This window comes from Aureimonas sp. AU12 (assembly GCF_001463705.1).
Classification (GTDB): domain Bacteria; phylum Pseudomonadota; class Alphaproteobacteria; order Rhizobiales; family Rhizobiaceae; genus Aureimonas.
This window is the reverse complement of the sequence record NZ_BBWH01000034.1, coordinates 1-54,836: the sequence shown is the minus strand read 5'-3', so window position 1 is coordinate 54,836 and position 54,836 is coordinate 1. Positions and strand designations below refer to the sequence as shown.

The 54,836-nt window shown below is 69.2% G+C and carries 57 protein-coding genes and 1 tRNA gene (1 of these 58 running past the window's edge); 23 read left to right on the top strand and 35 right to left on the bottom strand.

What is annotated here, in order from left to right:
* On the bottom strand, positions 1-64 hold the beginning of the coding sequence (locus AUL33_RS14495; protein ID WP_062209485.1) for a cupin domain-containing protein. The gene continues 557 nt to the left of window position 1, outside the view; only the first 64 of its 621 coding nucleotides appear in the window; the start codon lies at positions 62-64; the stop codon falls past the left edge of the window.
* A 531-nt stretch (positions 65-595) separates the two neighbouring features.
* Here AUL33_RS14495 and AUL33_RS21675 point away from each other — a divergent pair.
* Positions 596-739, top strand: a complete 144-nt coding sequence (locus tag AUL33_RS21675) for a DUF1127 domain-containing protein (RefSeq protein ID WP_082652606.1) — start codon at positions 596-598, stop codon at positions 737-739.
* A gap of 192 nt (positions 740-931) precedes the next feature.
* Here AUL33_RS21675 and AUL33_RS14490 read toward each other — a convergent pair whose 3' ends face one another.
* From AUL33_RS14490 to AUL33_RS14465, 6 genes are read right to left on the bottom strand one after another with little or no spacing between them, the layout of a single operon-like run.
* Positions 932-2,194: an MFS transporter gene (locus AUL33_RS14490; RefSeq protein ID WP_374754438.1), complete on the bottom strand. Its 1,263-nt coding sequence runs from the start codon at positions 2,192-2,194 to the stop codon at positions 932-934.
* Positions 2,191-3,657, bottom strand: a complete 1,467-nt coding sequence (locus AUL33_RS14485; protein WP_062209482.1) for a M81 family metallopeptidase — start codon at positions 3,655-3,657, stop codon at positions 2,191-2,193. Before AUL33_RS14485 ends, AUL33_RS14490 begins: the two co-directional genes overlap by 4 nt.
* A 28-nt stretch (positions 3,658-3,685) precedes the next feature.
* A complete protein-coding gene (locus AUL33_RS14480; protein WP_062209479.1) occupies positions 3,686-5,602 on the bottom strand; it encodes a beta-N-acetylhexosaminidase in 1,917 nt (638 codons plus the stop codon).
* Positions 5,603-5,660: 58 nt separating this feature from the next.
* Positions 5,661-6,458 (bottom strand): SDR family oxidoreductase, encoded by a 798-nt coding sequence (locus tag AUL33_RS14475; protein WP_062209476.1) that lies wholly within the window; start codon positions 6,456-6,458, stop codon positions 5,661-5,663.
* Between the two features lie 6 nt (positions 6,459-6,464).
* Positions 6,465-7,334 (bottom strand): MurR/RpiR family transcriptional regulator, encoded by an 870-nt coding sequence (locus tag AUL33_RS14470; protein WP_062209473.1) that lies wholly within the window; start codon positions 7,332-7,334, stop codon positions 6,465-6,467.
* Between the two features lie 24 nt (positions 7,335-7,358).
* Positions 7,359-7,748: a RidA family protein gene (locus tag AUL33_RS14465; RefSeq protein ID WP_062209471.1), complete on the bottom strand. Its 390-nt coding sequence runs from the start codon at positions 7,746-7,748 to the stop codon at positions 7,359-7,361.
* Between the two features lie 113 nt (positions 7,749-7,861).
* Between AUL33_RS14465 and AUL33_RS14460 the strand changes: the two genes are divergently transcribed.
* From AUL33_RS14460 to AUL33_RS14450, 3 genes are read left to right on the top strand one after another with little or no spacing between them, the layout of a single operon-like run.
* Positions 7,862-8,365 (top strand): hypothetical protein, encoded by a 504-nt coding sequence (locus AUL33_RS14460; RefSeq protein ID WP_062209469.1) that lies wholly within the window; start codon positions 7,862-7,864, stop codon positions 8,363-8,365.
* Positions 8,366-8,417: 52 nt separating this feature from the next.
* Positions 8,418-9,929 (top strand): M81 family metallopeptidase, encoded by a 1,512-nt coding sequence (locus AUL33_RS14455; protein ID WP_062209466.1) that lies wholly within the window; start codon positions 8,418-8,420, stop codon positions 9,927-9,929.
* A 1-nt stretch (position 9,930) separates the two neighbouring features.
* Positions 9,931-11,052 (top strand): D-TA family PLP-dependent enzyme, encoded by a 1,122-nt coding sequence (locus AUL33_RS14450; RefSeq protein WP_062209463.1) that lies wholly within the window; start codon positions 9,931-9,933, stop codon positions 11,050-11,052.
* A 163-nt stretch (positions 11,053-11,215) separates the two neighbouring features.
* Here the strand turns inward: AUL33_RS14450 and AUL33_RS14445 are convergent, their stop codons facing one another.
* From AUL33_RS14445 to AUL33_RS14425, 5 genes are all read right to left on the bottom strand, one after another.
* Positions 11,216-12,349, bottom strand: coding sequence for an ABC transporter ATP-binding protein (locus tag AUL33_RS14445; protein ID WP_062209460.1), 1,134 nt, complete (start codon positions 12,347-12,349; stop codon positions 11,216-11,218).
* 80 nt (positions 12,350-12,429) lie between these two features.
* The gene (locus AUL33_RS14440) at positions 12,430-13,653 is read right to left on the bottom strand and encodes an extracellular solute-binding protein (protein WP_062209458.1); all 1,224 of its coding nucleotides are present in this window, start codon (positions 13,651-13,653) and stop codon (positions 12,430-12,432) included.
* Between the two features lie 60 nt (positions 13,654-13,713).
* Positions 13,714-14,571, bottom strand: coding sequence for a carbohydrate ABC transporter permease (locus AUL33_RS14435; protein ID WP_062209455.1), 858 nt, complete (start codon positions 14,569-14,571; stop codon positions 13,714-13,716).
* Positions 14,568-15,452: a carbohydrate ABC transporter permease gene (locus tag AUL33_RS14430; protein WP_062209452.1), complete on the bottom strand. Its 885-nt coding sequence runs from the start codon at positions 15,450-15,452 to the stop codon at positions 14,568-14,570. Before AUL33_RS14430 ends, AUL33_RS14435 begins: the two co-directional genes overlap by 4 nt.
* A 13-nt stretch (positions 15,453-15,465) precedes the next feature.
* Positions 15,466-16,623: a Gfo/Idh/MocA family protein gene (locus tag AUL33_RS14425; RefSeq protein WP_062209449.1), complete on the bottom strand. Its 1,158-nt coding sequence runs from the start codon at positions 16,621-16,623 to the stop codon at positions 15,466-15,468.
* Between the two features lie 412 nt (positions 16,624-17,035).
* Here AUL33_RS14425 and AUL33_RS14420 point away from each other — a divergent pair, with 412 nt between their 5' ends.
* From AUL33_RS14420 to AUL33_RS14410, 3 genes are all read left to right on the top strand, one after another.
* Positions 17,036-17,389, top strand: a complete 354-nt coding sequence (locus tag AUL33_RS14420) for a hypothetical protein (protein ID WP_062209446.1) — start codon at positions 17,036-17,038, stop codon at positions 17,387-17,389.
* A 218-nt stretch (positions 17,390-17,607) separates the two neighbouring features.
* The gene (locus AUL33_RS14415) at positions 17,608-18,666 is read left to right on the top strand and encodes an alpha/beta hydrolase (protein WP_062209444.1); all 1,059 of its coding nucleotides are present in this window, start codon (positions 17,608-17,610) and stop codon (positions 18,664-18,666) included.
* A gap of 93 nt (positions 18,667-18,759) precedes the next feature.
* Positions 18,760-18,999: a hypothetical protein gene (locus tag AUL33_RS14410; RefSeq protein ID WP_062209442.1), complete on the top strand. Its 240-nt coding sequence runs from the start codon at positions 18,760-18,762 to the stop codon at positions 18,997-18,999.
* A gap of 116 nt (positions 19,000-19,115) precedes the next feature.
* On the opposite strand, the gene AUL33_RS14405 is transcribed toward AUL33_RS14410, so the two are convergent.
* The 7 genes from AUL33_RS14405 to AUL33_RS14375 all read right to left on the bottom strand — a co-directional run bounded on the left by AUL33_RS14405 (position 19,116) and on the right by AUL33_RS14375 (position 26,622).
* Positions 19,116-21,434 carry a mechanosensitive ion channel family protein gene (locus AUL33_RS14405; protein WP_156419427.1) on the bottom strand — a complete coding sequence of 773 codons (2,319 nt, stop codon included), beginning with the start codon at positions 21,432-21,434 and terminating at the stop codon, positions 19,116-19,118.
* A gap of 387 nt (positions 21,435-21,821) precedes the next feature.
* Positions 21,822-22,724: an ABC transporter ATP-binding protein gene (locus AUL33_RS14400; RefSeq protein ID WP_082652605.1), complete on the bottom strand. Its 903-nt coding sequence runs from the start codon at positions 22,722-22,724 to the stop codon at positions 21,822-21,824.
* A 118-nt stretch (positions 22,725-22,842) separates the two neighbouring features.
* On the bottom strand, positions 22,843-23,616 hold the full coding sequence (gene ssuC, locus AUL33_RS14395; protein WP_062209438.1) for an aliphatic sulfonate ABC transporter permease SsuC: 774 nt from the start codon (positions 23,614-23,616) through the stop codon (positions 22,843-22,845).
* A gap of 16 nt (positions 23,617-23,632) precedes the next feature.
* Positions 23,633-24,811, bottom strand: a complete 1,179-nt coding sequence (gene ssuD, locus AUL33_RS14390) for an FMNH2-dependent alkanesulfonate monooxygenase (protein ID WP_062209435.1) — start codon at positions 24,809-24,811, stop codon at positions 23,633-23,635.
* A gap of 42 nt (positions 24,812-24,853) precedes the next feature.
* Positions 24,854-25,825, bottom strand: coding sequence for a sulfonate ABC transporter substrate-binding protein (locus tag AUL33_RS14385; protein ID WP_062209432.1), 972 nt, complete (start codon positions 25,823-25,825; stop codon positions 24,854-24,856).
* Between the two features lie 75 nt (positions 25,826-25,900).
* Positions 25,901-26,431, bottom strand: a complete 531-nt coding sequence (locus tag AUL33_RS14380; protein ID WP_062209429.1) for a flavin reductase family protein — start codon at positions 26,429-26,431, stop codon at positions 25,901-25,903.
* Between the two features lie 5 nt (positions 26,432-26,436).
* Complete coding sequence (locus AUL33_RS14375) at positions 26,437-26,622, bottom strand: hypothetical protein (protein WP_062209426.1); 186 nt, start codon at positions 26,620-26,622, stop codon at positions 26,437-26,439.
* A gap of 318 nt (positions 26,623-26,940) precedes the next feature.
* On the opposite strand from AUL33_RS14375, the gene AUL33_RS14370 reads away from it, so the two are divergent.
* Positions 26,941-27,267, top strand: a complete 327-nt coding sequence (locus AUL33_RS14370) for a hypothetical protein (protein ID WP_062209423.1) — start codon at positions 26,941-26,943, stop codon at positions 27,265-27,267.
* A 56-nt stretch (positions 27,268-27,323) separates the two neighbouring features.
* Here AUL33_RS14370 and AUL33_RS14365 read toward each other — a convergent pair.
* Together AUL33_RS14365 and AUL33_RS14360 are read right to left on the bottom strand one after the other, a co-directional pair.
* A tRNA-Leu gene (locus tag AUL33_RS14365) sits at positions 27,324-27,408 on the bottom strand.
* A 177-nt stretch (positions 27,409-27,585) separates the two neighbouring features.
* Positions 27,586-28,008: a MucR family transcriptional regulator gene (locus tag AUL33_RS14360; protein WP_062209420.1), complete on the bottom strand. Its 423-nt coding sequence runs from the start codon at positions 28,006-28,008 to the stop codon at positions 27,586-27,588.
* Between the two features lie 207 nt (positions 28,009-28,215).
* Between AUL33_RS14360 and AUL33_RS14355 the strand changes: the two genes are divergently transcribed.
* Complete coding sequence (locus AUL33_RS14355; RefSeq protein ID WP_062209417.1) at positions 28,216-28,773, top strand: hypothetical protein; 558 nt, start codon at positions 28,216-28,218, stop codon at positions 28,771-28,773.
* Between the two features lie 52 nt (positions 28,774-28,825).
* Here the strand turns inward: AUL33_RS14355 and AUL33_RS14350 are convergent, their stop codons facing one another.
* The 5 genes from AUL33_RS14350 to AUL33_RS14330 all read right to left on the bottom strand — a co-directional run bounded on the left by AUL33_RS14350 (position 28,826) and on the right by AUL33_RS14330 (position 34,937).
* Positions 28,826-29,971 carry a glycerol dehydrogenase gene (locus tag AUL33_RS14350; RefSeq protein WP_156419426.1) on the bottom strand — a complete coding sequence of 382 codons (1,146 nt, stop codon included), beginning with the start codon at positions 29,969-29,971 and terminating at the stop codon, positions 28,826-28,828.
* Positions 29,972-30,018: 47 nt separating this feature from the next.
* Positions 30,019-30,813 carry an SDR family NAD(P)-dependent oxidoreductase gene (locus AUL33_RS14345; RefSeq protein WP_062209414.1) on the bottom strand — a complete coding sequence of 265 codons (795 nt, stop codon included), beginning with the start codon at positions 30,811-30,813 and terminating at the stop codon, positions 30,019-30,021.
* Between the two features lie 103 nt (positions 30,814-30,916).
* Positions 30,917-32,488 carry a GMC family oxidoreductase gene (locus tag AUL33_RS14340; RefSeq protein WP_082652604.1) on the bottom strand — a complete coding sequence of 524 codons (1,572 nt, stop codon included), beginning with the start codon at positions 32,486-32,488 and terminating at the stop codon, positions 30,917-30,919.
* Positions 32,489-32,655: 167 nt separating this feature from the next.
* Positions 32,656-34,227: a UxaA family hydrolase gene (locus AUL33_RS14335; RefSeq protein WP_062209409.1), complete on the bottom strand. Its 1,572-nt coding sequence runs from the start codon at positions 34,225-34,227 to the stop codon at positions 32,656-32,658.
* A complete protein-coding gene (locus AUL33_RS14330) occupies positions 34,209-34,937 on the bottom strand; it encodes a GntR family transcriptional regulator (RefSeq protein WP_062209406.1) in 729 nt (242 codons plus the stop codon). The genes AUL33_RS14335 and AUL33_RS14330 overlap by 19 nt, the downstream gene beginning before the upstream one ends.
* A gap of 407 nt (positions 34,938-35,344) precedes the next feature.
* Here AUL33_RS14330 and AUL33_RS14325 point away from each other — a divergent pair, with 407 nt between their 5' ends.
* The 8 genes from AUL33_RS14325 (at position 35,345) to AUL33_RS14290 (ending at position 43,874) form a co-directional block, all read left to right on the top strand.
* Entirely contained in the window at positions 35,345-36,457 is a 1,113-nt protein-coding gene (locus tag AUL33_RS14325) for an iron-containing alcohol dehydrogenase (protein WP_062209403.1), read from the top strand.
* Positions 36,458-36,525: 68 nt separating this feature from the next.
* Positions 36,526-37,569, top strand: coding sequence for a sugar ABC transporter substrate-binding protein (locus AUL33_RS14320; RefSeq protein ID WP_062209400.1), 1,044 nt, complete (start codon positions 36,526-36,528; stop codon positions 37,567-37,569).
* Between the two features lie 131 nt (positions 37,570-37,700).
* Positions 37,701-39,224 carry a sugar ABC transporter ATP-binding protein gene (locus AUL33_RS14315; RefSeq protein ID WP_062209397.1) on the top strand — a complete coding sequence of 508 codons (1,524 nt, stop codon included), beginning with the start codon at positions 37,701-37,703 and terminating at the stop codon, positions 39,222-39,224.
* Positions 39,221-40,264, top strand: coding sequence for an ABC transporter permease (locus AUL33_RS14310; protein ID WP_082652603.1), 1,044 nt, complete (start codon positions 39,221-39,223; stop codon positions 40,262-40,264). The genes AUL33_RS14315 and AUL33_RS14310 overlap by 4 nt, the downstream gene beginning before the upstream one ends.
* Positions 40,261-41,265, top strand: coding sequence for an ABC transporter permease (locus AUL33_RS14305; RefSeq protein WP_062209394.1), 1,005 nt, complete (start codon positions 40,261-40,263; stop codon positions 41,263-41,265). The genes AUL33_RS14310 and AUL33_RS14305 overlap by 4 nt, the downstream gene beginning before the upstream one ends.
* 217 nt (positions 41,266-41,482) lie before the next feature.
* Positions 41,483-42,514, top strand: coding sequence for an aldo/keto reductase (locus AUL33_RS14300; RefSeq protein WP_062209391.1), 1,032 nt, complete (start codon positions 41,483-41,485; stop codon positions 42,512-42,514).
* A 69-nt stretch (positions 42,515-42,583) separates the two neighbouring features.
* Positions 42,584-43,006 carry an RbsD/FucU family protein gene (locus AUL33_RS14295; RefSeq protein WP_062209388.1) on the top strand — a complete coding sequence of 141 codons (423 nt, stop codon included), beginning with the start codon at positions 42,584-42,586 and terminating at the stop codon, positions 43,004-43,006.
* Positions 43,007-43,040: 34 nt separating this feature from the next.
* Positions 43,041-43,874: an amidohydrolase gene (locus AUL33_RS14290; protein ID WP_062209385.1), complete on the top strand. Its 834-nt coding sequence runs from the start codon at positions 43,041-43,043 to the stop codon at positions 43,872-43,874.
* 58 nt (positions 43,875-43,932) lie between these two features.
* On the opposite strand, the gene AUL33_RS14285 is transcribed toward AUL33_RS14290, so the two are convergent.
* Positions 43,933-44,370: a hypothetical protein gene (locus AUL33_RS14285; RefSeq protein WP_062209383.1), complete on the bottom strand. Its 438-nt coding sequence runs from the start codon at positions 44,368-44,370 to the stop codon at positions 43,933-43,935.
* 266 nt (positions 44,371-44,636) lie between these two features.
* Between AUL33_RS14285 and msrA the strand changes: the two genes are divergently transcribed.
* Together msrA and AUL33_RS14275 are read left to right on the top strand one after the other, a co-directional pair.
* On the top strand, positions 44,637-45,347 hold the full coding sequence (gene msrA / locus AUL33_RS14280; protein ID WP_062209380.1) for a peptide-methionine (S)-S-oxide reductase MsrA: 711 nt from the start codon (positions 44,637-44,639) through the stop codon (positions 45,345-45,347).
* A gap of 165 nt (positions 45,348-45,512) precedes the next feature.
* The gene (locus tag AUL33_RS14275) at positions 45,513-46,943 is read left to right on the top strand and encodes an aldehyde dehydrogenase family protein (protein ID WP_062209541.1); all 1,431 of its coding nucleotides are present in this window, start codon (positions 45,513-45,515) and stop codon (positions 46,941-46,943) included.
* A gap of 79 nt (positions 46,944-47,022) precedes the next feature.
* On the opposite strand, the gene AUL33_RS14270 is transcribed toward AUL33_RS14275, so the two are convergent.
* From AUL33_RS14270 to AUL33_RS14250, 5 genes are all read right to left on the bottom strand, one after another.
* Positions 47,023-47,448 (bottom strand): hypothetical protein, encoded by a 426-nt coding sequence (locus AUL33_RS14270; RefSeq protein ID WP_062209377.1) that lies wholly within the window; start codon positions 47,446-47,448, stop codon positions 47,023-47,025.
* 252 nt (positions 47,449-47,700) lie between these two features.
* Positions 47,701-47,961, bottom strand: a complete 261-nt coding sequence (locus AUL33_RS14265) for a hypothetical protein (RefSeq protein ID WP_062209374.1) — start codon at positions 47,959-47,961, stop codon at positions 47,701-47,703.
* 80 nt (positions 47,962-48,041) lie between these two features.
* Entirely contained in the window at positions 48,042-48,275 is a 234-nt protein-coding gene (locus AUL33_RS14260; RefSeq protein WP_062209371.1) for a hypothetical protein, read from the bottom strand.
* Positions 48,276-48,475: 200 nt separating this feature from the next.
* Positions 48,476-48,970, bottom strand: coding sequence for a hypothetical protein (locus tag AUL33_RS14255; RefSeq protein WP_062209368.1), 495 nt, complete (start codon positions 48,968-48,970; stop codon positions 48,476-48,478).
* 66 nt (positions 48,971-49,036) lie between these two features.
* On the bottom strand, positions 49,037-49,216 hold the full coding sequence (locus AUL33_RS14250; protein ID WP_062209365.1) for a hypothetical protein: 180 nt from the start codon (positions 49,214-49,216) through the stop codon (positions 49,037-49,039).
* 223 nt (positions 49,217-49,439) lie between these two features.
* Here AUL33_RS14250 and AUL33_RS14245 point away from each other — a divergent pair, with 223 nt between their 5' ends.
* Both AUL33_RS14245 and AUL33_RS14240 read left to right on the top strand, forming a co-directional pair.
* A complete protein-coding gene (locus tag AUL33_RS14245; protein WP_062209362.1) occupies positions 49,440-49,775 on the top strand; it encodes a hypothetical protein in 336 nt (111 codons plus the stop codon).
* A gap of 35 nt (positions 49,776-49,810) precedes the next feature.
* Positions 49,811-50,395 (top strand): transglycosylase SLT domain-containing protein, encoded by a 585-nt coding sequence (locus AUL33_RS14240; RefSeq protein ID WP_062209359.1) that lies wholly within the window; start codon positions 49,811-49,813, stop codon positions 50,393-50,395.
* 99 nt (positions 50,396-50,494) lie between these two features.
* Here AUL33_RS14240 and AUL33_RS14235 read toward each other — a convergent pair whose 3' ends face one another.
* Positions 50,495-51,286, bottom strand: a complete 792-nt coding sequence (locus AUL33_RS14235) for an amino acid ABC transporter ATP-binding protein (protein WP_062209356.1) — start codon at positions 51,284-51,286, stop codon at positions 50,495-50,497.
* On the bottom strand, positions 51,283-51,963 hold the full coding sequence (locus AUL33_RS14230) for an amino acid ABC transporter permease (protein WP_062209538.1): 681 nt from the start codon (positions 51,961-51,963) through the stop codon (positions 51,283-51,285). The genes AUL33_RS14235 and AUL33_RS14230 overlap by 4 nt, the downstream gene beginning before the upstream one ends.
* Before the next feature lie 312 nt (positions 51,964-52,275).
* Here AUL33_RS14230 and AUL33_RS14225 point away from each other — a divergent pair, with 312 nt between their 5' ends.
* Together AUL33_RS14225 and AUL33_RS22220 are read left to right on the top strand one after the other, a co-directional pair.
* Positions 52,276-53,247 (top strand): DMT family transporter, encoded by a 972-nt coding sequence (locus AUL33_RS14225; RefSeq protein ID WP_082652602.1) that lies wholly within the window; start codon positions 52,276-52,278, stop codon positions 53,245-53,247.
* 236 nt (positions 53,248-53,483) lie between these two features.
* Positions 53,484-53,711, top strand: coding sequence for a hypothetical protein (locus AUL33_RS22220; protein WP_156419425.1), 228 nt, complete (start codon positions 53,484-53,486; stop codon positions 53,709-53,711).
* 181 nt (positions 53,712-53,892) lie between these two features.
* On the opposite strand, the gene AUL33_RS14220 is transcribed toward AUL33_RS22220, so the two are convergent.
* A complete protein-coding gene (locus tag AUL33_RS14220; RefSeq protein WP_062209353.1) occupies positions 53,893-54,678 on the bottom strand; it encodes an amino acid ABC transporter substrate-binding protein in 786 nt (261 codons plus the stop codon).
* Positions 54,679-54,836 lie beyond the last annotated feature (158 nt).

Below are 54,836 nucleotides of genomic sequence, written 5' to 3'. Positions count from 1 at the left end.
ACGCCGCCTGGCTGCGCTCTCCCTCCGGACCGGTTCGCCCCTGTGGCTCGGATTGTCCGTTCATGACGTGGCGTCTTCCGATGCTTGAACCTCGTTCAAGGCATATTCCTAAGGGGAAACGCGACGTATGAACAGTCGAGCCACGCGCTGGGGTTGGGGTGCCGTCGGTTGTGGTCCACGATCACGACAGATCTGCCGCAGAGGGCGATCCCACAAGAGGGTCCGGGCGACGATCATCGCAGGCGAGACGGTGGTCGGACCCCGTTCTTGTGCAGTGCATCCAATCATTCGTCATGCTGATTATATGGGAATGCGGCTCCGGCGATTCTTCTACCGGAACACAGTTTGCACAGTTCCCCATTTGCAGGCCATCGGACCCTTTGTCAGCGTCGATTCATCAAATGGTTTCCATTTCAGATGATCAAGCCATTCGCTGAGCGCATGGCTGCAACGCAGGTGCGAGATAGCGAAGAATGCGAGGGCTGCCATGCCGGCTTAGCGCTACTGCCCGGCGATGCGAGCGGCTAGGTAATGGGTGTCGAAACGAACCGCACCGGCTTCCACCGACGAGAAGCCGACCCAAAGGATAGATCCCATGAGCCTCGCTCGCTCCTTCCAGACCTGGCGCCAGTATCGCAACACGGCCGCCGAGCTGAACCGTCTCTCGCAGCGCGAACTCGCCGACCTCGGCATCTCGCGCTCGGACATCCCGACCCTCGCCCGCCAGTCGGTGCGCTAACGAGTTTCAGAGCTTCGCGGCGGTCGTTCCTCCCACGATCGCAGCGGACCGGCCGCACGGTTCCTCCCACCGTTGCCTGGCCACACCATGACGCCCTTGCCGGTCCTCCCCCGGCAAGGGCGTTGTCGTATCCGGCCCTTGCCAAGGCCTCGCGAGCGCTGACGCAGACCGGGCTCGACCGGTCTCCAGCCCCTACTTTACAGCCGCCCGCCGCCCGTCGAGCGCGAAGAGCAGGGCCGCGCCGGCGAGGGCGGCGAGCGCACCGAGGATCGAGGTGCCGCTGTAGTCGGTGATCCAGGTGCCGAAGGCGAAGAGCGCGGCGCAGAGCCCGCCGGCCATGAAGAAGTTCACCGAGATCAGCGAGCTCCCGAGGCCCGGCCGACCCGCGATGAGATCCTGCAGGTAGGTGATCGGGATCGAGATGATCGCCGCGGCGCCGAAGCCGCTGAGAAGCGTCAGCGCGTAGACGTGGACCGGCGAGGAGGCGAGTCCGAGGAGCGCCAGATAGGCGGCGTAGATCACGGTGCCGGCGATCAGCGCCCGCACGTTGCCGATGCGCCGCTGGATGCCGGCCCAGACGAAGATGAACACGACCTCGAGCAGCGCCACCGCGCCGACGGTGACGCCGATATCCGTGACGTCACCGCCCGCCGCGCCCGTCACGATCATCGGCAGCACGGCGGCGTTGACATGCAGCGTCGAGGCAATGAGCGCCAGCGCCAGCAGCCGGACGAAGACGCGCGGCGACAGCACCTCGGCAAAGCCCGCGAGATAGGCGGACGCCGCCGCGCCCGTCGGCGCGGCGCGGGGCCGCGCCGGGTTGTCGGGCAGCAGAACCAGGACGGCGAGGACGGTGGCGAGCGCCGCGAGGCTGGCGATGAGATAGGCCGGCAACATGCTGGCGCGCCCGACGAGCAGAAGCGCCACGAGGCCGGGCACCAGCACCCAGGAGAGCGAGATCGCCGCGCGCACGGTGGAGTTCACCGCGCCCGCCGCGGCGCCGTCGAGCCGGTCGGTGGTCACCCGCACGTTGGCGAAGAGCAGCGAGTTGATCGAGTGATAGACCGGCAGCAGCAGGAGCGAGGCGAGGACGAAGCTCGCCGGCGTCGGAACGGCGTAGATCAGCCCGTAGCCGGTGACGCCGAACAGGCCGACCACGATCATCAGCGACCGGTAGCGCCCGATCCGGTCGGCGAGAATGCCGATCGAGATGCTGACGAGGACGTTAACGGTGGCGCCGAGGAGGATGAGGAGCGCGTAGAGCCCGTTGCCGAGCTTCAGTTCGGTGAGGCCGATGACGGACTGGTAGGGCGCGGTGGCCGCGCCCGAGAAGCCGTAGAAGAAGATGGCGAGGATGCTGGCGCGGATCGTGGGATCGCGCAGCAGCGCGGGAAGCGAGCGCCCCGAGGCGGCCGTCGGGGTCGGGGCGCTCACGACGGGACCCGGATCGCTCAAGCGCCGCCCTCGTTCCAGCGCGCCGAGAGCCGGGGCGCGGGCGTGAACTCGAAGTCGCGCTGGAACGGGAACTGCGGTCCCGCGCGGCGGCGGCTGGCGAGGCGGGGAATGTCCTGGTTCACGACGCCGTCGGTCAGCGCCATCAGGTTGGGGTTGGCGATGGGGGCGAGTTCCGGCGAGAGGTAGCCCGATTTCACCACGAGGAGCCGCACCCCGGCGGGATCGAGGCCGAGGCGGTGGAAGTCGGCGAGGTCGTGATAGGGCCGACGGCGCGCCGCCAGCACGAGCGTGATGCCGCCCTCGCCTCCCAGCGCCACCACCGCCTGACGCTCGCGCGCAGTCCCGGCATCGTCGAGCCGGACGACCGTCGCCTGCGTCTCCACGGGCCGGCTCGATGGGTCGAGACTGCCGCCGATCGAGAGGGTGAGCGTCGCCCCCTCACCGGCCGCGAAACAGGCCTCCACCGCAGGTCGGTCGGTGATGCCAGCCATGAGAGCGCCGCGGAAATCCCGCGCCAGGAGCCCGGCGAGGACGTCGGCGCGGTCGCCGACGCCGCCGCCTGTCGGGTTGTCGCCGCTGTCGGCGAGGATGACGGGCCGCGTCGTAGCGGACTCGGCGAGATCCAGCATCTCGGCGAGCGGCCCCGTCACCGGTCCGAAGCCGAAGTGTTCGCGTGCCACCCAGTAGGCGCCGGCGATCTCGCCCGCCGCCGCCAGCGCCGCCAACCGGTCGGTGCCGGTGACGACGGCGCAGGCGGTGGCGCGCGGCTCGTCGGCCCAGACATAGCCGATCATCAGGTTGGCATCGAGGATGCCCGGCCGCGCGTCGAAGCCCGGCAACGCCGCATAGAGCCCGCGCGCCGGCTCGTCCTGCGTGGACGTGCATTCGCCCGGCAGCAGCACGGGCACGGGTGCCCAAGCGATCCCCGGCCGCACGCCGTCGCGCAGCGCCGAGGCGAGCATGGCGAAGGCGCGCTCCATTGTTTCACGTGTGTCGATGTGCGGCGCGGTGCGATAGGCCGCGAAGATGTCGAGCCCGTCGACGACGCGGGGGCTGACATTGCCGTGGAGATCGTAGCTCGCCACGATGATGCAGGTCTCGCCGACGAGCGCGCGGGCCGCCGTGACCCAGTCGCCCTCGGCATCGTCCAGGCCCTCGACGTTCAGCGCGCCGTGCAGAGCGAGATAGAGCCCGTCGAGCGGCAGCGCCGCTTCGAGCCGGGCGAGGAAGTCGCCCTTCAGCGCCTCGTAGGTCTCGCGCGCCACCGGCCCGCCCGGCACGGCGCGCGCATGCAGCAGCGGCGTGACGTGGACGCCCTCGGCATGGAGAAACGCGAAGGTCTCGGCGCCCGACATCTCGGGGCCGCGCAGGACGCGAAAATCCTCCAGCTGCATGAGGACGGGGGAATAGGTCGAGCATTCGCTGTGAATGCCGCCGGCGGCGATGCGGAAGGCTGGGTTCATCGAGGTCTCGTCATGACAGGAAGATGCGTCAAAGCTGGGGGGCGAGCGGCACGATGGCGCAGAAGCGCTCCCAGTCCTTGGCGTCCGCGGGGGTCCAGGCGGCCTCGGCGATCGCGGGAAGGCGCGGGAAGACCAGCCGGTTGAAATAGGCGCGCGACAGGAAATGTTCGCTCCAGATGCAGGCCTGGACGCCCTTCAGCCGGTCCTGCAACTCGGCCGGAAAGTCGCCCGCCGCCTCGTAGCCGTAGGTGTGGGCCGGCGGCACCGTGCCGGCCCAGCTCGCGCCGGGCTCCTGCCATTCCTTGCCCTGCACCATATCGAGATAATAGGCCTGCCCCGGCGTCATCACCACGTCGTAGCCCTCGCGCGCCAGCGCAATGCCGACTTCGGGCTTTTCCCAGGCCATGAGCAGCGTCCCCTCCGCCTCGACGCCGCCGCCATGGGCGACCTCGTTCCAGCCGGCGAGCACCTTGCCGCGTGCGGTGAGCATCGCCTGCACCCGGCCGAGGAAATGGGATTGCAGCTCGAACGTGCCGGCCAGGCCCTCGCGCTCCATCAGCGCCCGCGCCATTGGCGAGGCCAGCCATGCGCCGTCCGCCACCTCGTCGCCGCCGATATGGACGTAGCGCGAGGGAAAGAGCTCGGCCATCTCGTCCAGCACGGCTTCGAGGAAGGTGTAGGTCAGCGGGATCGCCGGGTTCAGCGCGTTGTTGGCGTAGCCCTGCACCGAATGGTAGCTGTCCGGCGCCTCCTGCCCGTCGGTCAGCTCCCGGAGGGCGACCAGCGTCGCGGCGTTGTGGCCGGGAATGTCGATCTCGGGCACCACCTCGATCGCCAGCATGGCGGCATGGGCGACCGCGGCGCGCACGTCGTCCTGCGAGTAGAAGCCACCCATGGGCTCGGCGCCGTTGCCGAGCTGCGGGCGCAGCGGCTCGTCGGGACCGCGCAGGACGCCGACGCTGGTGAGTTCAGGATAGCGCCGGATTTCGAGGCGCCACGCCTCGTCGTCGGTGAGATGCCAATGGAAGGTGTTAAGCTTGAACCAGGCGAGGATGTCGAGAAGCCGCAAGACGTCGCCAAGCGGATAGAACTGGCGGGAGACGTCGAGATGGCAGCCGCGCCAGCCGTGGCGCGGCGCATCCTCGATGCCGCCGCCGACGGGAAAGCGGAAGCGCCGGGGGTCGCGCCGCGCCCCGTCGAGAAGCTGGGCGAGGCTCGTCAGCCCATATTGGCGTCCTGCCGGGCCGCCGTGGCGCAGCTCGACGCCATCGCGCGAGAAGGCGAGCGCATAGGCTTCCGGGCCGAGGCCCACGTCGAGCACGAAGCGGATCGGGCGCCCCTGCGGGCTGGCGCCGAGCGCAAACGGCGCATGGCCGGCGGGAAACAGCCGCTGGAACAGCGCCAGCACGGCGTGGACGGCGCGGATGTCGTCCGTCCCTGCGCCCTCGCCGGGATAGAGCACCGCAAGGACGCCGTCTCCCGGCACGGCGTCGATCCGGCGCGGCCAGGGCTGGAGCGCGAAGGGCAGGGTCAGGCGGCCCTCCGGCAGAAGCACCGGCGGCGGCTCGCTGACGCGGCCCTCGAGCAGGAGGTCGGAGACGGCGACGGCGTGATGGCGCCCGTCCGATGTCGTGAGGATCGCGGATTTCGCGCCATCGGTGCAGTGGCGGGCCGGACGGTGCAGGCCGCCGACCGTGAAGCGCCACGCCGCGCCCGGCGCCAGCACGAAGCCCTCGGGCGGGGCGTAGGCGTGATAGTTGGCGTCGCGCAACACGAAGACCGCGTCGGTACAGGCGGCGGGGTCGATGACGCGGGTGAGCGCGGTATAGGCAAGCTGAAAACCCACGATCGGCTCGGATCCGAGGTTGAACAGGGCGAAGGCGAAGCGACCGTTCGGGCTCTCGCCCGCATGCCAGGCGCAGTCCAGACGAAAGGCGGGAAGCATCGGGCGGTTCCTTTCGGGCAAGGCCCATGAGCGAGGCCGATGAGGGCGGCGATCCCGCTCAGTAATGGTCGGACTGGGAAAAGGTGCGGGCGAGTTCCCCCTGCCCCGCGCTCAGCCCGCAATCGACGGGGAGGCACGTCCCGGTGATGGCCCTGGCGAGCGGACTGGCGAGAAAGCCCACGGCTTCGGCGACGTCGGCGGGGTCAACGACGCGCCCGAGCGGATACCAGCGGGCGGCCTCCTCGAACACGGCGGGGTTGGCCTGCGCTCTCGCCTCCCAGGCCTGCGTGCGAACCGTGCCGGGGGCCACCGCATTGGCGCGGATGCCGAGCCGCCCGTATTCCACCGCGATCAGCCGCGTCAGGTGGATCAGCCCGGCCTTCGCCGCACTGTAGGCGGGATGGCCGTAGACGCCGAGGCCGTTGACCGAGGCGATGTTGACCACCGAGCCACGGGTCGCCGCCAGGCTCTCCTCCAGTGCGCGAAAGCAGAGGAAGGCGGCCTCCAGGTTAAGCGCGTTGTCGGCCCGCCAGATCTCCGGCGTCGTGTCGTGGAGGCTGACGGCGCGCGCCGCCCCGGCATTGTTGACGAGGGTGCGCACGGGGCCGAGCGCCAGCGCCTCGCGCGCCATCGCCGCGACGCTCAACGGGTCGGTGACGTCGGCGGCGATGAAGCGGATGGCTTCGCCGAGCGCGCGCGCGGCCTGCTCGCCGGCCGCTTCGTCGATATCCACGAGCACCACGAGCGCATGGTCGCGGGCAAGGCGCGCGGCGATGGCGCGGCCGATGTCGCCGGCGCCGCCGGTGACGATCGCGACGGTGTGCGGGGCGGCGCCCGGAAAAGAGGTCGTGCTCATGGCTCGTCAGTCTCCCAGGATCTGCCGGTCGTCGCCGTCGCGATGGGCGACGAGCTGCTGCTTGATGCGCCGGAGCGTCGCGCTCGCCTGCGGCTGCACGCGGTAGGCGACGAGGCTGGCGATGATGTCGACCACCGCGACGTAGGCGATGCGCGTCGAGGTCGGCCGGAAGATGTCGACGCCCTCCGGGAGGTCCACCGGCACCACGATGTCGGCGGCCTCGGCCACCGGACTGGCGCTCTGGGCGATGGCGATCGTCGCGACGCCGCCCTCGCGGGCCAAGGCGAAGGCGCGCACCAGCTCGGCATTGCGGCCCGAGAAGGACGAGCCGACGATGACGTCGCGCGGGGACGCGGCGGCGGCCATCATCAGCTGCATCGCATGGTCGGCGCTGGCGGTGACGCGAAGGCCGAGCCGGAAGAGCCGGTTCTGGATCTCGCCCGCGATCATCGAGGAATTGCCGCCCGAACCGAAGGCGTAGATCATCTCGGCCGCGGCGATCCGCTCGACCGCCCGCTCGATGGCGGGAAGATCGAGCGCGCGATGCATGAGGAAGAGTGCGTTCTGCGCCTTTTCCACGATGTCGCTCGCGACATCCGCGGTGTCGCGGCTCTGCGGCTCGGGGCGCAGATAGCGCAGGCCGACATAGGCGGTGCGCGCCAGCTGCACCTTGAAGTCCGAGAAGCTGTCGCAGCCCAGACGCCGGCAGAAGCGGGTGACGGTGGGGGGCGAGACGTCGGCGCGGCCCGCCAGCTCGATGATCGAGGCGTTCACCGCGAACTCGAAGTCGCTGAGGAGGATGTCGGCGATCCGCGCCTCGGAAGGCGACAGGCGGGGCCGCTCATCCTGCAGCACGGTGAAGAGATCCGCCGGCATCCGCGCCTCGTCTGTCTTAAACGCTCACGCCGCCGGCGCCTTGTAGGCGATGCAGTCGATCTCGACCTTGCAGTCCACCATCATCGAGGCCTGGACGCAGGCCCTCGCCGGCGGATGGGCACCGAACGTCTCGGCGTAGATCCTGTTGAAGGTCCAGAAGTCGCGGGGGTCGTCGAGCCAGACGCCGACGCGCACGACATGCTCCGGCCCGTAGCCGGCCTCGCGCAGGATCGCCATCAGGTTGGCGAGGGTCTTGTGGGTCTGCGGGACGATGCCGCCCTCAATGATTTCGCCGCCCTCCATCGCCACCTGACCGGAGACGTGGAGCCAGCCGGCGGCCTCCACGGCGCGCGCGAACGGCAGGGCCTTGCCACCGGCACCGCTCTCTCCCGTCCCGTAGCGCGTGATCGTCATGGCCGGTCGTCCTTGCAAATTATTTTCGCATTCGATTGACAGAGCACCATGGAACGCCGAATTTTGCCAGAGAAAATCGCATCCGTGAAAATCGTTTCGAGAATGGGCCCTTCATGCGCGATCCCCTCGCCAATCCCTTCCCGGCCTCCGACCCCGCGCGGCGCGCGATCTGGACCATGCTGGTGACGCGGGACATCGACGCCTTCCTCGCCGCCGACTGGGCCATGGTGGCCGGCGACTTCGTGGAGGAGGGCTTCGTCGGCATCGATGCGGGACGCGGCGACAACCCCGACCGCTGGCGCCTCGGCTTTCCCGATCTCGCCGCCTATCGCGAGGAATGGCTGCGTCAGGCCCGCGATTTCGCCGGCCAGAGATTTGCCGAAGACCCGCGCGCCGCGATCTTCGCCGCCACGACCCTCACGGTCATCGACATCGAGGGCGACACGGCGCTGGCGCGCAAGAAGTTCGACGGGGGGCTGCGCAAAGCCGACGGCGGCTTCGACGCGATGAACTGGCAGACGCTTTATCTCTGCCGGCACGTCGAGGGCCGGTGGAAGATCGCCGGTTTCACCGGCTACCTGCCGAACCCGATGGGCACGGCTTCAGAGTCCGTTTGACGACCCGCTCGGGTCGTCAAACGGACTCTCAGAGATCGGAAGGGAACCTCACGTGCGGATCTTCACGGCGGCGCTGGCGACCGAAACCAACACGTTCTCGCCTATCTGCGTCGATCGCCGGGCCTTCGAGGCCTCGCTCTACGCCCCGCCCGGGCAGCACCCGGAGACGCCGACCCTCTGCACCGCGCCGATCACGGTGGGGCGCGAGGTGGCGCGCGAGAAGGGCTGGACCCTCATCGAGGGCACGGCGACCTGGGCCGACCCGGCGGGCCTCGTCAACCGCCTCGCCTATGAGAGCCTGCGCGACGAGATCCTCGATCAGCTGCGCGCGGCGATGCCGGTGGACGCGGTGGTGCTCGGCCTGCACGGGGCGATGGTGGCCGACGGCTACGAGGACACCGAGGGCGATTTCCTGGATCATGTCCGCGCGATCGTCGGCCCCGACATCCTCGTCTGCGCCGAGCTCGACCCGCACAGTCACCTGACGGCGCGGCGCCTCGCGGCCGCCGAATTCTTCGTCGCCTTCAAGGAGTTCCCGCACACCGACTTCGTCGACCGGGCGCGCGATCTCTGGCGCATCGCGGCCGACACGCTGGAGGGCCGGGTGCGGCCGGTCATGTCGGTGTTCGACTGCCGGATGATCGACGTGTTCCCGACCTCGCGCGAGCCGATGCGCTCCTTCGTCGACCGGATGACGGCGATCGAGGCCACTGACCCCGACATCCTGTCGCTTTCGGTGATCCACGGTTTCATGGCCGGCGACGTGCCGGAGATGGGCACGAAGGTCCTCGCCGTCACCAACGCGCGGCCCGACAAGGGCGCGGCGATCGCACGCCGGCTCGGGCTGGAGCTCTTCGCCGGACGCGGCACCTTCATCATGCCGCAGGTGTCGGCGGCCGAGGCGGTGGCACGGGCGATGAGCGCGAGCGCGAGCGCCGGACCGGTGGTGATCGCCGACGTCTGGGACAATCCAGGCGGCGGCACGGCGGGGGACGCGACCGTCCTCCTCGCGGAGCTTCTGGGGCAAGGCGCCGAGGGCGTCGCGGTCGGCACGATCTGGGACCCGATGGCGGTACAGGTCTGCATGGCCGCCGGCGAGGGCGCGACGATCGCGCTGCGCTTCGGGGCCAAATCCGCGCCGGGCACCGGCCAGCCGATCGACGCGCGGGTCGAGGTCGTGCGGCTGAAGCGCGACGCGCAGATGCGCTTCGGCGAGAGCTTCGCGCCCTTCGGCGACGCCGCCCATATCCGCTTCGACGGGCTCGACGTCATCCTCAACTCGACGCGGGCGCAGAGCTTCGATCCCAGCCTGTTCTCCGAGATGGGCATCGATCCCGCCGCGAAGCGCATTCTCGCGATCAAGTCGACGAACCATTTCTTCGCCTCCTTCTCGAAGATCGCCTCCGAGATCATCTATTGTTCGGCCGGGACGCCCTATCCCAACCAGCCGGCGACCACCGCCTATCGCCGCGCGCCGCGCGACATCTGGCCGATGGTCGCCGACCCGCACGGCCTCGGCCTCCCCGATGCCACACATCCATCCCGAGACGGACAGGCCGCCTGACATGTCGATCGCAACCCGGAGCCGCCCCACCGACGAACCGCTGCTGCCGCGCCCCGGCGACCGGCTGGAGAGCGTCTCGACGCCGCGCCCGGTGATCGACGAGGACCGGCTCGCCGGCAACATCGCCCGTGTCCAGCGCTACATGGACGCGCAGGGCTTGAGCTTTCGCCCGCACATCAAGACCCACAAGATCCCGGCGCTGGCGCACGAGCAGATCGCGGCGGGCGCCCGCGGCATCAACTGCCAGAAGATCACCGAGGCCGAGATCTTCGCCGATGCCGGCATCGAGGACATCCTCATCACCTTCAACATCTGGGGCGCGGAGAAGCTGGCGCGGCTCCTGAGCCTGCACCGGCGGATCGCCGGGCTGAAGGCCACTGCCGACAGCGCCGAAACGGTGGCGGGCCTCTCCGGCGTCTTTGCGGGCGAGAGCCGCCCCCTGCCCGTTCTGGTGGAATGCGACACGGGCGGGGGGCGCTGCGGCGTCCAGAGCCCGGAGGACGCCGTGGCGCTGGCGGCGCGCATCCATGCCGCCGACGGCCTCGCCTTCGGCGGGCTGATGACCTATCCGCGCACCGGCGGGGCGGCGGAGGTCGAGGCGTTCTTCGCCGCGACGCTGGCGGGTCTGTCGGCACGCGGCCTCGACTGCCCCGCGATCAGCAACGGCGGCACGCCGAGCCTCTTCGACGCCCATCTGGTGACGAGCGCCACCGAGCATCGCGCCGGCACCTACATCTACAACGACCGCTCCACCGTGCGCGCCGGCCATTGCGGCGAGGAGGACTGCGCCATGCACGTCCTGGCGACGGTGGTGTCGCGCCCGACCGCGACGCGCGCGGTGATCGACGCCGGCACGAAGGCGCTGACCTCAGACCTCCTGGGCTTTGCCGATCACGGCCTCGTCCTCGGCTACCCGAACGCGCGCATCGTCGGCCTGTCGGAGGAGCACGGCGTGATCGATCTCGGCGCGGGCGATGGCGCCGGCCCGGCGATCGGCGAGCGCCTGCGCATCGTGCCGAACCACACCTGCGTGGTCTCGAACCTCTTCGACCACATGATCTTCCACCGCGACGGGATCGTCACCCGCGTCGAGCCGGTGGCCGCGCGCGGGCTGGTCTGGTAGCGGCGGCGCTTGGGGCGTTGGCGCAACCGGCCGCGCCCCGACCCCTTCTCGCATCATCGCCCTTCGACGGGCTCGGGGTGAGGCCGTCGACAACTCGTTGTGAGTCGGCGCCGGCCGGGTTCGAGCGGCCCTTGAAGAGCCGAGCCGGTCCTGAAACCGCGCCTCAAGCGGCGGTGACCTTGAGGAGGTCGAGGTCGATGTCGGTGAGTTCGACGCGGCGCTCGAAGGCCTGGCCGGCGGCGTCGAAGAGGTGGCAATCGACGGCACGCACGCCCGCTTCGACGGGCTCGCCGACGCGGATCACCGCGGCGCCCGCCAGCATGGCGCAGAAGGCGACGCCCTCTGATCCCAGCCCCGCATAGGCCACGGTCTGCGCGCCCAGGCGCTCGATGACGCCTGGCACAAGGGTCAGCGCAAGGTCGCCCGCGCCCATCTCGACATGCTCGGGCCGGATGCCGAGCGTCAGCGTCTCGCCCGGCTGCACCGCGCGCGGCACCACGGGCACGGTGATGGTGCGCCCGCCGTATTCGACGGCAACGCCGGCCTCCGAGACGCCCGCGCAGGTAACGGTGAGCATGTTCATCCGGGGATTGCCGATGAAGCCGGCGACGAACGTGTTGGCCGGCTTGTGATAGAGCTCCAGCGGCGCGCCGGTCTGCTCGATCCGTCCGGCATTCAGCACCACGATCCGGTCGGCCATCGTCATCGCCTCGACCTGGTCGTGCGTGACGTAGATCATCGTCGCCTTGAGCTGGCGGTGGAGCTTGGCAAGTTCGATGCGCATGTCGCCGCGCAGTGCCGCGTCGAGATTGGACAGCGGTTCGTCGAAGAGGAAGATCTTGGGCTGGCGCACGATGGCCCGGCCGATCGCGACGCGCTGGCGCTGGCCGCCCGAGAGGAGACCCGGCTTCTGCTCCAGCCGCTCCTCCAGATGCAGGATGCGCGCGGCGTTGAGGACGCGCTCGCGTAAGAGCGCCTCCGCCATCCGCTCGACGCGCAGGGGAAAGGCGATGTTCTCGAAGACGCTCATATGCGGATAGAGCGCGTAGGACTGGAACACCATGGCGATGCCGCGCTTGACCGGGGCGAGATCGTTGACGCGCTTGCCGTCGATCAGAAGGTCCCCGTGCGAGATCTCCTCCAGCCCCGCGATCATCCGCAGGAGCGTGGACTTGCCGCAGCCCGACGGCCCGACGAACACCACGAACTCGCCGTCGCGGACCTCGAGATCGACGCCCTTGATGACCTCGAACGTCTCGAAGGACTTGCGGACGTCGTGGAGGCTGAGCTGTCCCAAGGGGCGGATCTCCTGATGCGGTGGAAGGCTTTGCCCGAAGGCCCCCCGCTCGCGGCAGCGGGGCCTTCGGATCTGAGAGGTTAGCGGAAACGCTCGATCTCGGCCGAGGCGGTCTTGATCGCCTCTTCCGGGGTCGCCTGGCCCGTCACCACCGACTGGACCATCGCGATCATCGCGTTCTGGAAGCCCTTGTAGTCGGTGAAGAGCGGCTCGGGACCGCCGAAGGCGATGCCGTCGATGAACGGCTTCCAGGCGGGATGCTCGGCCACGTACTTGTCGACATTGGCCGACGGGCGCAGCGGCACGAGACCGTCGTCGCCGGTCAGCTCGTACTCTTCCTGCGTGGCGGGCTTGGTGAGGAACTTGGCGAACTCGATCGCCTTGTCCTCGACGCCGGTGCCGGAGAAGACCGCGAGGCTGTCGGTGATCAGCAGCGTGCCCGGGCCCTTGGCCTCGGGGCCGAGCGGCAGGTTGGCGACGCCCCACTGGATCTTCGTGCCCTCGAGGCGCGGGATCGCGCCGGTCGAGTTGTGGATCATGCCGAGCTTGCCGTCGAGGAAGATGGCGCGCACCTCGTTCTGCTCGTAGGCGGTCGGGCCCTCTTCCGAATAGGGGGTGATGTCCTTCACCGCCTGGAGCGCGGCGAGCACCTGCGGGCTGTCGAGCGTGATGTTGCCCTCCGTGTCCACGATGCGGCCGTTGTTCGTGTACACCCAGTGAAGGAACTGGTGCATCGTGTTGTCGAAGGTCTTGGCGACGAGGCCGAAACCGCCGATGCCGGTCTTCTCCTTGATGACCTTGGCGAACTCGATCTCCTCGGCCCAGGTCTTGGGCGGCGTCTCGGGGTCGAGGCCGGCCTTGGCGAAGAGGTCCTTGTTCCAGAACAGCGCCTTCGTCGAGAAGGCGACGGGCACGCCCCACTGCTTGTCCTCGAAGGTGATGGTCTCGACGATGTTGGGGAAGTAGCTGGCCTTCTCCGCGTCGCTCATCGGGATGGGAACGATGAGGTCGTTCTGCGCGAACTCCTTCAGGGTGCGCGAGCCGACATAGGCGAGCCCGACCGGGGTGCCGGCGGCGGCGAGCGTCGTCGCCTTGTCCTGGCACTGCTCCCAGCCGACCACCTCGACCTTCACCTGATCGTCGGCGTTGGCCGTGTTCCATTCCTTGATCGTGCGGTCCTGCACGGGATCGATCTGGTCGCCGCAATAGATGAAGCTGATGTCGGCGGCGCTGGCCATCGAGGGCAGCGCGGTGGTCGCCAGGAGCGCGAGCGCCCCGGCGAGCAACGTGGTGGAGGGTTTCATGGCGCGGGATCCCGTTCGGCTTGTGTTGAGGGGAAAGGGGGGTTCAGGGCTTGGGCGGCTCTACTGCTTCACCGCGCCGGCGGTGAGACCCGCCACGAGATAGCGCTGCATGAAGAAGATCAGGACCATGGCGGGCGCGATGCCCACGAAGCTCGCCGCCATCAGCTCGTTCCAGATCACCTCCTGCTTGCCGAAATAGGCGAAGAGGCCCACCGGCAGCGGCATGTATTCGGTCTTCGAGTTGAAGGTCAGGGCGTAGATGAACTGCTGGGCATAGGCGCCGATGAAGGTGGTGATGGCGACCACGGTGATGCCGGGCATGGCGATCGGCAGGATGACGCGGCGCAGCGTGTAGAGCGTGCCGGCGCCGTCCATGTAGGCAGCCTCGTCCAGCTCGCGCGGAATGCGCATCATGTAGGTGCGCAGGAGCCAGATCGCCGTGGGGATGAGGAAGGCGACGCCCGGCACGATCATCGCCAGATAGGTGTTGAGGACGCCGAGCGTGCGCATCAGCCGGAACAGCGGGATCAGGAGCACCGCGCCGGAGAACATGTTGACCGCCAGGAACGAGGCCAGAAGCGGCCCGCTGCCGCGAAACTCGAAGCGCGCGAAGGCGTAGGCCGCGGGCACCACGAGCACGAGCACCACGGCGGTGACGGTGAGCGAGATGAAGAACGAGTTGAAGATGTACCAGCCGAAGCCCGGCACGCTCGTCCACATCGTGCGGTAGGCATCGAACGATCCGTTCTCGGGCCAGAACCGGTAGGGCGAGGAGAAGAGCAGCGACAGGGGTTTGAGCGAGACGAGGAAACCCTCGACGAAGGGCGCCAGGATGAAGGCGAGAAAGACCGCGATGCCGGCATAGATGCCGACCAGCTCGTACCAGCGGTAGCGGTTGATCATCGTCGACCGGTTCATCGCTTCATTCCCCCGGACAGGCGGCTGACGAGGCGGAAATAGGCGAAGCAGAAGACCGACAGGAACAGGCAGATCATCACCGCGCGGGCGGCGCCCTCGCCGTAGCGCTTCGAGCCGATGGCGGTGGAATAGGTGTCGATGATCATCGTCGTGGTGGTGCCGCTCGGGCCGCCGCGCGTCAGGATCCAGATGATGTCGAAGGAATTGAACGTGGCGATGAGCGAGAGCATCGACATGGTGATGATGGCGGGCACGATGAGCGGCAGGGTGATGCGGCGGAAGCGGTAGAAGCGCCCGGCCCCGTCGGTCCAGGCGGCCTCGTAGAGATCCTGCGGCACCGACTGCATCGCCGCCAGCATGTAGAGCGTCACGAGCGGCACGCCGATCCAGACGTCGGTGACGACGGTGGCCCAGAAGGCGGTGCGCCCTTGGGCGAGGAAGGCGACGGGCCCGTCGGTGATGCCGAAGTTCTGCAGGAGCCCCGAAATCATGCCGAACTGGCCGTTGTACATCCAGCCCCACATGAAGATGCCGATGGCCATCGGCACGATCCAGGGCGGCATGGTGAGGAGGCGGAACAGGGCGCGGCCGGGCACCGCGGCGTTGAGCATCGCGGCGCCGAAGATGCCGATGCCCATCTTCAGCACCACCGAGAAGAAGGTCCACAGGAAGGTGCGGCCGATGACGGTGGCGAAGGTGGCGTTGAAGATGCGCTCGTAATTGTCGGTGCCCACCCATTCGGTGGTGCGCTTCAGCGAGGCGTCGGTGAAGGAGAGGATGAAGGTCTGCACCAGCGGATAGGCGACGATCACCGTGACGTAGAGGAGCGCCGGAGCCAAGAGCAGCCAGGCGAAGAGGACGGTGCTGCGCTGGACGCTCATCCCCGCCCCGCGCTCAAGCCGCACGCGCTAGGAGCGCCTCGTCGAACCGGTCCCAGACCGGGCGAAGGTCCACCACCGAGCGCGTGGTGCGCGCCTCGTCCATCGCCAGCGCCAGGATGCCCGCCTCCAGCGCGTTGAGGGTGGAAACCGGCAGCGGCGCGTCTTGGAGGACGTGGGCGACGAGATCGGCCGCCATCTGCTCGTCGGCGCCGTAATGCTGCGACAGGGCGGTGGCCGAATAGGTCTTGTCGACCACCTTGGCGCCGCTCAGGCTCTCGTGCACCTGCAGGAAGCCGCGGATGAAGTCGCCCTCGGCCATGCCGCGCGAGCCCATGACGCAGAAGCGGCGGAACTGGTCGGGGACGTTGAGATTGGTATGGAAGTTGAGGCCGACGCCGTTGGCGTATTCGACGATGGCGACCTGATAGTCGACGATGTCGCCGTCGCCGTCGAAAACCTTGTCGGAGCCCATCCAGCCGCTCTTCTTGCGGTGGAAGAGTTCGAGATCGTTGACGCCCTCGAGCGCGGGATCGTTGGCGGGCACGAAGCTCTTGCGGCCGCCGAAGCTCGCCACCCGCTCGGGCCGGGCGCCGACGACGCCGTTGTAGAGATCGAGGTCGTGGCAGCACTTCTCCAGCATGAAGCTGCCGGAATAGCGGGCGTAGCGGCGCCAGTCGCGCATGAAGAAGGCGCCGTGATAGGGCTCGATATGCTCGGACGCCTCGATCGAGACGATCTGGCCGAGCGTGCCGGCGGCCTGCGCGGCGAGAAGGTCGCGATACATCGGCGAATAGCGCAGCACGAGGCCGACCATCAGCCGCTCGTGGCCGAAGCGCGCCATCAGCGCGGCGAGCTCCAGGCTCTCCGCGATCGTGGTGACGACGGGCTTCTCGCAGAACACCTTCAGCCCGGCTTCCAGCCCCTGGCGGATGTGATCGAGATGAAGATGGTTGGGCGAGCCGACCATCAGGAGATCGAGGCGCTCATTGGCGATGAGGTCGGCCACCGACCCGTAGGCCTTGCCGGCAGACACGGTCTTGGCGGCGAGATCGGCAAGGCCCGCCGGCTCGGGATCGACATAGCCGGCGATCTCGAATCCCTCGTGGACGGCATCGAAGACGTAGCCGAGATAGCCGAGTCGAAAGCCCAGGCCGACGATGCCAACTCTCATATGCGCGACAGTCCCTGCGAGGCGACGTAATTCATTTACGCAGGTTGAGACAGGCGCGCATAAACGTCAATAGAATGTCGGGAAATCCCACGTTCATGAAATTCGTTTTCAGATCGCTCGGAGGTCCGGCAGAGACCGACGGTGCATGCGCATTGTGCAACGCACCAGAGCGGCCGGCGACGCGGCAAGGGCGTGTGCCGCTTCGCCAGGGTTCCAGAAACGCGAAAAGCGCTGCCGCCTCCGCGTCTTGCCGCTGCCGGGCGGGCTGCGCGACCCGCATCCCGGCGGCGCACACAGGCACTCGGTGCTCGCAGGCCCGATCCGGTCCCGATCACGCCTCTTTTCCCCAGACCGCAGGAACGAATGCTCCGACCGGGCGGTTGAACGGCCATCGTCCCTATAGGAGACCATCATGAAAGCCATCCTCGTCGCCGCCTCGATCCTTGCCGGCTCTCTCGTATCCACCGCCTCCGCACAGGTCGTGACCGTCGTCGAGCTGAAGAGCGACGTCGTCGTTCAGCCCTTCGGCCTCACGGTCGGCAAGCTGGAAAAGCTCGCGATCACCGATGCGGCCGGCACGCGACTCGGCGACATCGAGAAGGTCGTCGGCACCGCCGAGGCGGGTCCGTCGGCCCTCGTCATCGACGCGGAGAATTCCGAGATGAAGTACATCGTGCCACTCGAACGCTTCAAGTCGAGCAACGGCGTGATCACGGTCGACATCTCGGCCGCCGAGCTCGCCAAGCTGCCCGTCTACGCCAACTGACGATCCGGGTTCCGACGGCGCCACGTCGCCGGAGCCCGTCCCGAGATCCTCGGTTCGCCGGAGGGTTCGGGGTTCGGTGCCGCGTTCGATTCACGCGGCACCCCACGCACTTGCTCCGACCTCGACACGACCGTTTCGCCGCGCCCCCTATCCCCGTCCCGCGCGCCGTCGTATCCGGTGCGCCCCGCCGGCTCGCGCCGCGCCTTGGAGAGACCGGGATGACGAGCCTCACGCGCCGCGACCTCGCCTTCGCAGCCCTCTGTGCGGCGCTCGCCGCGACCGTGGCCGCCCCGGCCGCTGCGCAGGCGCCCGAGGCCGCCGATCCCTTCTGGTTCGTCGATCCCGAATTGCGGCCGGCGGCCCGGCAGATCCAGAAACTGACCTACGAGATGCCGCCGCTGTCAGTGGAAAGCCTTCCGGCATTGCGTCGGCAGATGGCCTCGGCCGTGCGCCCGCCCTCGCCCGACGTGCCCTTCGTGCCGCTCACCGTTCCCGGCGCCGACGGGCAGCCGGGCGTCACCGTCTATCTCATCAACGCCAAGCCGGGCGCCAGCCGCCCCGGGATCGTCCACCTGCATGGCGGCGGCTTCGTCCTCGGGTCGGCGGCGGGCGCGGTCGCGGACCTGCAGGGGCTGGCGCGCGATCTCGACTGCACCATCCTCGCCGTCGAGTATCGCCTCGCCCCCGAGACGAGCTTTGCCGGATCCACCGAGGACACCTACGCCGCACTGCGTTGGCTGCACGCCCATGCCGGCACCGCCGGCGTCGATCCGGCGCGCATCGCGGTGATGGGCGAGAGCGCCGGCGGCGGGCATGCGGCACTCCTCGCCATCGCGGCGCGCGATCGCGGCGAGTTGCCGCCGCTGGCGTTCCAGCTTCTCGTCTACCCCATGCTCGACGACCGGACGGGCAGTTCGCGATCCGTGCCGGCGCCACTCGGCGTGATCGGCTGGACCGCCCCGTCCAATCGCTTCGGCTGGGCCTCCTTCCTCGGCGAGACGCCCGGCCGCCGGTCGGTTCCGGCGCAGGCCGTGCCGGCCCGCACGCGCGATCTTTCAGGCCTGCCGCCGGCCTTCATCGGCGTCGGCTCGATCGACCTCTTCCTCGAGGAGAGCATCGCCTATGCCGATCACTTGAAGGCGTCGGGCGTTCCGGTCGAGCTGAATGTCGTCACCGGGGCGTTCCACGGGTTCGACACGTTCCCCGCCGACACGCAAATCGCCCGCCGCTTCAATGCCGCCAAGCACGCGGCGCTGCGTCGCGCCTTGTCGCTCTGAGCGACACGATGCGGTAGGATCGGCTGCACGGCACGAGAGCGCTGGAGGCCGGATCGGCCCCCGCACGCAGCGCAAGGTTTGAAAGATCCACGGATGGGCGAGACCGACCCCGAGAACCCCGCGCCAGTGCGGCCCGCCGACGAGGCGCCGGCCGGCGACCTGCCCGGCAGCTTCGTCGGGCTGATCCCGGACGAAAGCCGCGAGATCATCGCGGCGGCCGAGTTCAATGCGGCGATCGCCCGGATGGCGCAGGACGGCGCGTTCGATCATCTGCGGCCTGCGGCCGGCGCAACGGACGAGACGGCGGCGCCAGAAGACCAGCCCACCCCCTGATCCCGGTGGCTTTGCACGCGGCGGCGGCGTTCTGGGAGCCTCGCGCCGAAGCCATGGCCACGCGGCTCCCGTGCGGGTGATGTGGCCGACCAACCGACAGCCGCCGGCGCGCCATCTCAGACGGCGGGCTCGGGCTCCTGCGGCAACCGTCCCTGGAACTGGACCCGCTGTTCGGCGGCGTAGAAGTCGATGCCCTCGGCATCGAGCCGGCGCTTCAGGCGGCGGTTGAACTCGCGCCCGACGCCCCATTGCTGCAGCGGCTTGCAGCGGATCGCGCCCTTGAGGACGACGCCGTTGGGGGTGAAGCCGTCGACGCCCCAGATCTCGATCGGCGCCAGCATGTCGGCGCCCAGATCCTCGTCGGTCAGGATCTCGCGGCCGACCTCGGCCATGACCTCCATCGCCCGGTCGGCATCGGCCCCGAAGGCGAGGCCGATCGACACCGGAAAGATGCCGAAGCCGCGCGAATTGTTCTGCACCGCCTTCAGCTGGCTGAACGGCATCGAATGCAGCGCGCCGTTGCCGTCGCGGATGCGCACGGTGCGGATCGTCAGGCCTTCGACCGTGCCGGTGACGGCACCCACCGTGACGACGTCGCCGACCGAGATCGTGTCCTCGAAGATGATGAAGAAGCCGGTGATGACGTCCTGCACCAGCTGCTGGGCGCCGAAGGAGAAGGCGAGGCCGATGACGCCGGCACCGGCGAGCAGCGGCGTGACGTCGACGCCGATATTGGCGAGCATGGCGATCACTGAGACCACCACGAGCACCACGAAGACGAGGTTGCGCAGGAGCGGCAGGAGCGTTCGCAGGCGCCCCGAGCGGTTGCGCTGGCGCCCGCGGCTGTCGGTCGGCTCCAGGCTGTGCGTCACTGCCGTGTCGATCGTCGTCCACACCGCGTAGATCACCGCCGGCACGAGGATGAGCGAGACCGAGGGGCGCACGAAGCGCTGGCCGGCGTCCGAGAGGAGCCATGCGCCGAGATCGAAGCCCCAGACATCGACCGAGCGCACCACGACATAGGCGGCGACGGCGATCTGGAAGAGCACGTGGAAGATGTCGAGATAGCGTCGCAGGATGGCGCGGCGCACCGTGGTGCGCCCGCGCGCCATGTTGGCCGACAGGCGGGTGAAGCCGACATTGGCGAAGGCCAGCACGGCCAGACCGCCGACGATGTAGAGCAGCGCCGCCGAGCTCTGGAGGATGAAGTCGCCGCGCCCGAGGCCGATCAGCCGGGCGAGGATGTTGGCGAAGACGAAGGCCAGCGCCACGACGTGCCAGTAGGTGGCGAGGATGTGGAGCGCGCTGGAGAGGACGCCCGAGGCCTTGCTGCCCTCCGGCCCCTCGCGTCGGCCCCGCAGCAGCAGCGAGCGGATGGTGAGACGATGGCGCAGCACGAAGGCGGCGGTGAGGAGCGCCAGAGCGAGATCGGCGGCGAGCGTCGCGATGTCGGCGACGTTCATGCCGATGGCGACCCGGATCGAGAATTCGCGCAGGAGATTGGTGATCGCCGCGATCGCCGCCAGCGTGCCGACCCAGGGCAGCAGCCGCTTCTGCGCGTAGCCCACCAGCCGCCAGCCGCGCGTCGGCCCGAGGCCGAGCAGGATGTAATAGGCGACCTGACGCGACAGGAGCGCGGCGAAGAGCGGCGAGAACAGCGCCAGGAAGAGCTGCACCTGCCGTCCGTCGAGGGCGAAGATCGAGGCCCAGGCCGAGGCGAGCCCGGCGATGACGAGGACGGGCGCGATGCCGAAGGGCACGAGCACCAGGACGCGGCGCAGGATCTGAAAGCCCGATCCGGTGGGGCGCACGGCGAGACGCCGGCGCTGGCGTAGCCACGCGTTGCGGAAGAGCGCGTAGGTGATGGCGCAGATCCCCAGCCCACCGGGCAGCGCCCAGAGGAGGAAGTCGAGGGTCGCCTGCCCGCCGAAGCTCGTGGCGGCCCGGCTCTCCAGCTCGTCGCCGGCGCGCGCCAGCGTCTCGTCCATCGGCAGGGCGAGCGGCGAGGTCCGGAAGAGGTCGCCGGTCTGCGAGAGGCTGGCCGAGATCGCCGCGATCAACCCGTCCTCGGCGATGACCGGCGCGGTGGAGTCGGCCGCCGGGGCCTCCGGTGCGGCGGCCTCGCCGCCGGCCTTGGCGGGTTCGCCCGGCGCTGCCGGTGATCCGCCCTCGGCTGTCGCCGGCGCCTTGCCGCTGGCGAGAGCCGTTTCGAGGGCGCGCAATTCGCCGAGCAGTTCGCTGCGCCGGCCCTCGTCGCCGAGCACGGCGATCGCCCGGCGCACCGCCTCGAGATCGCTTGCGGATGAGGCCGCAGCGCCGGCAATCGGCTCGCCCGCTGCCGGCTCGCTCGCCGCCGGGGCCGCGGAACGCGTCAGCCCGCCGAGCCCGGGGATCGGCAGCATCTGCGCGGCGGCGAGGGTCGACCATCCCGACATTACGAGGACGAGAAGGAGGACGAGCGGGGGGGAGAGACGGCGCTTGATGATCCCAGGGCTCCGGAACGGGCGGCGACGGCGGCTCAGCGCCGAATGCGCAGCCGGCCAAAGACGACAAGGGGCGAGCGGACCCGCAGCGATGCGGGCGCTAAGCTCATGAGAGGAGCCGTATAGGTGCTGAAACGGTCGTTATCGCAACGACAATGTGGAGGCAAGTTGGCAGGGGCGTGGCGCCTCGGCGGCTTGCGGCGGCGGACGCCCGTCATGTGGGCCCACAGGGCAAACCTTGCCGAGGAGCCATCGGCGTGGGCACGCGACGCATCGCCGGAACGCTCGTTGAGCGTCGGCGACGGTCGTCCGGTCAGGATGCGCGGAGCGTGCCGCCTGTCAGGCGCGGGCCAGCAGCCGCTGCAGGATGCGGCCCTCGATCGCGGCGGCATCGGGCGAGCCGCGCCGGCGCGGGCGGGGCAGGTCGACGCGCTCTTCGAGCGTGATCTCGCCGTCCTCGACGAGCACGATCCGGTCGGCGAGCGCCACGGCTTCCGAGACGTCGTGGGTGACGAGGACGGCGGTGAAGCCCTGCTCGCGCCAGACCCGCTCGACGAAACCCTGCATCTCGATGCGGGTGAGCGCGTCGAGCGCGCCGAGCGGCTCGTCGAGGGCCAGCACCTTGGGGTGGCTGACGAGGGCGCGGGCGAGCGCCACGCGCTGGCGCTGGCCGCCCGAGAGCACCGAGGGCCACTCGCCGCCGCGATCGGTGAGGCCGACTTCCGTCAGGGCCTCGCACGCCAGACGCTGGCGCTCGGCGGCAGGCAGGCGCCGGTCGGCGCCGAGCGCCACGTTCGCCTCCACCCGCTGCCAGGGCAGGAGGCGCGGCTCCTGGAAGACGAAGCGGGCCATGGAGCCGGCCTCGCGCGGGGTCTGGCCGCCGATGCGGATCGTGCCGGCGTCCGGCGTCTCCAGCCCGAGCAGCAGGCGCAGCAGCGTGGACTTGCCGCAGCCCGAGCGCCCGACGATGGCGAGGAACTCGCCGGGCCGCACGTTGAGGTCGATCGCCGAGAGGACGGTCTTGTCGCCGAAGCGCTTGGCGACGCCCCGCAGCTCGATCGCCGCGCCGGTGTCCCCGCTCCCGGCCGCGTTCCCGATCGAGGGCTCCGGCGCCCGGCCGCCCTCGCCCCGCGACGCGGGTTCGGCCTCGCGGCGCCTCGCCGTCTCGGGCGCTGCCGCGAAGGCCGCCGGAAGAACCGCACGGGCAAAGGCGCGGGGCTTGGGAAAGAGGATGCTGTTCATCGGGGGAAGCCTTGTCTCGGGGGGCCGGGCTCGGGGGTCTGGCTGTTGGGGGGCAGGGCTTGAGAGAGTTGTGTCTGCGAGCGGGGCAGCCGGAGCCCCGCGCTGATGGGCCGGCGAATCAGCGCCGACGGTAGCCGGGGTGCCAGGAGAGCGCGGCGCGCTCCAGGATCCGCACGATGCTGTCGGCGAGCTTGCCGAGCAGCGCGTAGATGAGGATGGCGAGGATCACCACGTCGAGCTGCATGAACTCGCGGGCCTGCATCGCCATGTAGCCGAGGCCCGAGGAGGCCGAGATCGTCTCGGCGACGATGAGCGTCAGCCACATGATGCCGAGCGCGTAGCGCACGCCGACGAGGATCGAGGGCAGCGCGCCGGGAAACACCACCCGCGTGAACAGCTCGAACCGCGAGACGCCGTAGACCTTCGCCATCTCGATGAGCTGCGGATCGACCGAGCGGATGCCGTGGAACGTGTTGACGTAGACCGGGAAGAACACGCCGAGCGCCACGAGGAAGAGCTTGGCCTCCTCGCCGATGCCGAACCAGACGATCACGAGCGGGATCAGCGCCAGATGCGGGATGTTGCGGATCATCTGGACGCTGGTGTCGAGCACGGTCTCGGAGCGGCGCGACAGGCCGTTGGCCAGACCCAGCCCGAAGCCGACGAGGCCGCCGACGGCAAAGCCCGAGAGCGCCCGGCCGACGCTGACGCCGAGGTGCTGGGCGAGCTGGCCGTTGCTTACGAGCTTGGCGAAGGCGTTGGCCACGGCCACCGGCGAGGGCAGGACGTTCTTGGCGACGAAGCCGCCCGCCGTCGCCGCCTGCCAGAGCGCGAGCGCCAGCAGCGGCAGGAGGAAGGGCGCGGCGCGCTCGAAGAGGCGCTGGAGGGTCATCGGCTGGAGTCTCCCGTCAGGTGGCGCGCGCGGCGCCGAGACCCGAGCGCTCGCCGATGGCGCTCTGGAGACCGGCCGGCACGCTGCGCTCGCGGCCGTAATTGCCGACCGTCAGCCCCAGTTCGGGGAAGAGCAGCTCGGCGACGCGGTATGATTCTTCCAGATGCGGGTAGCCGGAGGCGATCACCGTATCGATGCCGAGCGCCTGATACTCGCGGATGCGGGCGGCCACCGTGGCGGGATCGCCGACGAGCGCGGTTCCCGCGCCCTGGCGCACCAGGCCGATGCCGGCCCAGAGATTGGGCGAGACTTCGAGCGCGTCGCGCCGCCCGCCGTGGAGTGCGGCCATGCGCGCCTGGCCGACGCTGTCCGAGTTTTCGCGCAGCGTCTTCTGCGCGCTGGCGATCGTCTCGTCCGAGAGATGCGAGATCAGTCGGTCGGCCTCGGCCCAGGCCTCCCGCTCGGTCTCGCGCACGATGAGATGCAGGCGGATGCCGAAGCGAAGGCGCCGGCCCCGTGCGGCGGCGGCGGCGCGCACCCGGGCGATCTTCTCGGCCACCGCCGCCGGCGGCTCGCCCCAGGTCAGGTACATCTCGACATGATCGGCCGCGACGTCGATCGCCGCATCCGAGGAGCCGCCGAAGTAGAGCGGGGGATGAGGCGTCTGCACCGGCGGGAAGAGGGTGCGCCCGCCCTTGGCATCGAGATGCCGGCCTTCGAAATCGACCTCCTCGCCGGCCATCAGCGCCCGCCAGATCGACAGGAACTCGTCGGCCTGCTCATAGCGCTCGTCATGGGTGAGATGGATACCGTCGCCGGCCAACTCCTTCGGATTGCCGCCGACCACGACGTTGAGGAGCAGCCGCCCGTTCGTCAGCCGGTCGAGCGCGGCGGCCTGGCGGGCATAATGGGCAGGCGTCGCGACGCCCGGCCGGATGGCGACGAGGAACTTCAGCTGCTCGGTGAAGGGCGCGATCGAGGCCGCCGTGATCCACGAGTCCTCGCAGAACTGGCCGGTCGGAAGCAGCACGCCGCGATAGCCGAGCCGGTCCGCCGCCACCGCGATCTCGCGAAGGTAGGCGTTGTCCGGCGCCCGGTTGCCGACGTCGGAGCCGAGATAGCGCCCGTCACCGGCGGTCGGCAGGAACCAGAACAGGTCGAGCGGACGGTCCTGGATGAAGGCGTGGGTGTTCATGGCAAGGCCTCGTTCTGAGAAAGGTGCGAAGGACGCGGCCGGTCAGCTGCCGGGGCGCGACCAGACGACGTCGCTCACCTTGATCGGCTCGGGGATGAGGTTGAGCTTGGAGAAGCGGTCGGCGACGAGCTGCTGCGTCGCGACGATCTCGGGCGTCACCGGGGTCACCGTGAACTCGCCACGCTCGGCCGTCAGCGTCTGCGTCTCGACGGGCACGCCGGTGGCCTCGCTCAGCGCCTCGGCGACCTTGTCCTTGTTGGCGTTGGCCCAGGCGCCGGCTTTGCCCAGCGCGTCGATCGCCTGTGCGACGATCTCGGGATGGGCCTTGGTGAAGGTGCCGTTGGCGAGGAAGAAGGAGTTGGTCTGGCCGAGGATCTCGGGGCCGGCCGCCAGCACCCGCGCGCCGTAGTTCAGCTCGGCCGCGGCATAGAACGGGTCCCAGATGCTCCAGGCGTCGACCGCGCCGGATGAGAAGGCCGCGCCGCCGTCGGCGGGGCTGAGATAGACCGGCTTGATGTCGTCATAGGTCAGCCCCGCCTTTTCGAGCGCGGCGATGGCGACGTTGTGGGCGCTGGAGCCCTTGGTGAAGGCGAGCGAATGGCCCTTGAGGTCGGCGAGCGTCTTGATCTGGCTGTCCTTGGGCACAAGGATCGCCGAATTGTTGCCCTTGGCCGGCAGGGCCGCGACGTAGAGGAGATCGGCGCCGGCGGCCTGCGCGAAGATCGGCGGGGCGTCGCCCGTCGTGCCGAAGTCGATCGAGCCGACGTTCAGCGCCTCGAGCAGCGGCGGGCCGGCCTGGAACTCGATCCAGTTGACCTTGATGCCCTCGTCGGCGAGCGCCGTCTCGATCAGCTGCTGCTGGCGGGCGACCACGAGGACGCCGTTCTTCTGGAAGCCGACGTTGAATTCTTTCAGCGCCTGCGCCTGCGCCCCGCCGCCAAGGGCGAGGACGAGGGAGAGCGCGGCGGCGGAGGTGGCGAGGCGGGTGCGGAACGACATGTCGGAAAACCTCATGGCTTCGCCGGTCCGCCCGATCGGATCGGGACGGCGGCATCGGAAATGGACAGCGGGCGGCGGTGAGCGGAGTGGCTAGTCCGCGCGGGCGGCTGCGAGATCGAGGGCGGCGTAGCGACCCTGCGCATAGAGGAGCGCGGGGCCGGGCGGGCCGACCACGATCGAGCGCACCGCGCCGAAGATCAGCGCATGGCTGTGGCGCTCCACCACATGCTCGACCTCACAGTCGATCGAGGCGAGCGCGCCGACGAGCGCGCCCGCGCCGGTGGCGAGCGTGATCCACTCGGCGCCCTCGTAGCGCGCCGCGCCCTTCACCCCGCCGCGCCCGGCGAAACGGTCGGCGACCGCGATCTGCGAGGCGGCGAGGACGTTGACGCAGAAAAAACCGCCGTCGCGGATCGCCGGCCAGCTCGACGAGGAGCGGTTGATGCTGACGAGCATCGTCTCGGGATCCACCGACAGCGAATGGGCGGAGGTGACGGTGGCGCCGGTGCGGGCATCGCCGAGGCCCGCGGTGATTACCGAGACCGCCCCGGCGAGCTGGCGCATCGCGGCTTTCAGGTCGGCGGGCGCGGCGGGAACGAAGCGGGAGGGATCGTGAAGCATGGCAGTCAACCGGCGTTGAGGGGGTGGCCGAGACCCGCGAGGGCCTCGGTGAAGACGCGATCGCCGACGCGGGCCGAGCGCTCGAAGGAAACCGCCGTGAGCTTTGCGCGAGGGCTCATGACTTCGCCGGCTTCGAGCAGCCTGGGCTCGCGACCGGCGAACTTGTGGAGGAGAAGCGAAAGATCGAACATCGGAAATGGAGCCCTCTCGACGGGTTGCGACCTCAAGTTCGCATCAATCTACAAAATCGCTATCAAATGTGTACACACTAAAACGTGCTGCCGAAGAGCCGTTCGGCGGAACGATGTTCCAAAGATCCGCCGAATGGATGGCTGGACGAGTGGCATCGGGTGGGTTGCCCGCTCGCGGCGTCCTCGCATCAAGCTTCGGGACCAAGACGTCGGGCGGGAATGACGATTGGAACTGCAGGCAGCGATTGCGGCGGAGCGGGTGAGAACCCATGTTCGCGGAACCCGTCCGGGCCCCTCTGGCGAGACCACTGTCTCGCGATGTCGGACACGATCGAAGGCCCGACCATGCAGGAATTCCTTGCCGCGCTCGTCTCGTTCTTTCTCATCCAGCCGCTGCAGGCCGAGATGGCGGAGCGCTTGGGTCCCGTCTCCGGCGCCTCCGTGGCCGCCGTCACCTCGTGCCTCCGTGAGGCCACGCCCGTTCTGGTGGACCGGGCCTCCACGGATCCGTGGGGCCTGGCGACCGACGCGTTCGGCATCTGGACGGGCATGACGGCGCCCGAGACGATCCTCGCCGCCACGACGCCCGGCTGCGCCGCCGCGATCGCGGGACTGCGCGCGAGCGGCGCCGAACCACAAAGCTGACGGGATCACGCGCTGGATCTGGCATGGAATGAGAGGCGAGGACCTCGAAACAAGGCTGGTGCGGTCGAGAAGACTCGAACTTCCACGGGTTGCCCCACAGCGACCTCAACGCTGCGCGTCTACCAATTCCGCCACGACCGCACGCCGTGTTGCCGACCGTTTGGGCCGGCACCGATCCACCGGACCGGCCGGTCGTTTCCGACCGGTGATGGGCCTCTAGCAAACGCTTCCAGTGGACACAAGCGCCGCGGCCGCGCGGCGCCGTCCTAAACGCGAAAGATACGGGAGGACGCGGAGCGCCGTCCCGTGTCCGGGGCCTTATTCCTCGACGGCGGCCTTGCGGCCGAGGCCGATCGCCTTGGCCAGTTCCGAACGCTTGGCGGCATAGTTGGCCGCGACCATCGGATAGTCGCCGGGCAGGCCCCACTTGGCGCGATAGGCTTCAGGCGTCAGGTCGTAATGCGTCATGAGGTGGCGCTTCAGCGACTTGAACTGCTTTCCGTCCTCGAGACAGATGAGATAGTCGGGGGTCACCGACTTCTTGATCGACACGGCAGGAACGAGCGCCTCTTCGGGCACAACCTCCGGCTTGCGCGCATCCATGCCGCTGAGCGAGGCGTAGACGCTGCTGATCAATCCCGCCACCTCCTCGCGGGGAACGTGGTTGTTGCTGACATAGGCCGCGACGATCTCGGCGGTCTGCTCCAGAAGCATGGCGGAAGTGTCGATGTCTGCAGTCATGAAGCCGTCCTTCTCATGTTGAACCGCCGTGTCGCACAAGATTGTGGCGCTGCCAAACCCGAATACGACTTGTCGGCTGCTTATTGCGGGATCGGACCGCGAATGGCAGAAGGAAGCCGACCGGTTGCGCGAGGGATCGGGTGTCGAGCCTTCGCGGCTTCGCGCCCTGGATCCGGAGCGACCCGCACCATCCCGGACGAGATACGCATGAAACGCCCCTCGAAATCCTTCGTCGTCGAACACAAGCGCCGTGCCCGCGCCTCGGGCGGTGAGCCGCCCTCGATCTGGTCGGGCGCCATCGGCTCGGAGATGCGCAGTCTCGTCGGCGCCGCCGAGGAAGAGCACGAGGCCCCGGCGCAGGAGAGCACCCGGCCGGCGAAGCCGGTGTCCCCGCCGCAGGCGCAGGCGGGCGGACGCATCCTCGTGGCGCGCGAGGTCGCCGTCGCGGCGGTGGAGGAGGACACTCGCGAGGACGAGGAGACGGACGAGGACGCACCGGCTCCCGTGCCCAAGCGCGGCGTCGGCCGGCCGCGCCGGTCCGTGGCCAGCGCGGCGCCCCGTCCGACGCCCGCCCTTCCCGAGGCCGACGCGGCGCCGACCCTTGAGCGCGACGCGTCGCCTGCCTCTCCGCACGCCGCGGAGGCCGCCGTTCCGCCGACCGCCGCGTCGGCGCAGCCGGGCGCAGCCCCCCTTCGCTACAGCGAGCGCCGGCGGGCGATGACGAAGGGACTGCCTTTCGGCGAGCGCTGGAAGAGCGGCCTCTAGACCCGCCCACCGGACGCCGAAGCGCTTCGTTTTGCGACCGGCTTCAATCGCGTCAATGCGCTCCGACCGACGCATCCCCGGTGCCGCGCCGCCGCTTGCGCTCGGTGGCGAGCGCGCTCGCGGTCCAGATCGCATCGGCGACGCCGCCGGCCGTGAGGGGCACGGGCGTCGCATGGATGACGCTGGCCGGCAGCATCGCGGCCTCGCCGACCCTGGCCATGTCGGCCGCCGAGACCGCGCCGAGGCCGAGATCGGCCAGCGTCGTCGGAAGGCCGAGATCGATGCAGAAATCGAGCGCCTCGTTCAGTTCCTCCGGCGGCCGGTTCTCCAGGACGAGCAGCCCGATGACGCCGAAGGCGACCTTCTCGCCGTGGAAGAAGTGATGCGTCGGCTCCAGCACCGTCAGCGCGTCGTGGATGCCGTGCGCGGCCGAGACGCCGCAATTCTCGAAGCCGAGGCCCGACAGCAGCGTGTTGGCCTCGATGATCGTCTCCACCGCGGCCGTCAGGCGCCCGGCGCTCGCCGCCGCGAAGGCCGAGCGGCCGTCGCGCATCAAGGTGGCGTGGCAGGCGCGGGCGATCTCGTAGCCGGCGATGGTCGGCCGGTAGCCTTTGCCCTCGCCGACATAGTTGTTCGAATGGGATTCGAGGTTGGAGCGGGCCTCGAAGAAGGTCGAGAGCGCGTCGCCCATGCCGGACGCCAGAAAGCGCACGGGCGCCTGCACGATCAGCGCGCTGTCGACGAGCACCACGTCAGGATTGCGGCCGCCGCGAATGACGCGGTCGTAGACCCCGTCCGGCGAATAGATGACGCCGATGGCGCTGGTGGGCGAATCCGTCGAGGCGATGGTCGGCACTGTGACGATGCGCGCGCCGGTGCGGAAGGCGGTGATCTTGGCGGTATCGAGCGACTTGCCGCCGCCGACGCCCACCACCATCGCGGCCTCGAAGGCCCGCGCCGCCTCGACGCAGCGGCCGATCTCGGCCTCCGAGGACTCGCCGCCGAAGCGCACGAACTCGGACGTGATGCCGGCGGCCTGGAGCGAGGCCGTGATCTGCGGGCGCAGCGTCTCCCAGAAGAAGCCGTCGACGACGACGAGCGCGCGCGCGCCCAGCGACTTTAGCGTCTCGCCGATCTCGTGGATGACGCCGGGGCCCTGCACGTAGCGCTGGGGTCCGCCATAGCCGCGTCGGATCATTTCGGTCTCTCCCATGGAAGTGGATCGAAGGACGGGGATGGCCGCGCTCAGCGCAGCGTCAGGCCGCCGTCCACCGTGTGGATCTCGCCGGTGGTGAAGGAGGAGGCGTCGCTCGCCAGGTAGACGACGGCGCCGGCCAGTTCGTCCACGGTGCCGATGCGGTCCATCACCGCGCCCTTGGCCCAATGGTTGGCGACGACGTCCGGGTGCTCGCGCAGCACCTCCTCGGTCAGCTCCGTCATGATGTAGCCGGGTGCCAGCGCGTTGACGCGGATGCCGTGCTCGGCCCATTCGGTGGCGAGGCACTTGGTGAGCATGTGGACCCCGGCCTTCGAGACGTTGTAGGCGGCGTGGCGGAAGGGCCAGTTGACGATGCGCCCCGACATCGAACCGATATTGATGATCGAGCCGCTTTTCTGCGCGATCATCAGCCGGCCGATCGCCTGGCTGACGAGGAAGACGCCGTCGAGATTGACGCTCATCGTCTGGCGCCAGTGGTCGAGCGAGAACTCTTCGGCCGCGCCCGGCAGGACGATGCCGGCATTGTTGACGAGGATGTCGACCCGGCCCCAGCGCTCTTCCACCGCGCGCGCCATGCGCTCGACGTCGGCGGGCACGGAGACGTCGGCCTGGAGCGCGAAACTGTCGCCGCCGTCGGCGTTCAGCTCCACGGCGAAGCTCTCCGCCAGTTCGATCGAGGAGCGCACGACGATCGCGACGTCGGCGCCCTGCGCGGCCAGCGCCTCGGCGAGCGCCCGGCCGATGCCCCGCGAGCCCCCGGTGACGATGGCCTTGCGGCCGGTGAGATCGAACAGGCGCGTGTAGTCCCGCTTGGCGGACATGGGTTTTTCCCTCCCGAGATGGATGTGTGTGCGAGGGGTTTGAGGCCCCGCGAAGCCCGGCGGACGGCGGCCCTCCCCGGCCGCCCGCCGAGCGGGTGCCGGATCAGGCCGCGACGGTTTCCGGCGTGCGGATCGCGGGCATGGCGAGCTGCGTCTCGCCGAGCTGCGCGAGGATGTGCTCGCCGGTGCGCAGCGCCTGCGCCACGATCGTCAGCGACGGGTTGAACCCGGTGGACGAGGGCAGGAACGAGGCGTCGACGACGTAGAGATTGTCGACGTCCCAGACCTTGCAGTTGGTGTCGAGGACGGAGGTCGCGGGGTCGGTGCCGAAGCGCGCGGTGCCGCACTGATGCATCGACACCTTGATGTCCATCTTCTGGGTGATGATGATGGGATAGCCGAGCGAACGCATCTGCCGGCTCCAGACCTTCACCAGTTCGCCATGCGCCTTGAGGTTGTTGGCGGTGTAGCTCAAGCGGATCTTGCCGTCGGGATCGACGGTGACGCGGTTCTCCGGGTCCGGCAGGTCCTCCGACATCAGCCACCAGTCGACCGAGCGCTCGGCGAAGAGGCCCATCAGGCTTTCCGGCGCCCATTTGGCGCTCGCCGTCAGCATGCCCGCCTGCAGCTTGCCGAGCCCCTGGATGTTGCCGAGCGGATAGGGCCGCTCCGCATTGGCGAGATAGTAGTCGTTGATCGCCATCGACTTCTGGAACACGACGCGGTTCTTCCTGAACGGCGAGACCGCCATCATCGCCGTGTTGTTGTGGGCCATGTAGTTGCGGCCGAGCTGGTCGGACGTGTTGTTGCCGAGGCCCCGCGGGTGCTTGTCGTTGGCCGAGCGCAGGAGCAGCGCCGAGGAGTTGATGGCGCCGGCCGACGAGACGACGATCTTGGCCGCGATCGTGCGGACCTCGCCGCCGTGCTCGATCTCGACGCCGACCGCCTGCCGGCCCGAGGGATCGGTCAGGATACGGCGCACGTAGGTCTCGGTGATGAGGGTGACGCCGCCCTTGGCGAGCGCGGGGTTGATGAGGCGCACCTCGGCGTCGCCCTTGGCGCCGATCTTGCAGGCGAACCCGTCGCAGGTGGCGCAGCGCGCGCAGGCGCCCCCGTCGTGGTAATCGATGGCGATCGGCAGCGGAAACGGATGCAGGCCCTTGGCGCGCAGCTTGCGCTCGAACACCGCGATCTCCGGCTCGTGTCCGATCGCGGGATAGGGCATCGGCCCCGAGCGCGGCGGCTCGATCGGGTCGATGCCGGCCTCGCCATGCGTGCCCATCAGCCGTTCGGCGCGGGCATAGTAGGGCTCGAAGTCGGCGTAGCGCACCGGCCAAGCCGGGGCGACCCCGTCCTCGTGCTGCAGATCCTCGAAATCCTCCTGCCGAAAGCGCACGGTGGCGGCGCCGAAGAACTTCGAGTTGCCGCCGACATAATAGTAGGTGCCGGGGCTGAACAGCTCGCCGTTCTTGTCGCGCCACTGCTCCTTGGCGGCATACTTGCGCTTGTGGAAGACCGCGTCGACGCTCCAGTTGTCCGGCTCGCGCGGCAGCCGGGCGCCGCGCTCGATCATCAGGATCTCGCGGCCCGGCGCGGCCAGTGTGTTGGCCAGCGCGCCGCCGCCGACGCCCGCGCCGATGATGACGATGTCGTAGCTCGTCTTGATGTCGCTCATGCTCATTCTCCTCCCGTCGCGCCCGGAGCCCTTGCCGTGAACTCGTGTTCACCGGACGGGCTCGCGCTTCCTGTTTCGGCGCATTGTCCGGGCGTGAAAGCCGACTTGGGCTATCGCTGGACATGCGCTGGCGGCCTCCCGCCGCCGACCGGCCCGCAGGTTGTCGGTTACATCACGGCCCCGACCTGCCAGGGCACGAACTCGTTGTCCCCGTAGTCGTGGATTTCGCTCAACGTCTTCTCGCCCGAGGCTGCCGCCAGGATCGCGGCGAAGATGCGCTCGCCGACCTCGGCAATCGTCTCCGTGCCCGTGACGATCGGCCCGCAGTCGATGTCCATGTCGTCCCGCATGCGCTCGAACATGGGCGTGTTGGTGGCGAGCTTCAGCGACGGCGCGGGCTTGAAGCCCGAGACCGAGCCCCGGCCCGTCGTGAAGCAGATCACGGTGCAGCCGCCGGCCACCTGTCCGGTCACGGCCACCGGATCGTAGCCCGGCGTGTCCATGAAGACGAAGCCCTTGGCGTCGATCGGCTCGGCATATTCGTAGACGGCGTTGAGGCGCGAGGCACCGCCCTTGGCCACCGCCCCCAGCGACTTCTCGAGGATGGTGGTGAGACCGCCGGCCTTGTTGCCGTGCGAGGGGTTGTTGTTCAGCTCGGCTTTGCCGCGTGCGGCATAGTCGCGCCACCACTCGATGCGCTCCAGGAGCTTCCGCGCCACCGCCGGGCTTGCCGCGCGGCGCGTCAACAGGTGTTCGGCGCCGTAGATCTCGGGCGTCTCGGCCAGCACCGCCGTGCCGCCGTGGCGCACCAGAAGGTCGGACGCGTAGCCGAGCGCAGGGTTGGCGGAGATGCCGGAATAGCCGTCGGAGCCGCCGCATTCGAGCGCCAGCGTCAGGTGCGCGGCCGATTGCGGCGTGCGCCGTGCCGCGTTCATCGCCGGCAGCATCGCCTCCACCGCCTCGATGCCGGCTGCGATCGTGGCGCGCGTGCCGCCCTCGGTCTGGATCACCAGCGTGCGCAGCGCCTCGCCCTCGCTCAGGCCGTGGCGCTTGAGGAGCAGCGGGATCTGGTTGGTCTCGCAGCCGAGCCCGATCATCAGCACCGCCCCGACATTGGGATGCGTCGCATAGCCGGCGAGGACGCGGGTGAGATAGCGGTAGCCCTCCTCCTGCGTATTGAGCGCGCAGCCGCCGCCATGGGTCAGGGCGATCACGCCGTCGACCTGGGGGAAGGCATCGAGCCGCCCCGGCACGGCGAAATGGGCGGCGACGGCCTTGGCCACCGTCGCCGAGCAGTTCACCGAAGAGACGATCGCCAGATAGTTGCGGGTGCCGACGCGCCCGTCGGGCCGGGCATAGCCCATGAAGGTGGCGCGCTCGGCCTCGGGCACGAAGGCCGGCTCTTCCGCCCCGGCGCAGAACTCGTGGACGAGATCGACGTCGGCCATGGCCAGATTGTGGGTGTGGACATGGGCGCCCGCCGCGATGTCGGCGGAGGCGAAGCCGATCACCTGCCCGTATTTCAGCACCGGCGCGCCGGCCGGGATCGCTGTGAGCGCCAGCTTGTGGCCCTGCGTGATGCGCTCCAGCACCGCGATGCCGCCGGTCACGGGGATGGCCGCAGGATCGATCGTGATGCGCGCGATCGCGACGTTGTCGTCCGCATGCAGCCGGATCAGCGGCGCGACCGCGGCCGCCGGCCCCGTGGGAGCAGCGGGCGTCAGGGGCTTGTCGAGCATCCCATGTCCTTTCGGGTGAAGGTGGCGCCGTCCTCGTACATCGCGCTCATCACCGCGAAGGAGCCGTCGAGATGGATCTTCATCGCCAGTTCCGCCTGGTCGGCGTTGCGGCGCTCCAGCGCGCGCACGATCGCCGCATGCTGCTCGGTCACCTCGGCCAGATGCCCCGGCACGGGGGCGCTGAGCTGGCGCATGCGGTCGAGATGGACCTTGGCGAGGGTGATGAACTTCCAGATGCGCGGGTAGCGGCTGATCTCGGCGATGGCCGAATGGAAGGCGTCGTCGACCTCGATATAATCCTCCAGCGTGTCGCGCTCGAGGATGGCGCGCATGTCGGAGATCAGCCCGTCGAGCCGCGCCACGTCGCGGTCGGTGACGATCTCGGCGGCGCGCCGGATGCTCACGATCTCCAGGGCGCGCCGGATCACGAACCCCTCTTCGGCCACCGGGTAGGAGATCTTGCCGACATAGGTGCCCGAATGGGGAAACACGTCGACGAGATCCTCCTCGGCCAGACGCTTCAGCGCTTCGCGCACCGGGGTCCGCGACACCCCGTATTGCAGGCACAACTCCTTTTCCGAGATCGCGGCGCCCGGCGCCATGCGCAGGCGCACGATGGCCTGGCGCAACAACCCATATATCTGCTCAGCCTTCTGCGCCGGCTTTTCCAGCGGCTCGCTCGCAAGGCTTTTGGCGGTCGGTCCAGTCAAAGCAAGGCTTTCGCTCGGAAGTTAGAAGGAGTTGACATCACCCCGTCGCTCTGCGCTGAATAACTCATATATCGGTTGACGGCGCAAGTCGGAATTCGGTAATCCAGTGTCGCACCGGCGGAGAGGCCGGTTCGAATTCTGCGAAACAGTCGCACCGGCCAGGAGGCCGGTTCTCCGGCGGGAGGCGGGCTTTGGGAGAGGCCCCATAGTCGGAGACCGGGAGGACGTTCAATTTTCAGACGCGGCCGATGGCGGGAGTGCCCGCCGGACCGCCACTGTCGGACCCGATGGATCGTCCCGCCCGCCGGACCGGCGCGGCGACGGCCGGCGCGCGTCCGACCCCATGCCCCTTGGTGCCGAGGCTTCGATCAGTGCCTCGACATCCTTCAGCGAAAGCGTGCCCGCAAATGGCTCTCATCACCTACCTCACCCGCATCGAGTTCGACGAAGGCGCCATCGCGCGGCTGCCCGCGATCCTCGAGGGTCTCGGCGTCGCCCGGCCCCTCGTCGTCACCGATCGCGGGCTGGTGGCGACGGGCCTCGTCGATCGCGTCTGCGGGCTTCTGGCCACGGCGCCCACCGTCTTCGACGGCACGCCCGCCAACCCCACCGAAGATGCGGTGCTGGCGGCGTTCGAGCTCTACCGCTCCGCTGGCTGCGACGGCATCGTCGGGCTCGGCGGTGGCTCCTCGATCGATCTCGCCAAGGCCGTGCGCCTTCTCTCCGGCCACGAAGGCCCGCTGGCGCAGTACACCGCGGTCGAGGGGGGCGCGGCCAAGATCCACGGCCGCATCTGCCCGCTCATCGCGGTGCCGACGACCTCGGGCACCGGCTCGGAGGTCGGGCGCGCCGCCGTGATCATCACCAGCGAGGGCCGCAAGCTCGGCATCGTCTCGCCGCACATGCTGCCCTCGGTGGCGATCTGCGACCCCGAGCTGACCTACGGGCTGCCGCCCTTCCTGACGGCGGCGACCGGCATGGACGCCCTCTCCCACTGCCTCGAGACCTACATGGCCCCGGCGATCAACCCGCCCGCCGACGCCATCGCCATCGACGGCCTGAAGCGCGGCATCGCCGCGATCCGCACGGCGGTGTCGAACGGCGCCGACCGGCAGGCACGCTGGGAAATGATGATGTGCGCGCTCGAGGGCGCGATGGCGTTCCAGAAGGGTCTGGGCGCGGTCCACGCGCTGACCCATCCGCTCGGCGCGGTGCGCGAGCTGAACCTGCACCACGGCACGCTCAACGCCGTGCTCATGCCCGCCGTCCTGCGCTTCAACCGCGATTCCATCGGCGCCAAGTGGGACGTGCTGGCCGAGATCCTCGGCGGCGAACCCGACACCGTGATCGCCGCCCTGTCGGCCGAGATCGGCCTGCCGTCCGGGCTCGACGCCATGGGCGTGACGCCGGCGATGATGGAGGTCGTCGCCGACGGCGCGCTGAAGGACCATTGCCACGCCACCAATCCGCGGATCGCCACGCGCGACGAATACCTGGAGCTGATGCGCCAGTCGCGCTGAGCCCGCCCGCTTCGCATGCCCGGCTGGGAGGCCGGTTCCACCGACGACACCAAAGGGGAGGACATCACATGACCCAGTTCGACGAGACCGGCACCACCGGGACGGATCCGATCGAGACGGCCCGCCTGAAGCTCAGCCGCCGCGGCTTTCTCGGCGGCGCTGCCGCGATGACGGTGGCCGCCGCGCTCGCGCGGCCGAACTTCGCCTTCGCGCAGGACGCCCAGTTCTGCGCCTCGCTCGGCTGGACCGTCTGGGAGTCGGGCCGCCACATCGTCAGCGGCTACGAGGACGCGATCAAGCGCCTCGGCGGCACGCTGACCATCGCCGACGCCAATTACGACGTGAAGAAGCAGGCCGACCAGATCGCCGCCTTCGTCGCCTCCAAGCCCGCCGCGATCTTCATCACCCCGGCGGACGCGGCCGCCATCGCCCCGGCGGTGCAGGCGGCGGTCGCCTCCGGCGTGCCGATCTTCTGCGGCGACAGCTACGTGCCGAACACGACGGTGACCTCCACCGCCATGTCCAACAATTTCGGCCTCGGCGCATCGGGCGCGCAGTACATCGCCGATCGCCTGAAGGGCAAGGGCAAGGTCGCCCTCGTCTCGCTGCCCTCGAACGAATCGTGGGACCAGCGCACGCTCGGCGCCAAGTCGGTCTTCATCCGCTATCCCGACATCCAGGTCGTCTCCGAGATCGCCTTCGCGCTCGGCGGCACCACGACGCCGCGCCAGGTCGTCGACAACATCCTCACCGCCAATGCCGAGCTCGACGCGATCTGGTGCGCTTGGGACGGCGCGGCCTCGGAGGGCACGCTCGCCATCAAGGCGGCGGGTCGCGAGACCTTCATCACCGGCATCGACGGCGGCCAGCAGTCGTTCGAATACATCAAGGCCGGCTCGCCCTTCGCCATGACGATGGCACAGAGCTTCTACGAGATGGCCTACATGAACGCCTTCTACGCCCACGAGGTCATCGCCGGGCGTCTGGCGCCGCGCTTCGTCATCACCCCCTCCTACGAGGTGACGCAGGAGAGCCTCGCCAACATCGAGATCCCCGACACCTACGACCAGCCCGGCGAGGCCGCCAAGCTCGGCTGGAAGCGCGCGCTCTGATCGATCCCGGCGCGGCGCTCGCCGCCGCGCTCCGACCGGCATGAGGCGGCGCTCGTCGCCGCACTCCGACCGGCCTGGGTGCGGCGGCGCTCGCCGCCGCGCCATCGCTCTCGAGGGGAGGCTCGACGCCGATGACCAAGATCCTGAGGATGCAGGGCATCCAGAAACGCTTCGGGCCCGTAAAGGCGCTCGACGGCGTCGATTTCGACCTCGATGCGGGCGAGATCCACGCGCTGCTCGGCGTCAACGGCGCCGGCAAGTCGACGCTGATCAAGATCCTCTCGGGCGTCTACACGATGGACGAGGGCACGATCGAGATCGCCGGCGTGCCCCAGGATCTCGGCACCCCGCGCGCCGCGATCGAGGCCGGGGTCGCCACCGTCCAGCAGCATCCCGAGCTGGTGGCCGACTGCACCGGCGTCGAGAACATCTTCCTCGGCGGCGAGGGCCAGAAGCCCGGCCTCTTCTGCCGGCTCGACCGCGCCCGCATGAAGCGCGACGCCGAGCGCCTGCTCGCCCGGTTCCCGATCGAGATCGACCTCGAGGCCCGCGTCGGCGAGATGCCGGCGGTCGACCGCGAGATCGTCGCGGTGCTGCATGCGCTACGCCACGACCACACGAAGATCCTCATCCTCGACGAGCCGACCTCGACGCTGACCGAGCGCGAGAAGGCCTCGCTGTTCCAGCTGATGCGGGCGCTGCGCGCGGCCGGCATCGCCATCATCTACATCACCCACCGGCTGGAGGAGGTGTTCGAGATCGCCGACCGCTTCACCGTCTTCCGGGGCGGGCGCAACGTCGCGACCTTCACCTCGCGCGAGGCGGGCGAGCGCGGCATCTCGATCCCCGAGCTGATGCTTGACGAGAAGGCCGGCGACCTGTTTCCCGAGCGCCCAAGTGCCGGCTCGGGCACGAGCGCCGGCGAGATCCTCCTCGAAGCCAAGGGGCTCGGGCGCTCCGGCCTGTTCTCGGGCGTCGACCTCACCGTGCGGCGCGGCGAGATCCTCGGCATCTTCGGGCTGGTCGGCTCGGGCGTCGACGAACTGTCGAAGACCCTCTTCGGCGCGCTGAAGCCCGACGAGGGCAGCCTGCACGTCAAGGGCCGCGAGGTCCGCTTCGCCGGCCCGCACGATGCGCTGCGCGCCGGCATCTTCCTCGTGCCCGGCGACCGGCGCACCGAAGGGCTGACGATGACGCAGGACGTCGTCTTCAACACCACCGTCGCCCATCTCGGCCACGCCTCGCTCGGCTTCGGCCTCCTGCGCTTCTCGCGCAACCGGCGCGATACCGAGCGCCTGGCGCGCGACGTGGGCCTCCAGCCCCTCGAGCTCGACCGGCCCGTCAGCGGCTTTTCGGGGGGCAACCAGCAGAAGATCGTCATCGCCAAGGGCCTCTACCGCGACGCCGACATCTACATCTTCGTGGAACCCACCGTGGGCGTCGACATCGGCGCGCGCGCCAAGCTCTACGTGCTAATGCGTGACCTTTCCAAGCGCGCCGCCGTGATCGTCATGTCCTCGGACTGCGACGAGGTCCACGGCCTCGCCGACCGGGTGATGGCCCTCTACAAGGGCCGCCCCATCGAGACCGCCGGGGCCGCCGCCTCGCGCGACCAGCTCCTCGCAGCCGGCATCATGGGAGCGCGCGCCGCATGACCTCCTCACCCATCCACACGGCCCGCACGGGCGACGCCAAGGCGGCCCGCCGCATGAGCCCGATGCTCTGGCGCATCCTCGCCTTCGCGCTCCTCCTCACGCTCATCGCCGCCGTCTTCCAGAGCCTAACGCCGGCTTATCTCTCGCCGGGCAACCTCCACGCGCTGCTGCGTCACATGGCGGTGCAGGGGCTCGCCGCGCTCGGGCTCACCTTCGTCATCGTGGTGCGCCAGTTCGACCTGTCCTTCCCCGGCGTCGCCTCGCTCGGCGCGATGACGCTCGGCTTCCTCATCGCCGGCGGCCACGGGGTCGGCGTCGCCGTCGCGGGAGCGGTGGCGGTCGGTCTCGTCTGCGGCCTCGTCAACGGGTTCGCGGTGGCGCATCTGCGCCTGCCCGACATCGTCGCGACGATCGCCATGGGGGGTCTCGCCGTCGGGCTCGCCTATTTCTATTCGAACGGCAGCTCGATCTCGAAGAACTTCTTCATGTCGGGCATCCTCGATCTCAACGACGCCCGCTATTTCGGGCTCGATGCGCCGGTGGCGATCCTGGCGCTCGCCGCCGCCGCCGCCGCGCTCGTGCTGCACGGCTCGCGCTTCGGGCGGGCCTTCTACGCCACCGGCGAGAACCGCACCTCGGCGATCTTCTCCGGCATCCGCGTCAAGCTCTACGTCCTCGCCGCCTTCGCCCTCTGCGGCGGCCTCGCCTGCCTTGCCATCACGCTCCTCGTCGCCTCCTCGGGCGCGGCCAATGTCAGCGCCGGCAACCAGCTGCTGATGCCCGCCTATGCCGCGGTCTATCTGGGCGCGGCCCTGTTCGGCGCGCCCTCGGTGCCCGCCACGATCGCCGGCACGCTCCTGATGTCGGCCATGCTCAACGGCTTCACGCTGATGGCGGTGCCGTATTTCTACTCCGACGCCATCGTCTCCACCGTCCTCATCGCAGCCATCGCGGCCTTCGACCCGAAGGTCGGCGCAGCGCTCCGGCGCCTTCGCGCCCAGCGCACCGCGAGCGCCCCCCTGCGCGAGGCCCGCTCATGAGCGCCGTCATGCCGACCACCACCGCCACCGGATCCGCATCCCGGTCCCCCGCTTTCGACGCGCGCCGCTTCCTAGTGCGCTTCGGCCTCTTCATCCTCCTGGCCGCGCTCGTCGTCGCCTTCTCCTGGCTGCGCCCGAGCTTTGCGAGCGCGGCCAACGCCAACGACATCCTGCGCTCGGCCTCGATCTCGGCGCTGATGTTCCTCGGCCTCACCTGGATCATCGCCGCCGGCGAGATCGACGTCTCGTTCATGTCGGTGGCCGCGCTCGCCACGATGATCGTCGCCGGGCTCGTCGCGGCCGGTGTCGGCTGGCCGCTGGCCTCGCTCGCCGCGCTCATCGCCGGGCTCGTCGTCGGCTGCCTCAACGGGCTGCTCGTCGCGGTGATGCGGCTGCCCGCCCTCGTCATCACCATCGCCACCGGGGGCCTTGCCGGCTCGATCGCGGCGGCGATCGGCAAGGGCACGTCGATCTCGCTGCGCACTACCGGCTTCGTCGGCGAGATCGTCGCGGCCGATCTTGGGCTTGTGCCGCTCATCGCGCTCGGCGTCGCCCTGCTCTACGGCGCCGCCTATCTCCTGCAGGACCGCACGACCTTCGGCCACTACATCTATGCGATGGAGCAGAACCGCAACGCGGTGGTGGAGGCGGGCGTGCCGGCCGAGCGGCTGCTCTTCCTCCTCTACATCCTCTCCGGCGTCCTCTCGGCGCTCGCCGGTATCCTCCTCACCGCCGATCTCTCGTCCGGCCAGCCCTATATCGGCTCGTCCTACTTCATCGACGGGCTGACGGCGGTGTTGCTCGGCGGCATGGCGCTGAAGATGGGCAAGCCCAACGTCGTGGGAACGCTGACCGGCGTCCTGCTGCTCGCCGTCCTCCTCAGCGGCGCGGCGCTTCTCGGCTGGACCGACTCGCAGCGCCAGATCGTGCGCGCCGCGCTCCTCATCGCCGGCGTCGCGCTGGTGGTCTGGACACGGCGCAAGACCCGCGCGCATCTCTAGAGCGCATCCGGCGGACATGGGTTCGCCAGATGCGCTCCAGGTGTTTGTCTTGTCCGCCTTGTCCGACGACGAAGCGTGTCCGCTTCATCTGGACATGCTTTCGCGCCCCCGCCCGGCGGCCACCGGTTCGCCGGCCGGGCGTCCGGTTCTAGGTACTCAACCTCCGACGACGAAGCGCATCCGCTTCGCCCGCACCTGCTCAGAGGCCCCCGCCCCCATGTCCTTCAAAGCCTCCCAGACCCGCCGCCTCAAGCGGGCCGCGATCGACCTGACGCTGCTCGGCATGGGCACCGCCCCGCTCGGCGGCCTCTATGCCCCCGTTTCGACGGCCGACGCCAAGGCCGCGCTCGAGGCGGCCTGGGCCGCCGGCATCCGCTATTACGACATGGCGCCGATGTACGGGCTCGGCCGCTCCGAGCACCTCTCGGGCGAGATGCTGCGCGAGAAGGGCGAGCCCTTCCGCGTCTCGACGAAGGTCGGGCGCCTGATGACCTTCGATCGCCCCGGCCGCGCCCTGCCGCCGGAGCCGCCGAAGAACGAGTTCGACAGCGGCTGGCACAACGGCCTGCCGTTCCGCGAGGTCTTCGACTATTCCTACGACGCGATCCTGCGCTCCTACGACGACTCGCGCCAGCGCACGGGACTTGGGGCCCTCGACCTCCTCTACGTCCACGATATCGGCCGCGTCACCCATGGCGAACTGCACGACCACCATTGGGCGGCGCTGACGAAGGGCGGCGGCTTCCGGGCGCTCGCCGAGCTGAAGGCGGCCGGGCTGATCGCCGGCTTCGGCCTCGGCGTCAACGAATGGCAGGTGATCGCCGACGCGATGAACGAGACGGCCCTCGACTGCTGCCTGCTGGCCGGGCGCTACACGCTGCTCGACGGCGACGCGGCGCAGACCTTCCTGCCGATGGCGCTGCGCCACGACGTCGATCTGGTGATCGGCGGCGTCTTCAATTCCGGCATCCTCGCCTCGTCCTCGGGGCGCAAGAAGTTCAACTATGTCGACGCGCCCGCCGACATCCTCGCCAAGGTCGAGCGGCTGGAGGGCATCTGCCGCGCCTTCGAGGTGCCGCTGCCCGCCGCCGCCATCCAGTATCCGCTGCGCCACCCCGCCGCGACGGCCGTCGTGATCGGCGCCAAGACCGCCGCGCAGGTCGAGGGCAACGTCGCCTGGTTCGAACAGCCGATCCCCGCCGAACTCTGGCAGGCGCTCGAAGCGGACGGCCTGATCCCGGCCCTCTGATCCCAGTCTTCGATCCCTGGCCTTCGATCCCTGGCCGCTCCGGCCGCTCTCTCTCGGAACACCCCCATCATGCTGAAGAATATCGATCCCCTTCTCAACGGAACGCTGCTGGCGCTTCTCGACGACATGGGCCACGGCAACGAGATCGCGATCACCGACGCCAATTTCGGCGCCGACGCGGTGGCCGAGCGGCTGGTGGACCTGCCCGGCACGAGCGCGAGCGACCTCCTCACGGCCATCCTCACCGTTTTCCCGCTGGACGATTTCGTCGACAAGCCGCTGGCGGTGATGAAGGCGCCGCCCGAGACCGATGCGATGTATGCCGAGTTTCAGGCGAGCGCCGACGCCGCCGAGGGCCGCGCGATCGGCATCGACGTCATCGAGCCCGGCGAGTTCGTCGCCCGCGCGAAACTCGCCTATGCGGTGATTTCGTCGGGCGAGCGCCGGCTCTATGGCAACATCATCCTGCGCAAGGGCGTCCTGCGCCCCTGACGCGGGGCGAACGGGCGGGAGGGACATTTCGACGATGATCGACAGCCATCAGCACTTCTGGAAGATCGAGCGCGGCGACTACGGCTGGATGGACGAGAGCGTCGCGCCGATCGTGCGCGACTTCATGCCGGATGACCTGCGTCCGCTTCTGGCGCGCGCCGGCATCACCCGCACGATCGCGGTGCAGGCCGCCGAGACCGAGGCGGAGACGCGCTTCCTGCTCGATCTCGCGGAAGAGACCGACTTCATCGCCGGCGTCGTCGGCTGGCTCGATTTCGACGACGAGGGCTTTGCCGACCGCTTCGCGGATCTGCGGCAGAATCGCTGGCTGGTCGGGCTTCGCCCGATGCTGCAGGGCCTGCCCGATGACCGCTGGATCCTGCGCCCGCGGGTCCTGAAGTCGCTGGCGCTGGTGGCGGAATCGGGCCTGGCCTTCGATATTCTCACCTTCACCCGCCACCTGCCCCATGTCCGCCGGGCGCTCGGCGAAACGCCGGGCCTGCGCGCCGTGGTCGACCACATCTCCAAGCCCGAGATCGCAAGCGGGACGCTCGACCCCTGGCGGGACGAGATCGCCGCGATCGCGGCCTTTCCGAACGTCTCCTGCAAGATATCCGGCATGGTGACGGAAGCCGGTGCCGACTGGCGGCTCGACCAGCTGCGCCCCTATGTCGACCATGTCGTCGCCTGCTTCGGGCCGGACCGCCTGATGTTCGGCAGCGACTGGCCGGTGGCGACGCTCGCCGCCGCCTATGGCGAGGTGGGCAACGCTGCCCGCGCGCTGCTCGCCCCGCATCTGTCGCAGGACGACATGGCGAAGGTCTTCTCCGCCAACGCCGCGCGCTTCTACCGCCTCGATCCCGCCTGACGAGTTCCAAGGCCGCATCGTCCGGCGACGAAGCGTATCCGCTTCGTCGGGATCGGCTCTAGTCGTAGAGGCCGGTGAAGAGATCGCCGATCGCGCGCCGCATCCGGTAGGTGATGCGGCGGCGGCGCAGGTGCTCGGGCCGGTCGTGCATCAGGTGGCAGCGCTGGCAGAGTGCGGCGAGGTTCTCGGCCGAATTGTCGGACAGGTCGTGGTTGAGGTGGGCGCAGGAGAGCGAGACCTTCGTGCGCCGATGGCCGAAATCCGTCGGCAGGTCGCAGGGCTGCGGCAGGTTGGTGCGCACCCGCCGGCCGCGCCCGTCGCGCCACTGCGCCTGCGCCTCGTCGTACCAGCGCCCGTCGGCGAGCGTCGTGACGCTGTGCCCGTGCGGGCGCCCGCATCGCTCGCAGCATCCCTTGGCGCGGCGAAAGCGGATGGAGGCCGAGAGCTCGCGCCAGTCGATCGGGTAGAAGCCGCGCAGCTCGCGCTTGATCGGCATGGATCGTCCCGTTCCCCTGCGGCGGATCGTCCCGCCCGTCTCGTTGCCCTGTCTTGCGGCCGGTGCCCCACGCAAAAAAATCGCACGGTCGGAGCGGCGAAACGCATCGACGCTGCGTATCTCATGGCAAGGACGCAGCGCGGCGCCAGGATCCTGCCCGAGCGTCACGCACCCTGTCCGATCGCATGCCGGGACCGACGCGGCAAGCCTGCCCGAACCCGGCCCGAATTGGCGCGCAGGATCGGCTGAAACCGAGGAGTTCCATCATGTCCACGTCCCTCTCCCGCCTCGCGGGCTTTCTCGCCATCGGCGCCGTCGCCATCTCGGGCCTTGCGTTGACGGGGCACGCCGATGCCGAGCAGGCCGCCCGCCGCGTGCCGGCGCCCACCGTCACCGAGGCGAAGGCCGCCGGCCAGCAGACCGCGATCCTCGCGGGCGGCTGCTTCTGGGGCGTGCAGGGCGTCTTCCAGCACGTGAAGGGCGTCAGCTCCGCGGTGTCGGGCTATGCCGGCGGCAAGGCCGACACCGCGCTGTACGAAGAGGTCGGCACCGGGCGCACCGGCCACGCCGAGGCGGTGAAGGTGACGTTCGACCCCTCGGTGATCAGCTATGGCGAAATCCTGCAGATCTACTTCTCGGTGGCGCACGATCCGACCGAGCTGAACCGCCAGGGCCCCGACAGCGGCACGCAGTACCGCTCGACGATCTTCCCGCTCGATGCCGCCCAAGCCAAGGTCGCCAAGGCCTATGTCGCACAGCTCGACACCGCCAAGACCTACGGCAAGCCGCTCGCCACCACGATCGAGGCGGACAAGGCCTTCTACCCGGCCGAGGCCTATCACCAGGATTTCCTCGCCCGCAATCCGACCTACGGCTACATCGTCGTCAACGACCTGCCGAAGATCGAGGATCTCAGCCGCCTCTTCCCCGAGCGCTTCCGCACGGCCCCGGTGCTGACGGCCGACATCAGCCAGTAACAGCCGGGAGGATCTTGCGACCGACCGGGCCGCGCGACAAGCGGCCCGCTGGAGCCTGCGGCAAAAGCGACGCGTGGCGCTTGTCGAACCGATCGGTGCAATGGCACTGTCCCGTCCGACAAGCGGCTACCCGTCGGCCGCATGGGATCGAAGGACACCATCGGCATGACGCATGCACTGCAGTTCTACATCGACGGGGCCTGGGTCGATCCGGCCCGCCCCGCGACGCTCCCCGTCATCGACCCCTCGACCGAAGAAGCCTATGCCGAGATCGCGATGGGATCGGCCGCCGATGTCGATCGGGCGGTCGCGGCCGCGCGCCGCGCCTTCGAAAGCTTCTCGCAGACCACCAAGGCCGAGCGCCTCGCGATGATGCGCAGGCTTCTGGCGGTCTACGAGTCCCGCATCGGCGAGATGGCCGACGCGATCTCCCGCGAGATGGGCGCACCCCGCCCCTTCGCCGAAAGCTCGCAGGCCTTCATGGGCACGGCGCATCTGGCCAAGATGATCGAGGCGCTGGACGCCTACGAATTCGAGGAGATGCGCGGCTCGACGCTGATCACGAAGGAGCCGATCGGCGTCGTCGGCATGATCACGCCGTGGAACTGGCCGATGAACCAGATCATGTGCAAGGTCGCGCCGGCTTTGGCGGCGGGTTGCACCATGGTTCTCAAGCCCTCCGAGATCGCGCCGATGAGCGGGCTGCTCTTCGCCGAAATGGTGCACGAGGCCGGCCTGCCGGCGGGCATCTTCAACCTCGTCAACGGCGACGGGCCGGGCGTGGGCGAGGCCATCTCGAAGCATCCGGGCATCGACATGGTGTCCTTCACCGGCTCCACCCGCGCCGGCATCCTCATCGCCAAGGCCGCCGCCGACACGATCAAGCGCGTCCACCAGGAACTCGGCGGCAAGTCCGCCAACATCCTGCTGCCCGACGTCGATCTGGAGAGCGCGGTGACGAAGGGCGTCGCCGGCTGCTTCGGCAACACCGGCCAGTCCTGCAACGCGCCGACCCGCATGTTCGTACCGGCCGACCGCCACGACGAGGCCGCTGCGATCGCCGCCAGGGCCGCCAGCGCCTTCAAGGTCGGCCCGGCCGATGCCGAGGGTACGCAGCTCGGCCCGGTGGTCAGCCAGGTCCAGTACGACAAGATCCAGGGGCTGATCGAGACCGGCATCAAGGAGGGCGCCCGCCTCGTCGCCGGCGGTCTGGGGCGCCCGGACGGCATGAACCGCGGTTATTTCGTGAAGCCGACCGTGTTTGCCGACGTGACGCCCGACATGACGATCGCCCGCGAGGAGATCTTCGGTCCCGTCCTCGCGATCCTCTCCTATTCGAGCGAGGAGGAGGTCGTGCGTCTGGCCAACGACACGGTCTACGGGCTCGCCGCCTACGTCCAGTCGCCCGACATCGCCCGCGCCCGCAAGCTGGCGTCGAAGATGCGGGCCGGCAACGTCTACATCAACTATCCCGCCTGGGACGCCGGCGCGCCCTTCGGCGGTTACAAGCAATCCGGCAACGGGCGCGAATACGGCGAGTTCGGCCTCGAGGAGTTTCTCGAGATCAAGGGCACCGTCGGCTACGAAGCAGCCTGAGCGCCGCGAACGGTCGGCCTCCTCGCGGGGGCCGGCGTCCCGTCCGGCAGGACCGGCAGCGGTCCTGCCGCGTGCCGGCCTACTGGAAATCCCGCCCGTTCCAGCGCACCGAATGCTCCTGGTACTCGAAGCCGACGAGCGTGATGCGCGGCGGGTTGCCGGGGCCGACCTGCGCGCCGATCGAGGCGACCTCGGACACGAGGACGAGGACGTCCCCCTTTCGGACATAGAAGGCGACCGGGCAATGCGCCGCGCCGCATTCGTCGTTCAGCCCATTGGCGGCGCCGCGGCAGGTGAGCCCGGCGAGGTCGAGGACGAGATCGGCCCGGCCGTCGCCGGTGAGGTCGCGCTCGGTGATGCCCTTCGGCGCGAACGTGCCGCCATGGGGACAGACCGCGGCGATCCGCTCCTTCACGAGGTAGGCGGCCCCCTTCGACATCGCGGTCGACGGGCTGGCGGCGAGAAGTGCGAGGGTCGAGGCGACCAGGGCAAGGCGAGCGGTCATCGCGGACGGTCCTTTGCCGATCCGCCGCCATCCCGGAGATGGTTGCACGGGCGTCGGCCCGGCGAGGAGCAGACCCGCCTTCCGCGCCGGTGTCCATCTCGACTGATGGAAGGTGTTGCCCCTCCTCCGGATGGTGCTCCCGGAGCGCATGGCCCTTGCGCGACCGCCCGAAAGCCGGCGCGACGCGAAACGCTGATACGTCGCGGCTGCAGCGGTTCACCCCCGTGCCCGGCGCAGGCCCCGTCCTCCCGGTCAGCGCGGGCGCGGTGCGCCGTGGGCGACGAGAAAGCGGAACGCGTCGATCTCCGCCTGCACCGCCGGCGGCCAGTCCGGCGCCTCTCCGCTGCGATCGGCCTCGCCGCGGGGGTCGCTCATCGCGGCGATTTGCGGGCTCGGGGCGGCGGGATGCCGAGGGCGCGTCGCGCCGCCGGGCGGTCGCTCGATGTCGCGAACGAGCGCGTCGAGGCTCGAGGCCAGATCACGGATCCAGCCGTCGTCGTCGGGCATGGCCATGCTGCATCCCTCCCGGCTCGAGCGTGGGCGCCGATGCTGGCGCTGGGCTGGATCGGCGTGCGATCCCATGTCTTGGCCGGTCAGTGGCCTTGCCGGTCGCATTCGTCCACGACCAGCTCGATCTCGCGCGGATCTGCGGCGATCTCGCTGTCCAGCCCCGCGTCGAGCCGCGCGAGCGCGGCGCGATAGGGCTCGCACTGGCCGACGCGCGCGAGATCGGCGGGGCTGTCGGGCGTGAACCAGCGATAGGCGTAGAGACCGATCGCGAGGAGCAGGCCGACGCTCAGCGCCGTGGTGAGAAGACGACGTGACATGACAGCTCCGACGCGTTGGCTCACCGGGACTTCAACCCCGGCGCGCTTGCCCCGACCTGTCGTCGCGCCTAGCCAACCGCCTGCCCCTCATCTCGTGGGCTGGCGGATCGATCAGCCACGTCGGCCCGCAAGCCTGGCAAGCCGATCGTCCGTTCCGCTTCGCCGCCAATGCAGGCCGATGACCTGCCCTCGACGCGCCGTTACTGCGGGCCGATCACCGGAGGCGTGTAGGGGCGCGGGCCGATGCGGCGCACGGGGACGCCGCCATTGCCCGGTCCCACGACCGGCCGCTCGGCGCGCACCACCTGCGGGCCGATGCGGCGCGGCTGGATCGGCGGCGCGACCTCCGCCCGGCGGCGCGGGGCGATCCGCTCGTCGAAGCGGCGGTTCTCCACCCGTCCCTCGAACCGTCGCGACGGCTCGCGGCGGTCGTCGAAGCGCCGATCGCCGCGATAGGGCCCGCGCGGGGGTGCGCGCCAGAAGGCGCGGTCGTCGCGATCGTAGCGATCGTAGCGATCATTTCGATAGTCGCGGTAGATCGGCGGGCGGGGCCGGCGACCGTCGCGATAGACCACCGCGGGCCGTGACTCGTAGAGGCCGGGATAGCGGTCGTAACCGCCGCCATAGCCGGGTCCGCCGGACACGCAACCCGATAGGGTGAGCGCGGCCGCCGCAAGCAGCAAGAACCGTTTCATCAGACATCTCCCGTTTGCGTTGAACATGGGGCGGCCGGCTCATCCGTCGATATGTCGGCCGAAGGCTCAGGGCTGGCGGAACCTCAGCGGCTCGGATGGCGTCGCCGCCACGCGCAGGCCGCGTCCCAGGTCGTCCCCGGCCTGCAGCGCGGCCAAGGCGACGGCCGCGATCCGCCGCGCCTGAAGAAGGCCGATCTTGTCGTCCTGGATCGCGAAAGCGACGCGCGAGAGCGTATCGGACACCATGAGGCCAGCCTTCAGCTACAACACCGAGTTGAGACCTGAAGTATGTCAGACACATTTTGGCTTCAATCTAAGAGTTCTGGAACCGACGGTTTCATCGATACAGTGTTAAGGTTGTAATTTAACTAAAAATTAACCGCGCCCCGCAGCGCTCTGCTTCTCTTTGCCTCGATCAGGCATTGGTGTCCTGAAGCGGGCTGGACGATCCCGCCGAAAGGAGCTGCGCATGCCGAATATCACGCTGGAACCCGTCACCGTGGCCTTCCCGCCGGACGAGGCCCGCGGCGTGCTGGTCTATGACGGCGGAGCCCTCATCGCGGTCGCCGTGCGCCTCAGCGAGGCGAATGCCGGTGGGGCGCTCGACGGACGCTGGTCGATCGAGGCAGGCTTCGATCACCTCGCCTGCCTGCCCGACGAGACCTTCGACGATCTCGACGAGCTGACGCGCTGGATCGAGCATCGCCGGGCCCGGGCGCGGGTGGCGGGATCGGGGCGCGTCGGATCGCCCCCTATCCCCCCCGGTGAACCCGGCGTCGGTCCCGATGGCGACGACGCGGCGTAACCTGGCCTTAACGGTCCCGTCCTAGCCTTCGCGCCATGACAGGGTCCTCGTTGCGTCTTCTCCCGATCCTCGCCGTTCTGGCGCTTGCGGGCTGTGCCTCCGCGCCGAAGAACACCGGCAACAGCTGCGCGATCTTCGAACAGCGCGAGGGCCTCTTCACCGACTGGCGCAGGGACGCCGAGCGGGTCTCGGCCGAGTTCGGCGTGCCCGTCTCCGTCCTGATGGCGACGATCCAGGCGGAATCCAACTTCGATCCGCGCGCCCGTCCGCCGCGGCGCTGGATCCTCGGCATCTTTCCGGGCAAGCGGCCCTCCACCGCCTTCGGCTTCGCACAGGCGCTCGACGGGACCTGGGACGAGTATCGCCGCCGCACCGGCCGGGCCTTGGCGCGGCGCGACCGGTTCGCCGACGCGGTGCATTTCATCGGCTGGTATCACGCCTCCACCGCGCGGCGTACGGGCGTCGCTCGCACTGATGCCTACCGACTCTATCTCGCCTATCATTCGGGCCATGCCGGCTATGAGCGCGGCGTCTGGCGCAATCGGCCGGAGGCCCTGCGCGGCGCCGAGCGCGCGTCGAAGATGGCCGCGCGCTACGCCGCGCAGTTGAAACGCTGCTGAGACGAGGAGAGGTTGGGCTCACCTCCGTCTTCGGGCGTGAGCGCGAACCCAAGCGCCCGCCATTCTCTTTCATAAGCCGGCTTACCGGATGACCCTCTGCTACGAGCGCGGCGGCTGGGCCTCTTCCGCACCCCTCGATGCCGTACGCTCCCCCGTCAGCGTCTCGACGAAGCGCACGGTGCGCGGATCGACGGGACGGCGGAAGATCACCTCGGGCGGCGCCCGCTCGACGATCTCGCCGCCTTCGAGGAAGGCGACGTCGTGGGCGATGCTCTCGGCCAGGCGCAGATCGTGCGTCGCCATCAGCATCGTCATGCCCTCGCGCGCCAGATCCGCCAGCACCGCCACCACCTCGGCGGCGAGCTGCGGGTCGAGCGCCGAGGTCGGCTCGTCGCACAGGAGCAGGCGCGGCGAGGGCGCCAGCGCCCGCGCGATCGCGACGCGCTGCTGCTGCCCGCCCGAGAGCGAGGCCGGCCAGTCCGGCGCCTTGTGCGCGAGCCCGACCTTCTCCAGAAGCTCCATCGCGCGCGCGCGCGCCCGTGCCTCCGGCCACTGGAGCACGGTCACGAGGCCCTCCATCACGTTCTCGGCGACGGTGCGATGGGGAAAGAGCTGGAAGTTCTGGAACACCATGCCGGTCTGGCGGCGCACGGCCAGGACGTCGCGCCGAGCCGGCGGCGCGCCCGGCCGGAAATCGAGGCGGATCTCGCCGATCGCCAGCCTCCCGGCGTCGGGCATCTCCAGAAGGTTGACGCAGCGCAGCAGCGTCGACTTGCCGCTGCCGGACGGGCCGATGAGCGCGGTGACGCGGCCCTCCGCCACCGGCAGGTCGACGCCCTTGAGGACGAGGTTGTCGCCGAAGCGCTTCTCGATGCGGTCGAGGGTGATCACGTGCGCGCCTCCAGATAGCCGCCATAGCGCCCGAAGCGCGTCTCCAGCCGGGTCTGCAGCCAGGAGAGGACGGAGGACAGGGCGAGATAGATCAGCGCCACCTCGATGTAGAGGATCAGCGGCTCGTAGGTGACGGCGACGATGCGCTGCGCCGACTGGAACAGTTCGGGCACGGTGATCGCGGCGGCGAGCGAGGTGTCCTTCACCAGCGAGATGAAAGAGTTCGACAGCGGGGGCACGGCGACACGCGCCGCCTGCGGCAGCACGGTGCGGCGCATCGCCTGCACCGGCGTCATGCCGATCGAATAGGCGGCCTCCCACTGGCCCTTCGGCAGCGAGGCGATGGCCGCGCGCACGATCTCCGACGTGTAGGCGCCGACGATCAGCGTGAAGCCGATCACCGCGGCGGGAAAGGCGTCGATGAGGATGCCGGCGCTCGGCAGGCCGTAGAAGATGACGAAGAGCTGCACGAGAAGCGGCGTGCCGCGAAAGATCCAGACGAAGGTCCAGGCGAGCGCCGCCAGCGGCCGGGGCGCGAACAGGCGGGTGAGCGCGATCACCAGCCCCAGCGACAGGCCGAGCGCGAAGGAGATCAGCGTCAGCGGCACGGTGAAGGCGAGCGCGGCGCGCATCAGCGGGCCGAACGACTGGATCATCAGGTCGAGCCAGGGCGGCACGGGCAAGCCTTTCGAAACGGGCGAAGCCGGATGCGGGACTGCATCCGGCTTCGCGAGGGAATGTATGGCGGCGGTTTGCGAAAGGAACACGGCGCGCGATGGCGAGGCAGCCGGGTCCATGGCCGGTTTCGACTGAAAATTGTCCTTCTGAGTTCTTTCACTGCGAGCCGTAAGCGGACGATCGCTCAACAGGAAAACGGGTGGCTGAAGCGATGGCCTTTTCCTACGCTTGTTGGCACCTTTTCCGGAAGCCAAAAGTCCATGAGCCGTTCCGCCTTAGCATCCCCGCCGTCTGCAAGCGTCCACCGGGCCATGACGTCGCTCGAATGGGGAATGCTTGTCGCACTCTCGGTCCTCTGGGGCGGCTCGTTCTTCTTTACCGGCGTTGCCATCCGGGAGCTTCCGCCCCTGACGATCGTCTTCCTGCGGGTCGCGCTGGCCGCCGTGATCCTGCTTACGGTCCTGAAGGCGATCGGCTTACGGATGCCGAAGGATCGGTCGGTCTGGCTGGCCTTCCTCGGCATGGGCTTCTTGAACAACGTCGTGCCCTTCTGCCTCATCGTCTGGGGGCAGACGCACATCGCCTCTGGGCTGGCCTCTATCCTGAACGCGACAACGCCGCTCTTCACGGTCATGGTGGCACATGCCCTGACAGCCGACGAGAAGATGACCGGCGGCCGTTTGGCGGGCGTGTTCTTCGGCCTCGTCGGCGTCGTCGTTATGATCGGCCCCGCCGTTCTCGACACGTTGGGGACCAACGTCCTAGCGCAGCTCGCTGTGCTGAGCGCCGCCGTCTCCTATGCCTTCGCCGGAATCTACGGTCGCCGCTTCAAACGCATGGGTGTCCCGGCTCTCGCGACGGCGACGGGACAGGTGAGCGCATCGGCGATCATGCTCCTTCCCGTGGTCCTCGTCGCCGACCAGCCATGGACGCTCCCCGTGCCGCACGCAGCGACATGGGGAGCCATGCTCGGCATCGCGGCGCTTTCAACGGCCCTAGCCTACGTCCTCTACTTTCGACTGTTGGCGTCCGCCGGGGCGACCAATCTCCTTCTGGTCACGTTTCTGATCCCCGTCAGCGCGATCGTCCTGGGATCGCTGGTGCTCGGCGAAACGCTGCAAGCGAAGCACTTCGCGGGGATGCTCTGCATCGGGCTGGGGCTCGCGGCGATCGACGGACGCGTCATGGCGAAATTCCGCTCCGGAAGCGAAGCGACGGCACAGGCCGACGATGCACCTCCAGCCATCAGCGATCCCGCGATCTACCAGGGCCGAGACATCTGAGCGCTCTCTGCGAGGCTGAAGCCTTAATCGATCGAGGTCCGCGTCTCTTAACAAGACCATCAGAAGCGGACCGTCGGCTCTCAACACCGTCCGGTCTCAGGTGATAAAGGAAGCGGACGCTTGGGAGCGGTCTATCGGCTAACGACCCGTTCACGCCATTGGTGCTGCTTCGGCGCCATACCGGAAAGCGAATATGTAGAAACGGGCTCCGTTGAAACGATGCTAGACAGCCTCTGATGGAAAAGACCCGATCCAATCCGTGCGACAAGCGACTACGCGAAGCTATGGCAAAGGCGGATGCCCTTCAGTTGCGTTTTGAGCGGGAGCGCGATGGTCGTGCCCCCTTCGAGACGACGCTGGAATGCACGCTATGCGCTGCCGGAACGATTGCGGCATGGTACCGCGAACCGCTCTACGGCGGGATGGCCTGCAACACCCCCGGCTGTCTGACGCTTCATTTCTAAAGAGCGGTATGCTGCGTCAAACGTTCGATGTTCGACGCATCCCATCCTCAAGCTGCCCGACTGTTTTCCAACCGGCACCGCCGAGGACGGATCCGGTCTGTCTCGCGCCGCCCGGGTGGTTTTGCATGGGAGGGCGGTCCACGCCCCCCCATGGACCCCCACGATGGCTGCGCCTTCCGCCCTACTTCGAGACGTCGGCGCCGAAATAGGTCTGCGAGATCGCCGCGAAGGTGCCGTCGGCCTTGATGTCGGCCAGCGCCGTGTCGATCGCGGCCTTCAGCGCCGGGTTGTCCTTGCGAAGAAGAATGCCGGAGGCATCGCCCCCGTCCTGTTCGGCGACGGTCTTCACCGGCGCGTCGGGCTTCTGCTTGCGGAAGTCGAGGAAAGATAGGCTGCTGTTCAGCGTGGCGTCGGCGCGGCCCGTCAGCACCAGCTGGATCGACTGGTCGAACCCGTCGGTGCCGACCAGCTCGGCTCCGGCCTCGGTGGCGAGGCGCCCGTAATTGCTCGTCAGGCTCTGCGCCGCGCGCTTGCCCTTCAGATCGGCAAAGCCGGTGATCTCGGTGTTGTCGGACTTGACGATCAGCACGGCCTTGGAGGTGATGTAGGGCTCGGAGAAGTCGAACGCCTTTTGGCGCTCGGGCGTGATGCCGACCTGGTTGATCACGACGTCGTAGCGCCCGGCGCCGAGCCCGGCGATCAGCCCGTCCCACTTGCCCTCGACGAACTGCGGCTCGACGCCGAGCTTCGCCGCCACCGCGCGGCCGATCTCGACGTCGAAGCCGACGAGCTTGCCGGACGCGTCGTGGAAGGTGAAGGGCGCGTAGGTGCCCTCGGTGCCGATGCGCAGCACCTTGGCGGCACGAATGGCGTCGAGATCGTCGGCATGGGCGGGCGCGGCGAAGCCGAGCGTCACGGCGAGGATCGTGGCGAACGAGGCGGCAAAGCCGGCGAGGGCGAGTTTCATGGCAGTCTCCGAAGGCGATGCGGCAGCGCGCGAAACCCGCGGCCGGTTGGGTCGCAATCTCGCGGGAATGCCGCCGCCGCACAAGAAACGCCATGTTGCCGTGGGTGGCGGATGGAGAACGCCATGCCCCGATCCCGCCGCTGCGCAGAACGGCGGGC

Bases quoted from the DNA above. Each gene is read 5' to 3' on its own strand.
- AUL33_RS22220 (WP_156419425.1), top strand. From the start codon at position 53,484: ATGGAAAAGACCCGATCCAATCCGTGCGACAAGCGACTACGCGAAGCT.
- AUL33_RS14405 (WP_156419427.1), bottom strand. From the start codon at position 21,434: ATGTCGGGATGGTCGACCCTCGCCGCCGCGCAGATGCTGCCGATCCCC.
- ssuD (WP_062209435.1), bottom strand. From the start codon at position 24,811: ATGAACACCCACGCCTTCATCCAGGACCGTCCGCTCGACCTGTTCTGG.
- AUL33_RS14355 (WP_062209417.1), top strand. From the start codon at position 28,216: ATGAAACGCCCCTCGAAATCCTTCGTCGTCGAACACAAGCGCCGTGCC.
- AUL33_RS14385 (WP_062209432.1), bottom strand. From the start codon at position 25,825: ATGAGGTTTTCCGACATGTCGTTCCGCACCCGCCTCGCCACCTCCGCC.
- AUL33_RS14255 (WP_062209368.1), bottom strand. From the start codon at position 48,970: ATGAAACGGTTCTTGCTGCTTGCGGCGGCCGCGCTCACCCTATCGGGT.
- AUL33_RS14260 (WP_062209371.1), bottom strand. From the start codon at position 48,275: ATGTCACGTCGTCTTCTCACCACGGCGCTGAGCGTCGGCCTGCTCCTC.
- AUL33_RS14245 (WP_062209362.1), top strand. From the start codon at position 49,440: ATGCCGAATATCACGCTGGAACCCGTCACCGTGGCCTTCCCGCCGGAC.
- AUL33_RS14295 (WP_062209388.1), top strand. From the start codon at position 42,584: ATGCTGAAGAATATCGATCCCCTTCTCAACGGAACGCTGCTGGCGCTT.
- AUL33_RS14425 (WP_062209449.1), bottom strand. From the start codon at position 16,623: ATGAGAGTTGGCATCGTCGGCCTGGGCTTTCGACTCGGCTATCTCGGC.
- AUL33_RS14305 (WP_062209394.1), top strand. From the start codon at position 40,261: ATGAGCGCCGTCATGCCGACCACCACCGCCACCGGATCCGCATCCCGG.
- AUL33_RS14225 (WP_082652602.1), top strand. From the start codon at position 52,276: ATGACGTCGCTCGAATGGGGAATGCTTGTCGCACTCTCGGTCCTCTGG.
- AUL33_RS14250 (WP_062209365.1), bottom strand. From the start codon at position 49,216: ATGGTGTCCGATACGCTCTCGCGCGTCGCTTTCGCGATCCAGGACGAC.
- AUL33_RS14460 (WP_062209469.1), top strand. From the start codon at position 7,862: ATGCGCGATCCCCTCGCCAATCCCTTCCCGGCCTCCGACCCCGCGCGG.
- AUL33_RS14265 (WP_062209374.1), bottom strand. From the start codon at position 47,961: ATGGCCATGCCCGACGACGACGGCTGGATCCGTGATCTGGCCTCGAGC.
- AUL33_RS14275 (WP_062209541.1), top strand. From the start codon at position 45,513: ATGACGCATGCACTGCAGTTCTACATCGACGGGGCCTGGGTCGATCCG.
- AUL33_RS14415 (WP_062209444.1), top strand. From the start codon at position 17,608: ATGACGAGCCTCACGCGCCGCGACCTCGCCTTCGCAGCCCTCTGTGCG.
- AUL33_RS14290 (WP_062209385.1), top strand. From the start codon at position 43,041: ATGATCGACAGCCATCAGCACTTCTGGAAGATCGAGCGCGGCGACTAC.
- AUL33_RS21675 (WP_082652606.1), top strand. From the start codon at position 596: ATGAGCCTCGCTCGCTCCTTCCAGACCTGGCGCCAGTATCGCAACACG.
- AUL33_RS14380 (WP_062209429.1), bottom strand. From the start codon at position 26,431: ATGCTTCACGATCCCTCCCGCTTCGTTCCCGCCGCGCCCGCCGACCTG.
- AUL33_RS14450 (WP_062209463.1), top strand. From the start codon at position 9,931: ATGTCGATCGCAACCCGGAGCCGCCCCACCGACGAACCGCTGCTGCCG.
- AUL33_RS14420 (WP_062209446.1), top strand. From the start codon at position 17,036: ATGAAAGCCATCCTCGTCGCCGCCTCGATCCTTGCCGGCTCTCTCGTA.
- ssuC (WP_062209438.1), bottom strand. From the start codon at position 23,616: ATGACCCTCCAGCGCCTCTTCGAGCGCGCCGCGCCCTTCCTCCTGCCG.
- AUL33_RS14440 (WP_062209458.1), bottom strand. From the start codon at position 13,653: ATGAAACCCTCCACCACGTTGCTCGCCGGGGCGCTCGCGCTCCTGGCG.
- AUL33_RS14485 (WP_062209482.1), bottom strand. From the start codon at position 3,657: ATGAACCCAGCCTTCCGCATCGCCGCCGGCGGCATTCACAGCGAATGC.
- AUL33_RS14240 (WP_062209359.1), top strand. From the start codon at position 49,811: ATGACAGGGTCCTCGTTGCGTCTTCTCCCGATCCTCGCCGTTCTGGCG.
- AUL33_RS14370 (WP_062209423.1), top strand. From the start codon at position 26,941: ATGTCGGACACGATCGAAGGCCCGACCATGCAGGAATTCCTTGCCGCG.
- AUL33_RS14320 (WP_062209400.1), top strand. From the start codon at position 36,526: ATGACCCAGTTCGACGAGACCGGCACCACCGGGACGGATCCGATCGAG.
- AUL33_RS14375 (WP_062209426.1), bottom strand. From the start codon at position 26,622: ATGTTCGATCTTTCGCTTCTCCTCCACAAGTTCGCCGGTCGCGAGCCC.
- AUL33_RS14285 (WP_062209383.1), bottom strand. From the start codon at position 44,370: ATGCCGATCAAGCGCGAGCTGCGCGGCTTCTACCCGATCGACTGGCGC.
- AUL33_RS14470 (WP_062209473.1), bottom strand. From the start codon at position 7,334: ATGCCGGCGGATCTCTTCACCGTGCTGCAGGATGAGCGGCCCCGCCTG.
- AUL33_RS14480 (WP_062209479.1), bottom strand. From the start codon at position 5,602: ATGCTTCCCGCCTTTCGTCTGGACTGCGCCTGGCATGCGGGCGAGAGC.
- AUL33_RS14400 (WP_082652605.1), bottom strand. From the start codon at position 22,724: ATGAACAGCATCCTCTTTCCCAAGCCCCGCGCCTTTGCCCGTGCGGTT.
- AUL33_RS14410 (WP_062209442.1), top strand. From the start codon at position 18,760: ATGGGCGAGACCGACCCCGAGAACCCCGCGCCAGTGCGGCCCGCCGAC.
- AUL33_RS14270 (WP_062209377.1), bottom strand. From the start codon at position 47,448: ATGACCGCTCGCCTTGCCCTGGTCGCCTCGACCCTCGCACTTCTCGCC.
- AUL33_RS14310 (WP_082652603.1), top strand. From the start codon at position 39,221: ATGACCTCCTCACCCATCCACACGGCCCGCACGGGCGACGCCAAGGCG.
- AUL33_RS14340 (WP_082652604.1), bottom strand. From the start codon at position 32,488: ATGAGCGACATCAAGACGAGCTACGACATCGTCATCATCGGCGCGGGC.
- AUL33_RS14475 (WP_062209476.1), bottom strand. From the start codon at position 6,458: ATGAGCACGACCTCTTTTCCGGGCGCCGCCCCGCACACCGTCGCGATC.
- msrA (WP_062209380.1), top strand. From the start codon at position 44,637: ATGTCCACGTCCCTCTCCCGCCTCGCGGGCTTTCTCGCCATCGGCGCC.
- AUL33_RS14300 (WP_062209391.1), top strand. From the start codon at position 41,483: ATGTCCTTCAAAGCCTCCCAGACCCGCCGCCTCAAGCGGGCCGCGATC.
- AUL33_RS14335 (WP_062209409.1), bottom strand. From the start codon at position 34,227: ATGCTCGACAAGCCCCTGACGCCCGCTGCTCCCACGGGGCCGGCGGCC.
- AUL33_RS14220 (WP_062209353.1), bottom strand. From the start codon at position 54,678: ATGAAACTCGCCCTCGCCGGCTTTGCCGCCTCGTTCGCCACGATCCTC.
- AUL33_RS14345 (WP_062209414.1), bottom strand. From the start codon at position 30,813: ATGTCCGCCAAGCGGGACTACACGCGCCTGTTCGATCTCACCGGCCGC.
- AUL33_RS14430 (WP_062209452.1), bottom strand. From the start codon at position 15,452: ATGAGCGTCCAGCGCAGCACCGTCCTCTTCGCCTGGCTGCTCTTGGCT.
- AUL33_RS14465 (WP_062209471.1), bottom strand. From the start codon at position 7,748: ATGACGATCACGCGCTACGGGACGGGAGAGAGCGGTGCCGGTGGCAAG.
- AUL33_RS14315 (WP_062209397.1), top strand. From the start codon at position 37,701: ATGACCAAGATCCTGAGGATGCAGGGCATCCAGAAACGCTTCGGGCCC.
- AUL33_RS14360 (WP_062209420.1), bottom strand. From the start codon at position 28,008: ATGACTGCAGACATCGACACTTCCGCCATGCTTCTGGAGCAGACCGCC.
- AUL33_RS14325 (WP_062209403.1), top strand. From the start codon at position 35,345: ATGGCTCTCATCACCTACCTCACCCGCATCGAGTTCGACGAAGGCGCC.
- AUL33_RS14350 (WP_156419426.1), bottom strand. From the start codon at position 29,971: ATGATCCGACGCGGCTATGGCGGACCCCAGCGCTACGTGCAGGGCCCC.
- AUL33_RS14435 (WP_062209455.1), bottom strand. From the start codon at position 14,571: ATGAACCGGTCGACGATGATCAACCGCTACCGCTGGTACGAGCTGGTC.